General features: G+C 70.0%; 48 protein-coding genes and 1 tRNA gene (2 of these 49 cut by a window edge). 40 read left to right on the top strand and 9 right to left on the bottom strand.

Features of this window, described 5'->3' with window-relative positions; all coding sequences use genetic code 11:
* The 4 genes from IE209_RS05225 to IE209_RS05210 form a co-directional block, all read left to right on the top strand.
* Nucleotides 1–903, top strand: the 3' portion of a protein-coding gene (locus tag IE209_RS05225; RefSeq protein WP_189685882.1) for an efflux RND transporter permease subunit. It extends 2289 nt beyond the left edge of the window; only the last 903 of its 3192 coding nucleotides appear in the window; its start codon lies beyond the left edge, outside the window; it ends in the stop codon at nucleotides 901–903.
* 38 nt (nucleotides 904–941) lie between these two features.
* Nucleotides 942–1328 (top strand): hypothetical protein, encoded by a 387-nt coding sequence (locus tag IE209_RS05220; protein ID WP_189685881.1) that lies wholly within the window; start codon nucleotides 942–944, stop codon nucleotides 1326–1328.
* A 65-nt stretch (nucleotides 1329–1393) separates the two neighbouring features.
* Nucleotides 1394–2605, top strand: a complete 1212-nt coding sequence (gene chrA / locus IE209_RS05215; protein WP_189685880.1) for a chromate efflux transporter — start codon at nucleotides 1394–1396, stop codon at nucleotides 2603–2605.
* A 61-nt stretch (nucleotides 2606–2666) separates the two neighbouring features.
* Nucleotides 2667–2969 (top strand): flagellar basal body rod C-terminal domain-containing protein, encoded by a 303-nt coding sequence (locus IE209_RS05210; RefSeq protein WP_189685879.1) that lies wholly within the window; start codon nucleotides 2667–2669, stop codon nucleotides 2967–2969.
* Nucleotides 2970–3119: 150 nt separating this feature from the next.
* Here IE209_RS05210 and IE209_RS05205 read toward each other — a convergent pair whose 3' ends face one another.
* Nucleotides 3120–4238, bottom strand: coding sequence for a hypothetical protein (locus IE209_RS05205; protein ID WP_189685878.1), 1119 nt, complete (start codon nucleotides 4236–4238; stop codon nucleotides 3120–3122).
* Nucleotides 4239–4241: 3 nt separating this feature from the next.
* Nucleotides 4242–5534: an MFS transporter gene (locus IE209_RS05200; protein WP_189685877.1), complete on the bottom strand. Its 1293-nt coding sequence runs from the start codon at nucleotides 5532–5534 to the stop codon at nucleotides 4242–4244.
* 79 nt (nucleotides 5535–5613) lie between these two features.
* Here IE209_RS05200 and IE209_RS05195 point away from each other — a divergent pair, with 79 nt between their 5' ends.
* On the top strand, nucleotides 5614–6225 hold the full coding sequence (locus tag IE209_RS05195) for a TetR/AcrR family transcriptional regulator (protein ID WP_189685876.1): 612 nt from the start codon (nucleotides 5614–5616) through the stop codon (nucleotides 6223–6225).
* On the opposite strand, the gene IE209_RS05190 is transcribed toward IE209_RS05195, so the two are convergent.
* The 4 genes from IE209_RS05190 to IE209_RS05175 form a co-directional block, all read right to left on the bottom strand.
* Nucleotides 6226–6990, bottom strand: a complete 765-nt coding sequence (locus tag IE209_RS05190; RefSeq protein WP_189685875.1) for an SDR family oxidoreductase — start codon at nucleotides 6988–6990, stop codon at nucleotides 6226–6228.
* An 82-nt stretch (nucleotides 6991–7072) separates the two neighbouring features.
* Entirely contained in the window at nucleotides 7073–7504 is a 432-nt protein-coding gene (locus tag IE209_RS05185; RefSeq protein WP_189685874.1) for an acyl-CoA thioesterase, read from the bottom strand.
* The gene (locus tag IE209_RS05180) at nucleotides 7501–8475 is read right to left on the bottom strand and encodes a Bug family tripartite tricarboxylate transporter substrate binding protein (protein ID WP_189685873.1); all 975 of its coding nucleotides are present in this window, start codon (nucleotides 8473–8475) and stop codon (nucleotides 7501–7503) included. The genes IE209_RS05185 and IE209_RS05180 overlap by 4 nt, the downstream gene beginning before the upstream one ends.
* A gap of 65 nt (nucleotides 8476–8540) precedes the next feature.
* Complete coding sequence (locus IE209_RS05175) at nucleotides 8541–11597, bottom strand: PAS domain-containing hybrid sensor histidine kinase/response regulator (protein WP_189685872.1); 3057 nt, start codon at nucleotides 11595–11597, stop codon at nucleotides 8541–8543.
* 416 nt (nucleotides 11598–12013) lie between these two features.
* On the opposite strand from IE209_RS05175, the gene IE209_RS05170 reads away from it, so the two are divergent.
* From IE209_RS05170 to IE209_RS05140, 7 genes are all read left to right on the top strand, one after another.
* Nucleotides 12014–13360 carry a GH1 family beta-glucosidase gene (locus IE209_RS05170; RefSeq protein ID WP_189685871.1) on the top strand — a complete coding sequence of 449 codons (1347 nt, stop codon included), beginning with the start codon at nucleotides 12014–12016 and terminating at the stop codon, nucleotides 13358–13360.
* A gap of 4 nt (nucleotides 13361–13364) precedes the next feature.
* Nucleotides 13365–14894 (top strand): glucoamylase family protein, encoded by a 1530-nt coding sequence (locus tag IE209_RS05165; RefSeq protein ID WP_189685870.1) that lies wholly within the window; start codon nucleotides 13365–13367, stop codon nucleotides 14892–14894.
* Between the two features lie 139 nt (nucleotides 14895–15033).
* Nucleotides 15034–16260 carry an extracellular solute-binding protein gene (locus IE209_RS05160; RefSeq protein ID WP_229882695.1) on the top strand — a complete coding sequence of 409 codons (1227 nt, stop codon included), beginning with the start codon at nucleotides 15034–15036 and terminating at the stop codon, nucleotides 16258–16260.
* Entirely contained in the window at nucleotides 16257–17132 is an 876-nt protein-coding gene (locus IE209_RS05155; RefSeq protein WP_189685869.1) for a carbohydrate ABC transporter permease, read from the top strand. Before IE209_RS05160 ends, IE209_RS05155 begins: the two co-directional genes overlap by 4 nt.
* Complete coding sequence (locus IE209_RS05150; protein WP_229882694.1) at nucleotides 17129–17956, top strand: carbohydrate ABC transporter permease; 828 nt, start codon at nucleotides 17129–17131, stop codon at nucleotides 17954–17956. The genes IE209_RS05155 and IE209_RS05150 overlap by 4 nt, the downstream gene beginning before the upstream one ends.
* Nucleotides 17956–21123, top strand: coding sequence for a discoidin domain-containing protein (locus tag IE209_RS05145; RefSeq protein WP_189685868.1), 3168 nt, complete (start codon nucleotides 17956–17958; stop codon nucleotides 21121–21123). The genes IE209_RS05150 and IE209_RS05145 overlap by 1 nt, the downstream gene beginning before the upstream one ends.
* Complete coding sequence (locus IE209_RS05140) at nucleotides 21120–24503, top strand: hypothetical protein (RefSeq protein ID WP_189685867.1); 3384 nt, start codon at nucleotides 21120–21122, stop codon at nucleotides 24501–24503. The genes IE209_RS05145 and IE209_RS05140 overlap by 4 nt, the downstream gene beginning before the upstream one ends.
* Here the strand turns inward: IE209_RS05140 and IE209_RS05135 are convergent.
* Complete coding sequence (locus tag IE209_RS05135) at nucleotides 24500–25465, bottom strand: Bug family tripartite tricarboxylate transporter substrate binding protein (RefSeq protein WP_189685866.1); 966 nt, start codon at nucleotides 25463–25465, stop codon at nucleotides 24500–24502. The genes IE209_RS05140 and IE209_RS05135 overlap by 4 nt on opposite strands.
* Nucleotides 25466–25491: 26 nt before the next feature.
* Entirely contained in the window at nucleotides 25492–27084 is a 1593-nt protein-coding gene (gene mdlC / locus IE209_RS05130; protein ID WP_189685865.1) for a benzoylformate decarboxylase, read from the bottom strand.
* A gap of 90 nt (nucleotides 27085–27174) precedes the next feature.
* Here mdlC and IE209_RS05125 point away from each other — a divergent pair, with 90 nt between their 5' ends.
* The 9 genes from IE209_RS05125 (at nucleotide 27175) to dcd (ending at nucleotide 39389) form a co-directional block, all read left to right on the top strand.
* On the top strand, nucleotides 27175–28113 hold the full coding sequence (locus IE209_RS05125) for a LysR substrate-binding domain-containing protein (RefSeq protein ID WP_189685926.1): 939 nt from the start codon (nucleotides 27175–27177) through the stop codon (nucleotides 28111–28113).
* Nucleotides 28114–28276: 163 nt separating this feature from the next.
* Nucleotides 28277–29809: an ABC transporter ATP-binding protein gene (locus IE209_RS05120; RefSeq protein ID WP_189685864.1), complete on the top strand. Its 1533-nt coding sequence runs from the start codon at nucleotides 28277–28279 to the stop codon at nucleotides 29807–29809.
* Nucleotides 29796–30866, top strand: coding sequence for an ABC transporter permease (locus tag IE209_RS05115; RefSeq protein ID WP_189685863.1), 1071 nt, complete (start codon nucleotides 29796–29798; stop codon nucleotides 30864–30866). Before IE209_RS05120 ends, IE209_RS05115 begins: the two co-directional genes overlap by 14 nt.
* A complete protein-coding gene (locus IE209_RS05110) occupies nucleotides 30866–31786 on the top strand; it encodes an ABC transporter permease (RefSeq protein ID WP_189685862.1) in 921 nt (306 codons plus the stop codon). Before IE209_RS05115 ends, IE209_RS05110 begins: the two co-directional genes overlap by 1 nt.
* Before the next feature lie 37 nt (nucleotides 31787–31823).
* Nucleotides 31824–32978: a BMP family ABC transporter substrate-binding protein gene (locus IE209_RS05105; RefSeq protein ID WP_189685861.1), complete on the top strand. Its 1155-nt coding sequence runs from the start codon at nucleotides 31824–31826 to the stop codon at nucleotides 32976–32978.
* Between the two features lie 65 nt (nucleotides 32979–33043).
* Complete coding sequence (locus IE209_RS05100; RefSeq protein ID WP_189685860.1) at nucleotides 33044–34078, top strand: adenosine deaminase; 1035 nt, start codon at nucleotides 33044–33046, stop codon at nucleotides 34076–34078.
* Nucleotides 34079–34085: 7 nt separating this feature from the next.
* The gene (locus IE209_RS05095) at nucleotides 34086–37529 is read left to right on the top strand and encodes a DEAD/DEAH box helicase (protein ID WP_229882693.1); all 3444 of its coding nucleotides are present in this window, start codon (nucleotides 34086–34088) and stop codon (nucleotides 37527–37529) included.
* A 218-nt stretch (nucleotides 37530–37747) separates the two neighbouring features.
* Nucleotides 37748–38764 (top strand): BMP family ABC transporter substrate-binding protein, encoded by a 1017-nt coding sequence (locus IE209_RS05090; RefSeq protein WP_189685924.1) that lies wholly within the window; start codon nucleotides 37748–37750, stop codon nucleotides 38762–38764.
* 58 nt (nucleotides 38765–38822) lie between these two features.
* Nucleotides 38823–39389, top strand: a complete 567-nt coding sequence (dcd, locus tag IE209_RS05085; RefSeq protein ID WP_145545328.1) for a dCTP deaminase — start codon at nucleotides 38823–38825, stop codon at nucleotides 39387–39389.
* A gap of 4 nt (nucleotides 39390–39393) precedes the next feature.
* On the opposite strand, the gene IE209_RS05080 is transcribed toward dcd, so the two are convergent.
* Nucleotides 39394–40608 (bottom strand): adenylate/guanylate cyclase domain-containing protein, encoded by a 1215-nt coding sequence (locus tag IE209_RS05080; RefSeq protein WP_229882692.1) that lies wholly within the window; start codon nucleotides 40606–40608, stop codon nucleotides 39394–39396.
* A gap of 153 nt (nucleotides 40609–40761) precedes the next feature.
* Between IE209_RS05080 and ypfJ the strand changes: the two genes are divergently transcribed.
* The 19 genes from ypfJ to nuoL all read left to right on the top strand — a co-directional run.
* The gene (ypfJ, locus tag IE209_RS05075) at nucleotides 40762–41643 is read left to right on the top strand and encodes a KPN_02809 family neutral zinc metallopeptidase (protein WP_189685859.1); all 882 of its coding nucleotides are present in this window, start codon (nucleotides 40762–40764) and stop codon (nucleotides 41641–41643) included.
* 157 nt (nucleotides 41644–41800) lie between these two features.
* Complete coding sequence (rpsO, locus tag IE209_RS05070; protein ID WP_145545330.1) at nucleotides 41801–42067, top strand: 30S ribosomal protein S15; 267 nt, start codon at nucleotides 41801–41803, stop codon at nucleotides 42065–42067.
* Between the two features lie 194 nt (nucleotides 42068–42261).
* Complete coding sequence (gene pnp, locus IE209_RS05065) at nucleotides 42262–44424, top strand: polyribonucleotide nucleotidyltransferase (protein WP_189685858.1); 2163 nt, start codon at nucleotides 42262–42264, stop codon at nucleotides 44422–44424.
* Between the two features lie 97 nt (nucleotides 44425–44521).
* Entirely contained in the window at nucleotides 44522–45508 is a 987-nt protein-coding gene (locus tag IE209_RS05060; RefSeq protein WP_189685857.1) for an NAD(P)H-quinone oxidoreductase, read from the top strand.
* 5 nt (nucleotides 45509–45513) lie between these two features.
* On the top strand, nucleotides 45514–46269 hold the full coding sequence (tpiA, locus tag IE209_RS05055) for a triose-phosphate isomerase (RefSeq protein WP_189685856.1): 756 nt from the start codon (nucleotides 45514–45516) through the stop codon (nucleotides 46267–46269).
* A 25-nt stretch (nucleotides 46270–46294) separates the two neighbouring features.
* Nucleotides 46295–46675: a preprotein translocase subunit SecG gene (gene secG / locus IE209_RS05050; protein WP_145545334.1), complete on the top strand. Its 381-nt coding sequence runs from the start codon at nucleotides 46295–46297 to the stop codon at nucleotides 46673–46675.
* A 157-nt stretch (nucleotides 46676–46832) separates the two neighbouring features.
* Nucleotides 46833–46917, top strand: a tRNA-Leu gene (locus tag IE209_RS05045).
* Nucleotides 46918–46979: 62 nt separating this feature from the next.
* Nucleotides 46980–47339, top strand: a complete 360-nt coding sequence (locus IE209_RS05040) for an NADH-quinone oxidoreductase subunit A (protein WP_056658254.1) — start codon at nucleotides 46980–46982, stop codon at nucleotides 47337–47339.
* Nucleotides 47340–47366: 27 nt separating this feature from the next.
* The gene (locus IE209_RS05035; protein ID WP_056175322.1) at nucleotides 47367–47849 is read left to right on the top strand and encodes a NuoB/complex I 20 kDa subunit family protein; all 483 of its coding nucleotides are present in this window, start codon (nucleotides 47367–47369) and stop codon (nucleotides 47847–47849) included.
* Nucleotides 47850–47852: 3 nt separating this feature from the next.
* Nucleotides 47853–48461: an NADH-quinone oxidoreductase subunit C gene (locus IE209_RS05030; protein ID WP_189685855.1), complete on the top strand. Its 609-nt coding sequence runs from the start codon at nucleotides 47853–47855 to the stop codon at nucleotides 48459–48461.
* 28 nt (nucleotides 48462–48489) lie between these two features.
* Nucleotides 48490–49743, top strand: a complete 1254-nt coding sequence (locus IE209_RS05025) for an NADH-quinone oxidoreductase subunit D (RefSeq protein ID WP_189685854.1) — start codon at nucleotides 48490–48492, stop codon at nucleotides 49741–49743.
* Nucleotides 49740–50285 carry an NADH-quinone oxidoreductase subunit NuoE family protein gene (locus IE209_RS05020; RefSeq protein ID WP_189685853.1) on the top strand — a complete coding sequence of 182 codons (546 nt, stop codon included), beginning with the start codon at nucleotides 49740–49742 and terminating at the stop codon, nucleotides 50283–50285. The genes IE209_RS05025 and IE209_RS05020 overlap by 4 nt, the downstream gene beginning before the upstream one ends.
* On the top strand, nucleotides 50282–51634 hold the full coding sequence (gene nuoF / locus IE209_RS05015) for an NADH-quinone oxidoreductase subunit NuoF (protein WP_189685852.1): 1353 nt from the start codon (nucleotides 50282–50284) through the stop codon (nucleotides 51632–51634). The genes IE209_RS05020 and nuoF overlap by 4 nt, the downstream gene beginning before the upstream one ends.
* 16 nt (nucleotides 51635–51650) lie before the next feature.
* A complete protein-coding gene (nuoG, locus tag IE209_RS05010) occupies nucleotides 51651–53795 on the top strand; it encodes an NADH-quinone oxidoreductase subunit NuoG (RefSeq protein WP_189685851.1) in 2145 nt (714 codons plus the stop codon).
* The gene (nuoH, locus tag IE209_RS05005) at nucleotides 53792–54868 is read left to right on the top strand and encodes an NADH-quinone oxidoreductase subunit NuoH (RefSeq protein WP_145545341.1); all 1077 of its coding nucleotides are present in this window, start codon (nucleotides 53792–53794) and stop codon (nucleotides 54866–54868) included. The genes nuoG and nuoH overlap by 4 nt, the downstream gene beginning before the upstream one ends.
* Before the next feature lie 14 nt (nucleotides 54869–54882).
* Nucleotides 54883–55395, top strand: a complete 513-nt coding sequence (gene nuoI / locus IE209_RS05000) for an NADH-quinone oxidoreductase subunit NuoI (RefSeq protein WP_056658275.1) — start codon at nucleotides 54883–54885, stop codon at nucleotides 55393–55395.
* 24 nt (nucleotides 55396–55419) lie between these two features.
* A complete protein-coding gene (locus tag IE209_RS04995) occupies nucleotides 55420–56079 on the top strand; it encodes an NADH-quinone oxidoreductase subunit J (protein WP_189685850.1) in 660 nt (219 codons plus the stop codon).
* On the top strand, nucleotides 56076–56384 hold the full coding sequence (nuoK, locus tag IE209_RS04990; protein WP_056175349.1) for an NADH-quinone oxidoreductase subunit NuoK: 309 nt from the start codon (nucleotides 56076–56078) through the stop codon (nucleotides 56382–56384). The genes IE209_RS04995 and nuoK overlap by 4 nt, the downstream gene beginning before the upstream one ends.
* Before the next feature lie 10 nt (nucleotides 56385–56394).
* Nucleotides 56395–57384, top strand: the start of a protein-coding gene (nuoL, locus tag IE209_RS04985) for an NADH-quinone oxidoreductase subunit L (protein ID WP_189685849.1). It continues 1038 nt past the right edge of the window; only the first 990 of its 2028 coding nucleotides appear in the window; the start codon lies at nucleotides 56395–56397; its stop codon lies beyond the right edge, outside the window.

Below are 57384 nucleotides of genomic sequence, written 5' to 3'. Positions count from 1 at the left end.
GCCACGCTGCAAAGCCTGGTCGAGGGCGAGCGCGTGACGCAGATCGTCGAGGGCAACCGGCGCTTCGCGCTGGTGGTGCGGCTGCCCGAGGAGGCGCGCTCGGTGGAGGGCCTGGCGCAGATCCTCGTGGAGACGCCCACGGGCCGTGTGCCGCTGTCCATGCTCGCGCGCATCGAGGACAGCGACGGCCCCAACCAGATCAGCCGCGACGACGGCAAGCGCCGCATCGTGCTCTCGGCCAATGCCCAGGGGCGCCCGCTCTCCGAGGTGGTGGCCGACATCCGCACGGCCGTCGCCGCGCATCCGCTGCCCGAGGGCCTGTTCGTCACGCTGGGCGGGCAGTTCCAGGCGCAGGAGGAGGCCTCGCGCCTGGTGGGCCTGCTCTCCATCGTCTCGCTGGTCGGCATGTTCGTGGTGCTCTACAGCCGCTACCGCAGCACGCGGCTGGCCTTGCTCATCATGGCCAACATCCCGCTCGCGCTGGTCGGCGCGGTGCTGGGGCTGTGGCTGTCGGGCCAGCCGCTGTCGGTGGCGGCGCTGGTGGGCTTCATCACGCTGGCCGGCATCTCGGTGCGCAACGGCATCCTCAAGGTCAGCCACTACATCAACCTGATGCGCTTCGAGGGCGAGGCCTTCGACCACCGCATGGTCCTGCGCGGCTCGGTCGAGCGGTTGAGCCCGGTGCTCATGACGGCGCTGGTCACGGCCTTCGCGCTGGCGCCACTGCTGTTCGAGGCCGAGCGGCCCGGCACCGAGATCCTGCACCCGGTGGCCGTGGTGATCTTCTCCGGCCTGGTCAGCTCCACGCTGCTGGACACCTTCCTGACGCCGGCCATGTTCTGGCTGTTCGGCCGCCAGGACGCCGAGCGGCTCGCGCGCGACGACACGGCCGAGGCCCTGTGATGTTTTTTTCTCCAACCCGTTCGACACGAGGACACACCATGAAGACCCTGACCCTGTTCGCCGCGCTGGCACTGGCCGGCGCAGCCCACGCCCAGCCCGCCCACAGCCATGGCGCAGGCCATGACCACCAGGCGCTGCACGGCGGTGTGGTGGTGGAGGCCAGCGACATGGACTTCGAGCTCGTGGCCAAGCCCGACACGATCGCGCTGTACGTGCGCGACCACGGCAAGGCCGTGGAGCTCCAGGGCGCCACGGGCAAGCTCACGCTGCTGGCCGGCAGCGCGAAGACCGAGGCGCCGCTGCTGCCGGCCGGCGACCGGCTCGAGGCCAAGGGGAGCTTCCCGACGGCGGCCGGCACCAAGGTGGTGGCGACCGTGCAGCTGGCGGGCAGGAAGCCCGCGAACCTGCGCTTCGCGCTGAAGTAGGGCGACACCGGGGTGTCGTGCGGAGCGCATAGCATGCCTTCCTTTTGCCTGCTCCGATTCCGCCGATGCCCGACCCCGCCGTTCGCTCCGACAGCCCCTGGCATGTCTTCCTCGTGTTCCTGCGCCTGGGCCTGACCTCCTTCGGCGGCCCGGTTGCGCACCTGGGCTACTTCCGCACCGAGTTCGTGGAGCGCCGGCGCTGGCTGGACGACCGCGCCTATGCCGACCTCGTGGCGCTGTGCCAGTTCCTGCCGGGGCCGGCCAGCAGCCAGGTCGGCATGGGGCTGGGCCTGGGCCGCGCCGGTGGCTGGGGCATGCTGGCGGCCTGGGCCGGCTTCACGCTGCCCTCGGCGCTGGCGCTGATCGCGCTGGCCGAGCTGGTCGTGCACCAGCCGGCGCTGGCGGCCGCGGGCTGGGTGCACGGCCTCAAGGTGGCGGCCGTGGCCATCGTGGCCCAGGCCGTGTGGGGCATGGCGCGCACGCTGTGCCCGGACCGCCAGCGCGCCGCGCTGGCCATCGTGGCCGCGCTGGTGCTGCTGGCCTGGCCGGCGGCACTGGCCCAGGTGCTCGTGATCGCCGCGGCGGCGCTGGTGGGGCGCTGGCTGCTGCGGCTGCCGGCCGTGGCGGCCGCGCCTGCGCCGCAGCGCTGGCCGCTGTCGCACCGCGCCGGCGTGCTGGCGATGGTGCTGTTCCTGCTGCCGCTGGCCCTGTTGCCGTGGTGGGCAGCGGCGAGCGGCACGCCGACGGCGGCACTGGTCGACGGCGTCTACCGTGCCGGTGCGCTGGTGTTCGGCGGCGGCCATGTGGTGCTGCCGCTGCTGCAGGCCAGCGTGGTGCCCGCGGGCGCGCTCGGCAACGCCGAATTCCTGGCCGGCTACGGCGCCGCGCAGGCCGTGCCGGGCCCGCTGTTCACGTTCGCGGCCTACCTGGGCGCGGCGGCCCACTGGCCCTGGCAGGGCTGGACCGGCGGTCTGCTGTTGCTGCTGGCCATCTTCGCGCCGGCCGCGCTCGTGCTGCTGGCCGCGCTGCCGTTCTGGCAGACGCTGCGCGAGCGGCCCGGCGTGCAGGCGGCGCTGGCCGGTGTCAACGCGGCCGTGGTCGGCGTGCTGCTGGCCGCTCTGTACGACCCGGTCTGGACCAGCGCGGTCCACGGCCGCGGCGACTTCGCGCTGGCCCTGGCGGCGTTCGGGCTGCTCGTGTTCGGGCGCTGCTCGCCCGTCTGGGTCGTTGCGCTGGCGGCGGTGGCGGGGCAGGCGCTGGGCTGGATGGCACGATAACTCGCGAATCATGTCGACTATTCGCTTTATGAACGGGCGAATGAATGGCCCAATCCGGCCCATGGCCCCGATCACCTCCATCGCTTCCAGTGGCATGCAGGCCGCCCGGCAGCGCCTGCAAGCGTCCGCGCACAACGTCGCCAACCTGCAGACCGCCGGTTTCACGCGCCTGGAGGTGGTGCAACAGGCGCGCAGCGAGGCCGGGGGCGTGGACGCCGCGACGCGGCGCGCCGGGGCGGTCGGCGTGTCGCTGGAGTCCGAGGTGGTCGACCAGCTGGCGGCGAAGAACGCCTTCGTGGCCAATGCCACCGTGTTCCGCACCGCTGATCGCATGGCCGGCGCGCTGCTCGACATCCACGCCTGAACGGGCGGGTCTACGCGGCCGCCTGCTGCAGATCCACCTGCAGATTGGCGTGCCCCGGCCCGAAGGGCGAGGCCCCAGGGCGCGACGCTGACCATGGAGGCCGGCTTTCACGGGGCCTCGCGTGGCCGTGAGGGATTCGCCCACAGCTTCTCAGCGCACGCCGGGAAACAGATGCGGCCGTGCCGCGGCCGAAGGCAGCACGCAGGCCACGTCGTGCCGGCACCCCGGCACCACCTGCAGCGGCCTGGGCTGCGGCGGCCGCAGCAGCTGGGCTTCGTAGGCCGCATAGCCTTGCGCGCGCTGCAGACGGTACGCGCCCTGCAGCTGGGCGGCGCAGCCATGGTCCAGCACCTTGTCGGCATTGCCGGGGCCGGGGCCGCTGTCCAGTGCGCCGGCCAGGTAGGCCACCTCGGCCGCGCGGTAGCGTGCGCGGGCCGCCGCCGCGTCGCCCAGCCGCGCCGGCAGGTCGGCCACGCCGTACTTCCAGCGGTCGTAGCGCGGGCAGGCCGACGGGTCGGGCGCCTGCAGCACCAGCGCGCAACGGCCCGGGTAGGCGGCCGCCGGCCCGCAGGCCGAGGGATCGGCGACCGGTTGGCCGCCTTGCTGCGGCTGCGGTCGCACCGGGTCGAAGTAGAGCCAGGTGCCGGGGTCGGCGATCACATGGCGCAGCCGCACGCCGCCTGGCGCTTCGGCTGCGAAGGCCACGTGGTGCTGCAGCAGCTGCGCGCCGGCCGAAAAGCCCGCGAGCGTAATCTGACGCAGGCCGGGCCATTGGTGTGCAAGAGCGGCCACGAGTGCGTCCAGCGCGGAGAAGGAGGTGACGGGTCGCGGTCCGTCGGAGGCCTCGCCCGCCAGCCAGCTGCCGCAGCGCCACAGCGCATCACCGGGCTGGGCCGGCGGCTCGCCCGGGGTGTGGCAGCGCTGCGCCTCGGCGGATGCGACCTGGAACAGCGGCGCCACGACCAGCACGCGGCCCTGCAGACCGGCGGCCTGCACGGCGGCGAGGCCGGCGTTGAAGCTGTGCGCCGCATCGCGCGGGTAGCCGTGCATGACGAGCAGGGCCGTGTCCGGCGCCGTGGCGCCGGGTGGCTGCGAGACGTAGTAGGGCAGCTGCCCGCCATCCTGCGGCAGCGCCAGGCGCAGCAGGCAGCCGGCGGGCTGGGCCTGGCGGTCGCAGGGCACGCCGGGGTCGGTGGCCGGCGTGCGTGGCACGGCCTGCGCGGCCAGCGCCGCGAGCAGGCCTGCCGCGGCCAGCCAGGTGCGCGCCATGGTTCAGGGCCGGCTGGGCGCCAGCGCTGGCGCCACCGTGCGCGCGCGCACCAGCAGCACGGCCGCCGCGGCCACCAGGCAGGCGGCGCCGGCCGTGAACAGGGCCGGCGTGTACGAGGCCAGCACCGAGCGCGACAGCCCCGCGCCGTAGGCCGCCACGGCCGCGCCGAGCTGGTGCGCGGCGAACACCCAGCCGAACACCAGCGCCGCACGTTCCGGGCCGAACTCGGCCGCCGCGAGCTTGACCGTGGGCGGCACGGTGGCGATCCAGTCCAGCCCGTAGAACACGGCGAACAGCGACAGGCCGGCGATCGTGAACTCCGAATACGGCAGCCAGAACAGCGACAGCCCGCGCAGCCCGTAGTACCAGAACAGCAGCTTGCGGCTGTCGTAGCGGTCCGACAGCCAGCCCGACAGCGTGGTGCCGATCAGGTCGAAGATGCCCATCATCGCCAGCACCGAGGCGGCGGGCACAGGACCCAGTCCGTAGTCGCCGCACAGCGAAATGAAGTGCGTCTGCACCAAGCCGTTGGTGCTGAGGCCGCAGATGAAGAAGGTGCCGGCCAGCACCCAGAAGGCCGGCACGCGTGCGGCGCTGGCCAGGGTCCGGAACGGCAGCTTCCAGTCGGCCCGCGGCGCGGCTTGGGCCGGCGCGGCGGCCGGGTCGGCCCCGTAGGCGGCCAGGCCCAGCTGGGCCGGGTTGTCGCGCATGAACAGCAGCACCGCCACGAACACCAGCGCCGCGGCCGCGACCACGGGCAGCAGCGCCCAGCGCCAGCCGTGCTGCTCGATGAGCCAGGCCGCCAGCGGCAGGAACAGCAGCTGGCCCGTGGCGCTGCTGCCGGCCAGGAGGCCCATGACCAGGCCCTTGCGCTGCACGAACCAGCGGTTGGCCACCATGGCGCCCAGCACCATGGCCGTGAGCCCGGTGCCGATGCCCAGCACCAGGCCCCAGAGCACGAAGGCTTCGCCCAGCGTGTGCATGAACAGGCCCAGCACCAGCGTGCTGGCGATCACGGCGGCCGCGAAGGCCACCACGCGCGAGACGCCGTAGCGCAGCAGCACCACGGCCGCGAACGGCCCCAGCAGCCCGTACAGCGCGAAGCGCGTGGCGAAGACGGAGGAGAGCTCGGTCGTGCTCCAGCCGAACTCCCGGGAGAGCGGCTGCATCAGCGCGCCGGGCAGGCCGAGCGCCGCCGAGGTCGTGAGCATGGCGAGGAAGGTGAGGGCCGCAATGGCCCAGGCGTAGTGGATGCCACGGCGCTGCAGCAGCGCGGCGAGACGGTGGGCCAGCATGGTGTGTGTGGGTTTTGGCGGTGGCGAAGGTTTCAATGATAATGACTGCAATCAAAAAATGTCAACGCAGAGGAATGCGATGAAGGTGACCAAGGAACAGGCGCAGCAGAACCGGCTGGCCCTGCTCGAAGCCGCGGGCCAGCTGTTCAAGCAGCATGGCATCGACGGCGTGGGCGTGGCCGACGTGTGCCGCCAGGCCGGGCTCACGCACGGCGCGCTGTACAAGCATTTCACGGACAAGCAGGATCTCGCGGCCCAGGCCTTCGCGCACGCCTTCCAGCAGGGCTATGCGCAGGTCACGCAGAGCACGCGGCCCGGGCTGGCCGGTGCGGCGCCGCAGCGCAGCTTCGCGACCTACCTGGACCGCTACCTGAGCCGCAAGGTGCGCGACGACATGGCCAAGGGCTGCCCCTTGGTCTCCACGGCCTGCGAAACCGCACGCCAGGGCGAGGCCGTGAGCCGCAGCTACGCCGATGCGTTCATGGCGTTGCGCGCAGGCGTCGCGGCGACCCTGCCCGAGGACACCGCGCCCGCAGAGCGCGAGGCGCTGGCCAGCACCGTGGTGGCCGCCCTGGTCGGCGCGATGGCGATCTCGCGCGGCATGGCCAAGGCCGACCGTGCCGAGGCCGACGCCGTGCTGGCGCAGGTGCGCGGTGTACTGGAGAGTTTGGGCGGTCTGGCTGTGCGTTGATCAGATCGTCACGCCGCCATCGATGACGAGGTTTTGCCCCGTCATGAACGCACCCGCCTGAGAAGCCAGGAACACCGCTGCGCCGGCGATCTCGTCGGGCTCGCCGATGCGGCGCAGGGGCGTGGTGGCCGTGCGCCTGGAGAGCAATTCCTCGTCCTCCCACAGCGCCCGCGCGAAGTCGGTCTTGATGAGGCCGGGCGCGATGCAGTTGACGCGCACGTTGTGCGGCCCGAACTCGACGGCGAGGTTGCGCGCGAGCTGCATGTCGGCGGCCTTGGAGATGCAGTAGGCGCCGATGATGGGCGAGCCGCGCAGCCCACCGATCGACGAGACGATGGTGATGCTGCCGCGTCGGCGCTCCAGCATGGCCGGCGCGGCGAAGCCGATCAGCCAGTGGTTGGCGATCACGTTGTTCTCGAGGATCTTGCGGAATTGCGCGTCCTCGATGCCGGCCATGGGCCCGTAGTAAGGGTTGCTGGCTGCGTTGCAGACCAGCGCATCCACCGGGCCGAGCCGGCGCGCCGTCTCCTCCACCAGGTGGCGCAATTCGTCCTTGGAGGAGATGTTGGCCGGGATGGCGATGGCCGCGCCATCGCCGTGGGCGCGGCAGATCGCGGCGGCCACTTCCTCGCAGGCCTCGGCCTTGCGCGAGGAGATGACCACCCGGGCGCCATGTTCGGCCATGCGCTCGGCGATGGCGCGGCCGATGCCGCGCGAGGAGCCCGTGACGATGGCCACCTGGCCAGACAGCGAAAACAGTGACATGCCTTGTCTCCTTGGGTTGGACCGGCGAAGCATGCACCGGCGCGGGCGCGGGGGGTGGAACGCAGGTGACGCTGCGGCGGCTTCAGCTGCACAGGGCGCGCAGATCCTCCGGGATCGGCACGGCCCGGATGCCGGGTGCATGGTCTTCGCGGTGCGCTGCGAAGATGCGCACCTCGTCGCATTCCATGATGAGCGTCTCGCCGCGCGTGACGCGGTGGCGCATCACGAAGCTGCTGCGCCGCCACTCGGCCACCTGCACCGCGATGTCCAACCGGTCGCCATAGCTGGCCGTGGCGACGAAGCGCGCGTGCGTGTCGACGATGGGCGTGCCCAGGATGCCGCGCGCCTTCTCCAGTTCGTGCCAGGGCGGCATGCCGCAGCTGACGAAGAAATGGTGGCCGGCCGCGTCGATCCAGCGAAAGTAGTTCGGAAACCAGACGATGCGCGCCGGATCGCAGTCGCCGAACTCCACGCGCACGCTGTGCACGACGCTGCGCGCTGCGGCAGCGCTCATGGCTGGTAGCCCGACTTCTGCACCACGGGCGCCCATTGCGCGCGGTAGGCCTTGAGCATGGCGGCCGTCTGCGCCTGCGTGGCGACCACGGGCTGCATGCGCGTGTCGGTGAACTTGCGTTGCGTGTCCGGGTCCTGCATGACCTCGTGGATCGCCGCGGCCAGCCGCGCGGCCTTCTCCGGCGGCATGGTGGCGGGTGCGAAGAAGGTGTTCCAGCCCAGCGCGGCGAGGTCCAGCCCGGCCTCCTTGAAGGTCGGCACGTCGGGCGCGAAGGCCGAGCGTTTGGTGCCGGAGACGGCCAGCACGCGCAGCTTGCCCGCCTCGTGCTGCGGCACCAGCACGTCGAAGGTGTCCACGGCCATGGGCAGCTGGCCGCCGATCAGGTCGGTGATGGCCGGGGCCGAGCCCTTGTAGCCGATGACCTCGGTGCGCACCTTGGCCTTGTCGCCCAGCATCAGCGCGAAGAAGTGCGGCAGGCTGCCGGTGGCCGGCACGCCCACGTTGGCCTGGTTGGGGTTGGCCCGCATCCAGGCCAAGAGGTGCGAGAGTTCCTTGACCGGCACGGCGGTGGACACCGCGAGGCCGAACTCGTAGGCGTTGACGTGCGCGACGGGCACGAAGTCGCGCTCGGCGTCGTAGCCGTTGTCCTTGAACACGAGCGGTGCGACCACCATCACAGCGGGGTTGGCCAGCATCAGCAGGTTCTGGTTCGCGGGCGTGGCCTTGGCCTGCTGGGCCGCCAGGCGGCCGCCCGCGCCGGGCTTGTTCTCCACGAGCACGGGCACGCCCAGCTTGCTGGCCAGCTTGTCGCCGACGATGCGGGCCACGCGGTCGGTCGCGCCGCCGGGCGGGTAGCCTACGACGATGCGCAGCGGGCCGCCGTCCAGCGGCTGGGCGAAGGCGGGGGCGGCTGCGCAGGCGGCCAGTGCGAACTGGACCAGCCGGCGGCGGGTGAAAGGCTTGGACGGCATGGAGCTCCTTGGGAATCGGTGAGGCGGCCGGATGTTACGTGGCCGGGCGGGCCGCTCTGCCGTCGCTAGACAGCGATGCCGTGGGTCTGCACCGCGCCGCGCAATTGGTCCAGCGCCACGTCGAACTCGTAGTCCTGCAACGCGCGCGCGACACGGGCTGTCGCGCCTTCGCCCAGCAGTTGGCGCAGGGCCGGGCGGTGGGTGTTGAAGTAGTCGCCGGCGTCGCTGTCGCTGGCCTGCAGCAGCGCGGCGAGTCGGCTGGCGTGCTGCGCGAGTTCGGCCGGCGTGGCGGCGGCGGTCGCGGGCTCTTCGGACGGCGCGGCGGACGGTGCCAAAGCGGCGCGCAGCCCCGTGGTCGCTGCAGCCAGCTGCTGCTCGAAACCGGCCAGCGCCTGGGCATGCGGCGCGCCCTGGCCGATCGCGGCTTCCAGCGCCTGCGCTTGCTGCTGCAGGGGGCCGAAGCCCAGGTTGCCGGCCACGCCGCGCACGGTGTGGGCGATGCGCTCGGCCGCGGCCACGTCCTGCGCGGCCAGCGCGGCCGCGATGCGGGCGCCGGCGTCGGCCTGCCGCTCGTGGAACTGCTGCAGCAGACGCAGGTACAGCGCAGGGTTGCCGCCCACGCGGGACAGGCCGGCCGCGGTGTCCAGCCCCGCCAGCACGGGCAGGGCTGGCGCCGCGGCGGCCGGCGGCGGGGCCACGGGCCGGCGCGGCGCGTCGCCGCGCGGCTGCACCCAGCGCGCCAGCGTCCGCAGCATGGCGGGCGGGTCGATCGGCTTGGTGATGTGGTCCACCATGCCCGCGGCCAGGCAGCGCTCGCGCTCCTCGACCATGGCGTGGGCGGTCATCGCGATGATGGGCAGCTGCGCGAAGCGGGCGTCGCCGCGGATCCGCGCGGTCGCCTGCATGCCGTCCATCACGGGCATCTGCAGGTCCATCAGCACCGCGTCGAAGGCCGCGCCGGTGGCCAGCTGGTCCAGCGCCAGCTGGCCGTTGGCGGCCACCGTCACGGCGGCGCCGGCGCTCTCCAGCAGTTCCACGGCGATCTGCTGGTTGATCTCGTTGTCCTCGGCCAGCAGCAGACGCACGCCGCGCAGCGGCAGGGGCTCCAGCGCCTCGGGCGTCGGCACGGTCGCCGGGCGCGCGCCCTCGGCCACGCCCAGGCGCAGGCTGAACCAGAAGCGGCTTCCGCGCCCGGGCACGGAGTCCACGGCGATGGTGCCGCCCATGGCCTCGACCAGACGCTTGCTGATGGTCAGCCCCAGGCCGGTGCCGCCGTACTTGCGCGTGGTCGAACCGTCCGCCTGCGAGAAGGCCTGGAACAAGCGCGCCGTCTGCGCGGCGTCCATGCCGATGCCGCTATCGCGCACTTCCAGCTGCAGCCGCACGCCGTCGGCCAGGCGCTCGAGCAGCTGCACCTGCACGGCCACATGGCCTTGCTCGGTGAACTTGATCGCGTTGCCGACCAGGTTGGTCACCACCTGGCCCAGCCGCAGCGGGTCCCCGACCAGCGCGGGCGGCACGTCGGGCGCCATGTCGACCGTCAGCGCCAGGCCCTTCTCGCCGGCCTTGCCCTCCAGCAACGTGCGGACGTTGGCCAGCACCTGGGCCAGTTCGAAGGGCACATGCTCGATCTCCAGCTTGCCGGCCTCGATCTTGGAGAAGTCCAGGATGTCGTTGACGATGCCCAGCAGCGCCGTGCCGGCACCGTGCACCTTGGCGATGTAGTCGCGCTGGCGCGGCGTGAGGCCGGTCTTGAGCGCCAGGTGCGACATGCCGATGATGGCGTTCATGGGCGTGCGGATCTCGTGGCTCATGTTGGCCAGGAACATGGACTTGGCCTGCGTGGCCTCGTCGGCCAGCCGCTTGGCCTCGCGCAGCGCTTCGGCGGTCCGGTTCTCCTCGGTCACGTCTTCCATGACCCAGACGCTGCCGTGCGTGGAGTTCGGGTCGATGTAGCGCGCCTGCATGCGGCACCAGAACGGCGTGCCGTCCTTGCGCTGCAGCAGCAGGTCGTGCCGGCTGCTCTGGCCGATGCGTTCGTTGGCGATGCGCCGGCCCTCGGCATAGGCTTCGTCGCTGGCATACCAGATGCGCGTGGGCTTGCCTTCCAGTTCGCCGGGTTCGTAGCCGAAGATTTCCTCGAGCCGCCGGTTGCAGCGCAGGATCACGCCCTCGCGCAGGATGCCGATGCCCACGCTGGCCGCCTCGAAGATCGCCAGCTGCGCCTTGTGCGCCACGCGCAGCGCCTCCTCCGAGCGTTTGCGCTCGGTGATGTCGTCGATCATCCAGATCGTGGCGTACTGGTAGCCCGGGTGGCTGATCGCGCGCGCGCGGGCATAGGCGTCGAAGGTGCTGCCGTCCTGGCGCGCGGCCTTCCACTCGCCGCTGAAGACCTGGCCCGCGGCGAAGGCCTTGCCCACTTCGGCTCCGAAGCGCTTGAGCTCGGCCTCGTCGGGGTACAGGCAAGCGCTGGCGCGGCCGACCAGGCTGTCCGTGTCGGCGAAGCCGAACATCTCGGCGAAGCGCGGGTTGGCGCGCAGCAACTTGCCGTCGCCGGTGTAGACGATGCCCACCTGCAGGTTCTGCAGCAGCAGCTCCTGCTCGGCCGCCAGCGCGCGCAGCCGCTCGGCGGCGGCGTGCTCCTCGGTGTTGTCGCTGATCCAGGTCACGCGCAGCATCTCGCCGGCGATGCGCACGCGGGCCGAATCCACGAGACCCCAGAACTCGCTGCCGTCCTTGCGCCGAAAGCGCGTCTCGCAGTGGCGCAGCGCGCCGTCGCCCTGCATCTGGGCGAACAGCCGGGCGCGCGCGGCCGCACCATCTGCATGCACATCGTCGGCGACCAGCGTGCCGAGTTCGTCACGGGTATAGCCGAACAGCTGCAGCCATTGGCTGTTGGCGTGGCGCACGCGGTCGTTGCGGTCGGTCACGACCAGGCTGGCCTGGCCGGTCTCGGTCAGCGTGCGCATGAAGGCTTCGCTTTCCGACAGGGCCGCGGCGCGCCGCTCGGTGTCGGCCTGCAGCGCGCGCAGGGCCCGCTGCGCCGCGGACTGCCGCCACAGCGCTGCCGCGGCGATGCCGAACAGGACCAGCGCCAGCGTGCCGAGGGCCACTTCGTTCATGTGTCTCCAGCCCGGTCGCGGGCATGCGGCCTGTGGGGCCATTGGACGGTGCGGACTCCGTCGACGGCTTGGCCGGAGCGCTTCAAGCGCGGATTAGCACATGGAATCGAACGAAGTTCGAGCTTTATATGGCATTCCTGCAGTACTAACAAGTTGTAACTTGTCGCCCGTCCCAGGCCGGCCGGAGGCAGTGTTTACGACCATGGCGCAGCGCGGGAGGGCGGCGCACACTCGCGGGCACCGTTTGTCGTTCGACTGCCAACCGTTCAGGCGGAAGGGCTTGTCAGGTCGACGGCCCGACCGCCACCATGGGGCTGCCGGTGCCGGCGGGCCGGGCCCGAAGGCGACGCAAGCGGAAGGTCGGCATGTCCTGGGGCGTGCAGGCTGGATGGGCATCTGTAGAACGGGTGGATGGCATGGCATTCCCAGACGGTTTCCTGTGGGGCGCGGCGACGGCCGCCTACCAGATCGAGGGTTCCCCCCTGGCCGATGGAGCCGGGGCCTCGATCTGGCACCGCTTCTGCCACACGCCGGGCCTCGTGCACGGCGGCGACACGGGCGATGTGGCCTGCGACCACTACCGCCGCTGGCCCGAGGACATCGCGCTGATGCGGCGGCTGGGCTTGCAGAGCTACCGCTTCAGCATCGCCTGGGGCCGCGTGCTGCCGCAGGGCACGGGCACCGCGAACAGCGCCGGCCTGGACTTCTACGAACGCCTGGTCGACCAGTTGCTCGAGGCCGGCATCGCCCCCAACGCCACGCTGTACCACTGGGACCTGCCGGCGGCCCTGGACGACCGCGGCGGCTGGCTCAACCGCGACAGCGCCGACTGGTTCGCCGAATACGCCGATCTGGTGTTCCGGCGCCTGGACGGCCGCGTGAAGATGTGGACCACGCTCAACGAGCCCTGGGTCGTGATGGATGGCGGCTACCTCTCGGGCGCGCTCGCGCCCGGGCACCGCAACCTGTTCGAAGCGCCCATCGTGGCGCACAACCTGCTGCGCGCCCACGGCAAGGCGGTGCAGGCCTACCGGGCCAGCGGCGCGCACCGCATCGGCCTGGTTGTGAACCTGGAACCCAAATACCCGGCCTCCGATGCGCCGCAGGACCGGGTCGCCACGCGCCGCGCCCATGCCTACATGAACCGGCACTTCATGGACCCGGTGTTCCGCGGCCGCTACGACGCGGTGCTGGTCCGCATGTTCGGCGCGGCCTGGCCGGCGTTTCCGGCGTCGGACCTGGACCTCATCCGGACCCCGATCGACTTCCTGGGCATCAACTACTACACGCGCAACGTGGTGCGCGACGATGCGGGCCGCTTTCCGCTGCCGGTGGAGCGGCCCGTGCAGCGCGGCGCCACCTACACGGAGACCGGCTGGGAGGTGTTCCCCCAGGGTCTGCTGGACACGCTGAACTGGGTGCGCACGCGCTACGGCAACCCGCCCGTCTACATCACCGAGAACGGCGCGGCCTTCGACGACCCGCCGGTGGCGCAGGGTGGGGCGGTGCACGACGCGCTGCGCACGGACTACCTGCGCCAGCACCTGCGCGTGCTGCACCGGGCCATCGCCGAGGGCTGCGACCTGCGCGGCTACTACGCCTGGTCGCTGCTGGACAACCTGGAGTGGGCGCACGGCTATTCCAAGCGCTTCGGCCTCGTGCACGTGGACTACCGCAACCAGCGGCGCACGCTCAAGGACAGCGGTGCCTGGTATGCGCGCGTGATCGCCAGCAATGGCCAATGCCTGTTCGACGAGGAGTGATGCCATGACCTTCCGCCTGCACTCCCCCGCCGCGGCCTCGCGGCGCCAGTTCTGCCTGGCCGCACTGGCCGCCGCCGGCGGCCCGGTGCTGGCGCACACGCCCGCCGGTGCCGCCGCGGCAGCGCCGGACTTCGCGTTCGACAGGCTGCAGCGCCAGACCTTCAACTACTTCTGGGAGACGGCCCATCCGGTGACGGGGCTGGTGCCCGACCGCTTTCCCTCGCCCTCGTTCTGCAGCATCGCCGCGGTCGGCTTCGGTCTCACGGCCTACGGCATCGGCGCCGAGCGCGGCTATGTGCGGCGCGCGCAGGCCGCGGCGCGCACGCGCAGGACGCTGCGCTTCCTGCTCAACGCGCCGCAGGGCGAGGCGGAGCGGGGCATGGCCGGCTACCGCGGCTTCTTCTACCGTTTCCTCGACCTGTCCAGCGGGCGGCGCTACGGGCAGATCGAGCTGTCCAGCGTGGACACCGCACTGCTGATGGCCGGCGTGCTGTTCGCAGGCCAGTACTTCGATGGCGACGACCCGGTCGAGCAGGACATCCGTCGCACCAGCGCGGCCCTGTACGAACGGGTGGACTGGAGCTGGATGCAACCGCGCGCGCCGGCCATCGCCCATGGCTGGCTGCCGGATGTGCGCAAGGCGCCCGCGGACCTGCGCGTCTCGGGCCGCGACCACAGCGCCACGGCGCAGGCGCGCCATGCCGGTTTCCTGAGCCTGGACTGGGTCGGCTACAACGAGGCCATGCTGGTCTACATCCTCGCGCTGGGCTCGCCCACCCATCCCGCGCGCGGCGACGCCTACGCGGCCTGGACGCGCGGCTACGCAGACCACTGGGGTGCGGTCGAAGGCCAGACGCACCTGAGCTTCGGCCCGCTGTTCGGCCACCAGTACAGCCAGGTCTGGCTGGATCTGCGCGGCGTCGGCGATGCCTTCATGCGCAGAAAGGGCCTGGACTACTTCGAGAACTCGCGCCGTGCCGCCTATGCGCACCAGGCCTATGCCGAACGCAACCCGCTGGGCTGGAAGGGCTACGGCAGCAGCATGTGGGGCCTGGCCGCCTGCAACGGCCCGGCCGACGTGGTGCGCAGCGTCAAGGGTGCACCGCGGCGCTTTCGCACCTACGCGGCGCGCGGCGTGGGGCTGGACGGCATCGTGGACGACGGCACGATCACGCCCACGGCCGTCGCCGCATCGCTGCCGTTCGCGCCCGAGATCGTGTTGCCGACGCTGGCCAGCATGGTGCGCCAGCACGGCCCGTACATCATGGGCTCGTACGGCTTCTTCGACGCCTTCAACCAGAGCGTGCCGGCCGATGTGACGCTCAGGCACGGCAGCATCAAGCCGGGGTTCGGCTGGGTGGACACCGACTACCTGGGCATCGACCAGGGGCCGATCGTGGCCATGTTCGAGAACCACCGCAGCGGCCTGGTCTGGGAACGCATGCGCAGTCACCCCGCGGTGCGGCTGGGGCTGGAGCGGGCCGGGTTCGAGGGCGGCTGGCTCAGCGAGGGCGACGCGGACGAGGTGTCGTGAGCGCAGCGCCGGGCCGCCCCAAGCAAGCTCGCTCCCGCTTGGCGGGACAGGCCGCAGGCCGAAGGGTGCACCAGTGACCAGCATGCGTCGGCGTGCGCTGTTGCAGGGTGTCGGCGCGTCGATCGCGTTAAGTGGTTGTATGGGCTCCTCCAGCGGGCAGCCCCTGCAGTTCTGGGCCATGGGCCGCGAGGCTGAGGTCGTCAAGGAGCTGCTGCCGGGCTTCGCGCAGCGCCATCCTGGCATCTCTGTGCAGGTCCAGCAGATCCCCTGGTCCTCCGCGCACGAGAAGCTGCTCACGGCCTACGTGGGCAACAGCCTGCCCGACGTGTTCCAGCTCGGCAACACCTGGATCGCGGAGATGGCCCAGCTCGGTGTGCTGGCGCCGGTCCAGGCGCGGGTGGACACGGAGGACTATTTTCCCGGCATCCTGGCCACCAACCGGGCCGCGCGCATCGCCTCGCGTGGGACCACCAGCGCACCGGCCCTGCTGGGGCTGCCCTGGTACGTGGACACGCGCTTGCTGTTCTACCGCCGCGACCTGCTGGCGCAGGCCGGTTTCACGCGGATGGCGCAGGACTGGGGCGACTGGTCGCAACTGCTCGAGGCGCTGAAGGCCAGGCTCGCGGGCCGCGGCCGGCCGGTGTTCCTGGCCGTCAACGAGTTCGAGCCGCTGTTGGCACTGGCGCTGCAACAGGACGAAAGCCTGCTGCGCGCGCAGGACACGCGCGGCAACTTCGCCAACCCCGGCTTCGGCCGTGCGCTGGACTTCTACAGCGCCTTCTTCCGCCGCGGCTGGGCCGACCTGCAGGGCAAGGAGCAGATCGGCAACCTGTGGACCGAATTCGGCCAAGGCCGCTTCGCATGCTTCGTCTCCGGGCCCTGGAGCATGGGCGAGCTCGGGCGCCGGCTGCCGCCGCAGCAGCAGGCCAGCTGGGGCTGTGCACCCCTGCCCGGGCCGCAGGGGCCGGGCGCCTCGATCGCCGGCGGTGCCAGCCTCGTGGTGCACAAGCACAGCCCGCGGCAGGACGCGGCCTGGCGCCTGGTCGAGTACATGGGCGAACCTGCAGTGCAGGCGCGCTTCCATGCGTTGACCGGCAACCTGCCGGCGCGCCGCAGCGCCTGGCCGCTGGCCGGGCTCGACACCGACGCACGCGCCCTGGCGTTCGCCGACCAGCTGCAGCGCGTCAAGCCGGCGCCGGCCGTGCTGGAGTGGGAGCGCATCGCCGTGGCGATGCAGCGCGCGGCCGAGCAGCTGGTGCGCGGCCAGGGCGCGCCGGCGCCGCTGCTGGCTGCGCTCGATGCAGAGGTCGATGGCATCCTGGCCAAGCGCCGCTGGCTGCTGCAAGGCCCCGAGGCGCGTGCATGACGCAGCGATGGGTCGCCTGGGTGTTCGCTGGCCCCGCGCTCGCGCTGATCGCCGTGTTCTTCCTGTTGCCCGTGCTCATGGCTTTCCTGCTCAGCCTCACGGACTTCGATCTCTACGCGCTGGCCGACCCGCGCCAGCTGCGCTTCGTGGGCCTGCAGAACTACCTGGCCCTGCTGCGCTCGGCGGAGTTCTGGAACGCGCTCGCCAACACGCTGTACTTCGTGCTGCTCGGCGTGCCGCTGTCGCTGGGGCTGTCGCTGGCGTGCGCGCTGCTGCTGCACGCGGCCGCGGCGCGCCTGCAGGGCTTCTTCCGCACGGCGGTGTTCGCGCCCGTGGTCGCGACCATGGTGGCCGTGGCCGTGATCTGGCGCTACCTGCTGCACACGCGCTACGGCTGGGTCAACCATCTGCTGGCGCAGGTCGGCATCGCGCCCGTGGACTGGCTCGGCGATCCGCGCTGGTCCATGCCGGCCATCGTGCTGTTCGCGGTCTGGAAGAACTTCGGCTACAACGCCGTGATCCTGCTGGCCGGGCTGCAGGCCATCCCGCGCGAGCTCTACGAGGCGGCGGCGGTGGACGGCGCCGGCGCCTGGCAGCGTTTTCGGCGCGTGACGCTGCCGCTGCTGGCGCCCGCGCTGGGCATGGTGGGCATCCTCACCGTCACAGGCTATTTCCAGCTGTTCGGCGAGCCCTATGTGATGACCCAGGGCGGGCCGGCGCGCAGCACCGTCAGCGTGCTCTACCTGATGTACGAGGAAGGCTTCAAGTGGTGGAACCTAGGCTCGGCCAGCGCCGTGGCCTTCCTGCTGTTCGTGCTCATGATGGCCTGCACGGGCACCCTGCTGGCGCTGCGCCGCTGGAGGCGCTGGTGAACGGTCGGACCACCCTGGGGCAGGGCATCGCCGTCCACGGCCTCTTGCTGCTAATCGCGCTGTTCGCGCTGAGCCCGCTGGTCTGGATGCTCAGCGTCTCGTTCATGGCCCCCGGCGAGGCCAGCACGGTGCCGCCGCCCTTGTTGCCGGCCGAGCCCACGCTGCAGAACTACCGTGCGCTGTTCGCGCTGCAGGGCCTGTGGCGCACCATCGCCAACAGCGTGCTGCTGGCCGGTGCCAGCACGCTGCTCTCGCTGGCCTTCAACAGCGCCGCGGGCTACGCCTTCGCCAAGCTCGCGTTCAAGGGCAAGGAACGCATCTTTCAGCTGCTCGTGAGCGCGCTGGTCATCCCGGGCCAGGTCGCCATGCTGCCGCTGTTCCTGCTGCTCAAGAACATGGGCCTGGTCAACACCTACCTGGGCGTGCTGGTTCCCGGCATGGCCAGCATCTTCGGCATCTTCCTGATCCGCCGCCAGGCCGAGACCATCCCCGACGAGCTGCTGGATGCCGCGCGCGTGGACGGCGCGGGCGAGTTCTACATCTTCCGGCGCATCGTGCTGCCCTTGCTGCGCCCCGCGCTCGCCACGCTGGCCGTGCTGACCTTTCTCGGCAGCTGGAACGACTTCATGTGGCCGCTGATCGTGCTGACCGGCGACCGCCTGCACACGCTGCCGCTGGCGCTGGCCTCGCTCTCGCGCGAGCACGTGCAGGACAGCGAACTCATGATGGCCGGCGCCGTCGTGACCGTTCTGCCCGTGCTGCTGCTGTTCCTGTGCACGCAGCGCTTCTACGTGAGCGGCATCCTGTCGGGCGGGGTCAAGTGATGCGGTGGCTGGCGCTGCTGCTCTGTGCCTGGCTGCTGCCCTGGCCGTCGCAGGCGCGCGTGCTCGCCGATTTCGCGGACCTGCAGGCCTGGCAGCTGGCGGCCACTGACCAGGTGCAGGCCGAACTCCTGCCCGCACCGGACGGCGGCAGCGCGGCCTGCGTGCGCTACGACTTCGGCCGCGTCGCGGGCTATGTGGCCTTGGGTCGCGCACTGCCGATGGCCTTCGACGGCAACTTCGCGCTCACGCTCGCGGTGCGCGGGCAGGGCGCCCTCTCTGCCCTCGAACTCAAACTCGTCGACGCGAGCGGCCTGAACGTCTGGTGGCACCGGCGCACGGACTTCGTGGCACCGGCGCAGTGGACGCCGCTTCCCACTCGGCGCCGGCACATCGCGTTCGCCTGGGGCCCTGCGGCGGACAAGACGCTGCGCCACACCGAGCGCGTCGAGCTGGTGCTGGTGGGCGCGCAGGGTGCGCGCGGTGCGCTGTGCTTCGACGCGCTGGCCATCACCCCGCTGCCGGAGCCGCCCGCACGGTGGCCCGAGCCCGTCTGGCAGACCGGCACCGATGCGCCGCAGGCCTTGCCCTGGCACGCCGGTGCGCCTGCAGCCGGCCGGCCGCTGGTGCTGCAGACCGACTTCGGCCGGCCGCGCGAGTTCAGCGGCCTGGTGCTGCACTGGGCGAGCGGCCAGCACGCCAGCCGCTACCGCGTCGAGGGTTCGCTGGATGGGCGGGACTGGTGGCCGGTGCAGCGGGTGGCGGCCGGCCTGGGCGGCGCCGAGGTGCTCCACACCCCGGAGCAGGAAGCGCGGCAGCTGCGTCTGGTGCTCGAGCAGGGGGCAGGCGAGCGCCTCGCGCTGCAACGCGTCGAGGTGCTGGCGGCCGGCGCCTTGGACTCGCCGAACGCCCTGGTCGACAAGCAGGCCGCGTTCTCTGCACGCGGACAGTTTCCGCGCGGGTTCAGCGGGGAGCAGGCCTACTGGACCGTGCTGGGCGTGCCTGGGGGGGGCCAGCAGGCGCTGATGTCCGAAGACGGCGCCGTGGAACCGATGAAGGCCGGTCCCTCGCTCGAACCTTTCGTCGAGGTCGACGGCCAGCTGCATGGCTGGGCCGATGTGCAGCTGGCGCAGGGCCTCGCGCGCGGCCATCTGCCGATCCCGCAGGTCACGTGGGTGCACCCGCGGTTCGGCCTCCAAACGACAGCCCTCGCCGACGAAGCCGGTGGCCTGCAGACGCAGGTGCGCTACCGGGTGCACAACCCCGCACGGCGGGCGCAGACCATGACGCTGTGGCTCGCGCTGCGCCCGTTCCAGGTCAATCCGCCGACGCAGTTCCTGAACGTGCCGGGCGGTGTCGCGCCGCTGCACCGCCTGGACTGGCACGACGGCGTGCTGGCGCGCGATGGCCAGCCGGTGCTCATGACCACCACCCGGCCCACGCGGCTGCTGTTCGGCCAGGGCGGCGCGGGCGGCCTACGGGCACTGCGCGAGCCGGCCGATGCCGATGGCGCCGTGCATTGGGAGGACCCGCAAGGGTTCGCCGCGGTGGCGCTGCAGTACGCGCTGCAGCTGCCGCCCGGCGCCAGCCGCGACATCGTGGTCGTGCTGCCGCAGGCCGGGCCGGCCCGGTTGCCGCGGGGCGTGGCGCCGGCCGCATGGTTCGAGACGGCGCGCCAGCGCAGCGCCGCCCAATGGACCGCGCGGCTGAACCGCACCGGCCTGCGGATCGAAGGCGACACGCAGGGCCTGGCCGACACGGTGCGTGCGGCCCAGGCCCACATCCTGATCAACCTGCAGGGCGCGGCGATCCGGCCTGGCACGCGCGCGTATGCGCGCTCCTGGATCCGCGACGGCGCGATGACCGGTGCCGCGCTGGCCAGCCTGGGCCATGCCGAGGTGGTGCGGGCCTACGCCGACTGGTTCACGCCGCAGCTCTTCGCCAACGGCAAGGTGCCCTGCTGCATCGATGCGCGCGGCGCCGATCCGGTGCCCGAGAACGACAGCATGGGCGCCTACCTGCACCTGCTGGCCACCACCTGGCGGCACACCGGCGACCTGGACTGGCTGCGCCGGCAGTGGCCGGCCGCCAGCAAGGTGCTCCGCTACATGGACGGCCTGCGGGCCGAGGAGGGCACGCAGAAGAACGGCACGCCCGAGCGCAGCCTCTACCTCGGCCTGCTGCCACCCTCCATCAGCCACGAAGGCTATTCCGACCAGGCCGCCTATGCGTACTGGGACAACTTCTGGGGCCTCTTGGGCTATGCCGATGGCGTGGCCATGGCGCAGGCGCTGGGCGACACGGCGGCCGCGGCGCACTGGCAGGCGCAGCTGGCCGATTTCCAGCGCGACGTGCTGGCGTCCATCGCCCAGGCGCAGCACCGGTACGGCATGGCCGCGATCCCGGGCGCGGCCGACCGCGGCGACTTCGACGCGACCTCCACCACCGTGGCCCTGGCACCGGCCGGCCTGCAGGGTGTGCTGCCGCCGGCTGCGCTGCAGGCCACCTTCGCGCAGTACTGGCGCAACTTCACGGAGCGCCGCGACGGTCCCCCCACCTGGGATGCCTACACCCCGTATGAATGGCGCACCGTCGGCACGTTGCTGCGCCTGGGCGAGCGCGCGCGTGCGCTGGCCGCAGCCGACTACTTCCTGCGCGACCGCCGTCCGCTGGGCTGGCGGCAGTGGGCCGAGGTCGTCGGCCGCGACCCGCGCGCGCCGCGCTTCGTCGGCGACATGCCGCATGGCTGGGTGGCGTCGGACTTCCTGCGCGCCGCGCTGGACCTGTTCGCCTACCAGGCGCCCGAGCGCGCGGCCTGGGTGCTCGGCGCGGGCGTGGCGCCGGCCTGGCTGCAGGGCCAGGGCCTCGCACTGCGCGCGCTGCACACGCCGCTCGGGCCACTGAGCTACCGCGCCCGCCGCGCAGGCGCGACCACCACCGTGGACATCGCAGGCGGCATGCAGCCGCCTGCCGGCGGGCTGGTCATCGCGCTGCCCGACGGCGCGGCACCTGGGCGCGCCAGCATCGACGGCCGGCCGTTGGCCTGCCTGCCGGCCGCCGGCCTCGTGGTGCACCGCTTGCCGGCCCGCGTGCGCTACACGGCCGCTGCCGGCGGGCGCAGCCTGCCGCCCTGCCCATCCCTCCACCGTCTGCCCCTTTCGTCCCCATGAGCGCTTCCTCCGAGCTTGTGCTGAACAGCCCCGGCGGCCTGTCGGCGACCTTCCATGCCAACGGCACGCTGCACCGCCTGGACTTCGGCGACACCACCCTCCAGCTCTTCGCCGGCCATGCGCTCGAAGCGGCAACCACGGCCCTGTGGCTGCGCCGCCGCCAGGACGGCGCGGTGCTGGACAGCCTGAACCTGCTGTCGCCGGACAGCGGTGCGCAGTGGCGCCTGCATGCCGGGGCGTGGCAGGCGCGTGGGAACTGGGGTGCTCTGCGCTACGCGGTGCGGCTCCAACTGCATGCCAGCGCGCCGGTCTGGTCCTGGCAGGTCGACCTGCACAACGCGGGCGACAGTGCGCAGACGGTGGACCTCGTGCTGCTGCAGGACGTCGCGCTGGCGCCCTATGGCGCCGTCCGCATCAACGAGTACTACGTCAGCCAGTACCTGGACCATGTGCCGCTGGACCATCCCTGGCGTGGCACGGTGCTGGCGACACGGCAGAACCTGGCGGGCGCGGGCCAGCGCCATCCCTGGCTGCTGCTGGGTTCGCTGCGGCGTGCGGTCGGCTACGCGACGGACGCCCTGCAGTCCATCGGCCTGGGCTGGCGCAGCGGCGCCTCCCCTGTGGTCGCCACGGCCGATTTGCCCAACCAGCGTCTGCAGCACGAGCACGCCATGCTGGCGCTGCAGGACGCGCCCTGCGTGCTGCCCGCGCAGGCCGGTGCGCGGCTGGGCTTCTTCGCCGGCGTGCAGGCCGACCACCCCCAGGCCACCGGCGCGGCCGACCTGGCCCAGGCCGATGCCTGGGCGGCGCTGGCGGCGGCTGCGCCGGCACCGGCCGAGCCGGGCCCGCCCTGGCGCGCGGCCGCGCCCAGCCTGTTCACGCGGGCCGCCGACCTGGCGACGCACGCGCTGTCCGAGTCGGAGCTGGCCCAGCGGTTTGCACTGCCGTGGCGCCAGGTGGAGCGCGACGCCGAAGGGCGGCTGCTGTCCTTCTTCGCGGCCTTCGGCACCCATGTGGCGCTGCCGCGCAAGGAAAGCCAGACACTGCGCCCGCATGGCCAGATCTTGCGCACGGGCGCGCACCTGGTGCCCGACGAGCGCAGCCTGACCAGCACCTGCTGGATGGGCGGGGTGTTCCATTCCATGGTGACCCAGGGCCATGTGAGCAGCAACCGGCTGCTGTCCACCGTGCGCAGCTACCTGGGTCTGCACCGCGGCAGCGGGCAGCGGGTGCTGGTGGAGATCGGCGGGCAATGGCGGCTGCTGGGGCTGCCCTCGGCCTTCGCCATGTCCGCCGGGCAGTGCGCGTGGATCTATGCCCATGCGCAGGGCGTGCTGACGGTCCGCGCCAGCGCCGCGACCGAGGACCATGCGCTGTCGCTCGCGCTGCAGGTGGACGCCGGGCCCGCGGTGCGCTTCCTCGTCACGCACCACCTGGCGCTGCAGGGCGACGACGGGCTCGCGCCGGGCATGCCCGCGTGGCGGCGCGGCGCGGACGGCGCGGTGACCGTGGCGCCCGCGCCCGGCAGCGCCGCGCAGCGGCAGTACCCGGGCGGCAGCTTCGCATTGCAGCCGGACGCAGGCAGCGCGGCGCTGCTGGAGCATGTGGGTGCGGACGAGCTGCTGTACCTGGACGGGCGATCGCGCGACCAGCCCTTTTTGTGCCTGCGGACGCTGCCGTGCGCCGTCTTCGGCCTGACGCTGCGCTCCGAGCTGCTCGGCCCGCTGGCCGCGCCCGATGCCGCCTTGCCCCGCCTGCCTGCGCTGCGCCTGCCTGAGCTGGAACTGCCGCCGGGCACGGCCCGACCCAGACTGTCGGCGCTGGCCGAGTGGCTGCCCTGGCTGCAGGACAACGCGCTCGTGCACTACCTCGCGCCGCGCGGACTGGAGCAGTACACCGGCGGCGGCTGGGGCACGCGCGACGTGAGCCAGGGCCCGGTGGAACTGCTGCTGGCGCACGGCTGCCTGCCGCCGCTGCGCGACCTCCTGCTGCGCGTGTTCGCCGAGCAGCAGCCCGATGGCGACTGGCCGCAGTGGTTCATGTTCTTCGCGCGCGACCGCCACGTGCGCGCCGGCGACTCGCACGGCGACATCGTGTTCTGGCCGCTCGTGGCGCTGGGGCAGTACCTGCAGGCCGCGGGCGACGGTGGCGTGCTCGACGAGCGGCTGCCGTTCTTCCACCCCGAGGGCCCCGCGCAAGCCGAGCAGGCCACGGTCTGGCAGCACGTGCAGCGTGCGCTGGGCGTCATCGCGCAGCGGCGCATCCCGGCCACCCGGCTGGCCGCCTACGGCCATGGCGACTGGAACGATGCGCTGCAGCCGGCCGACCCGGCGCTGCGCGAGCGGCTGTGCAGTGCCTGGACCGTGACGCTGCACTACCAGATGCTGCGCACGCTGGGGCAGGGGCTGCAGGCCCTGGGCCGCACGGACCAGGCCGATGCGCTGGCCGTACAGGCCCAGGCGGTGCTGCAAGACTTCCAGCAGCAGCTCATGCCCGATGGCGTGCTGGCAGGCTACGCCCTGTTCGAGGCCGCCGGCGCGCCGCGCTACCTGCTGCATCCATGCGACGCGCTGACGGGCGCCCATTACAGCCTGCTGCCCATGGTCCACGCCGTCATCAACGAGATGCTGGACCCGGACCAGGCGGCTCAGCACCTGGCTTTGGTCCGCACGCACCTGCTGGGCCCCGATGGCGCCCGCCTGTTCGACCGCCCGCTGGCCTACCGCGGCGGCCCGCAGACCCTGTTCCAGCGGGCCGAGAGCGCCAGCTTCTTCGGCCGCGAGATCGGCCTCATGTACACCCACGCCCACCTGCGCTACGCCGAGGCGCTCGCGCAGCATGGCGACGCCGAGGCCTTCTTCGAGGCCCTGTGCCAGGCCAACCCGATCGGCATGCAGACTTGGCTGCCGCAGGCGCGGCTGCGCCAGGCCAACTGCTACTACTCGAGTTCCGATGCAGCGTTCAATGACCGCTACGAGGCCGCGGCGCGTTACGACCGATTGCTTGCCGGCGAAGTGGCCGTGCAGGGCGGCTGGCGCGTGTACTCCAGCGGCGCAGGCATCGCGCTGAGCCTGGTCGTGCGCCAGCTGCTGGGCCTGCGCGGCAGCCACGACGCCGTCCACTTCGACCCGGTGATGCCGCGGGGCCTGGACGGCCTGGTCGCCCAGGCTTGCCTGCGCGGCACCGCTGTGCAGGTGCGTTACCGCGTCGGACCACGCGGCTGCGGCGTGCAGCAGCTGGCGTTGAACGGGCGGCCGCTGGCATTCACGCGGCTCGCCAACCGCTACCGCCCGGGCCCGGCCAGTGTGGCGCTGACCGACTGGATGGACGCACTCGCGCAGGCTGGGGGCGGCGCCACGCTGGAGATCGTGCTGGGCTAATCCCCGCGGATGCCGCGCGCCTTGATGATGGCCCCGAAGCGTTTGGAGTCCTCTTCCGCGCGCTGGTGGAACTGCTCGGGCGTCAGCGGCAATGCCTCGCCACCGAGCGCCAGCATGCGTTCGCGCAGCGGCGCCGTCTGCAGGATGCGGTTGATCTCGCGGTTCAGCCGCGCGATCACCTCGGCCGGCGTGCCGGCCGGCGCGTAGAAGCCGAACACCGTGTCTGCGTCGAAGCCCTTGAGCCCGGCCTCGTCCAGCGTGGGCACCTCGGGGAAGGCCGGCGAGCGCTTGGGGCTGCCCACCGCCAGCAGGCGCAGCTTGCCGGCGCGCACCTGGTTCAGGCCGATGCCGGGATCGAAGAAGTAGTCGATCTGGCCGGCCAGCAGGTCCTGCAGTGCGGGCGCGGCGCCCCGGTAGGGCACGTGCACGGAGAACACGTTGGCCTGCGCCTTCATCATCTCGCCGGCCAGGTGCGGCGAGCTGCCGTTGCCGGGCGAGCCGTAGGAGAGCTTGCCTGGGTTGGCCTTCAGGTAGGCGATGAATTCGGCGATGTTCCTGGGCGGCAGGTCGGGCCGCACGAGCAGGTAGACCAGCACGCGCGCGGCCGAGGCCACGGGCACGATGTCGCGCACCGGGTCGAACGGCATGCGGGCATAGATGTGCGGATTCACCGAGACCATGCCGCCCGAGCTCATGAGCAGGGTGTAGCCGTCCGGCGCGGCCTTGGCCACGGCCTCGCCGCCGATGTTGCCGTTGGCGCCGCCGCGGTTCTCCACGACCACGGGCTGGCCCAGGGCTTCGGACAGCGGGGTGCCGACCGCCCGCGCGATCTGGTCGGCCGCACCGCCGGGCGGGAAGTTCACGACCACGCGGATCGGCTTGGCGGGCCAGGCCTGGGCATGGGCGCGAATGACAGAGAACGCGGCCAGGCTGGCCAGGGCGGTTCGGCGGGGAATGGTCATGCTTGTCTCCTTTTTTGTGGTGTGGTTCAGTCCACGTCGATTTCCAGCAGCGTCGGCGTGGTCGCGGCCAGCGCCTGCGGCAGCAGGCGTTCCAGCGCTTGGCCATCGGCCGCGCGCAGCCCCTGGCAGCCATGGCCGTGGGCCAGCGCCACGAAGTCCAGGTCGGGCAGGGCGGTGCCGGGCAGCTCGGCGCCGGCCGCGAAGCCGAAGGCCGGCGCGAACATGTTGAGCGCCGCGTAGCTGCGGTTCTTGAGGATCAGCACCGTGAGCGGCAGCCGCAGCTGGGCCGCGCTCCACAGCGCCTGGATCGCGTACATGGCCGAGCCGTCGCCGACCAGCGCGATCACGCGCTGGCCGGGCCGGCCCAGCGCTACGCCCACGGCGGCCGGCAGGCTGTAGCCCAGGCCGCCGCTGCACATGGTGTAGAAGCTGGCGGCCGCGCGCATGGGCAGCTGCTGCTGCATGGTCGGGCGCGCGCTGGGCGCTTCCTCGACCACCACGGCGTCCGCCGGCCGCAACTGGTCGAGCCGGTGCAGCACCCAGGCGGTGGACGGGCGTTGGCCCGCCGCGGGGGCCGGCGGCACCGGGGCCGGCTGGCGGGCGGGCGGCGGCTCGCGGTGGGCCGTGGCGCTTGCCGGCCGGGCCAGCAGGTCCTCGAGCGCGAGCCGGATGTTGCCGACCACCGCCAGGCCCACGGGTGCCCAGGCCGCGACCTGCGGGTCGTCGACGATCTGCGCCAGGCTGGCGCCCGCCGGCAGGTGCGGGCCGGCCCCCTCCACGTGGTAGGTGAAGGCCGGCGCGCCGAGCGCGAGCACGAAGTCGTGCCCGGCCAGCTTGGCGACGATCTGCTCGCGCATGGCCGGCAGGAAGCCGGCGAACAGCGGGTGGTCTTCCGGAAAGCCGGCGCGGCCCGACATGGGCGCGATCCACACGCGCGCCTGGTGGCGCTCGGCCAGCGCCACGGTGGCGTCCCAGGCGCCGGCGCGGTCGGTGGCGGCCCCGACCACCAGGGCCGGCCGGCGGCTGGCCTCCAGCAACTGGCCGATCCGTTCGAGCAGGGCCGGGTCGGGCCGCGCCACCTGGCTCACCGTGCGCGCCAGCACCGGCTCGGTCGGCCGCGCCCAGTCGTCGGCCGGAATCGACACCAGCACCGGGCCCTTGGGCTCCTGCATGGCGATGTAGTAGGCGCGCGCGATGGCCAGCGGCACGTCCTCGGCCCGGGCGGGCTCCACGCTCCACTTGACATAGGGCTTGGGCAGCTCGGTCGCCTGGGCCGAGAACAGGAAGGGCTCGAACGGCAGGATGGAGCGCGCCTGTTGGCCGGCCGTGATGACCATGGGCGTGCGGTTCTTGTGCGCCGTGAAGATGTTGCCCATGGCGTGGCCGACGCCGGCGGCCGAGTGCAGGTTGACGAAGGCCGCATTGCCCGTGGCCTGGGCGTAGCCGTCGGCCATGCCCACGACCACGGATTCCTGCAGGCCCAGGACGTAGCGGAAGTCGTCCGGGAAGTCGAGGAACAGCGGTAGCTCGGTCGAGCCGGGGTTGCCGAAGATGGTGTCGATGCCGAAGCTGCGCAGCAGCGCGAGCACGGCTTCGCGGACGGTGGGTTGGTCGGACATGGAAGCAGCCGCAAGAGATCGAAGCCTGCGATCTTCGGTCTGCCAGCTCATGCCATCAATAAAATGATTCGGATAAGAACCATGCATCCGATGCATATCAACGCACTTGACCTCAACCTGCTGCGCCTGTTCGACGCGATCGGCCGCACGCGCAACGTGAGCCGCGCGGCCGAGCTGCTGGACATCACCCAGCCCGCGGCGAGCCAGGGTCTGGCGCGGCTGCGCACGCTGCTGCACGACCCGCTGTTCGTGCGCGCGGGCGCCGGCGTGCGGCCCACGCCCAAGGCCGAGGCGCTGGGCAGCGCGGTGCGCGAGGCGCTGGCCATCCTGGAGCAGGCGCTGCACGCGCAGGCCAGCTTCGATCCGGCCAGCGCGCGCCAGGTGTTCCGCCTGCACCTGTCCGACATCGGCGAGGCGCGCTTCCTGCCCGAACTCATGGCCGCGCTGCTGCGCGCCGCGCCGGGCGTGCGCGTGGAGACCATGCCGCTGCCCGCGGCCGAGATCGCGCCCGCGCTGGACGACGGCCGCATCGACCTGGCCTTCGGCTTCCTGCCCCAGGTGCAGGGCACGGAGCAGGTGGCCTTGCTGCGCGACCGCTACGTCGTGCTGCTGCGCGAAGGCCATCCGTCGCTGCGCACGCGCCGCAAGGTTGGCGATGGACTGGCCTGGCTGCGCGGGCTGGAGCTGGTGGCCGTGCGCACGCACTCGGACACCTTGCGCATCCTCGAACTGCTGCAGCTGCAGGACCGGCTGCGCCTGACCACGCACCACTTCCTCGTGCTGCCGGCCATCGTGCGCGCAACCGATCTGGCGGTGGTGATGCCGCGCAACATCGCGCTGGGCTTCGCGGAGCAGGGCGGCTACGCCCTCGTGGAGCCGGCGCTGCCGCTGGCGGAGTTCACGGTGTCGCTGCACTGGAGCCGGCGCCATGCGAACGAACCGGCGCGGGCATGGCTGCGGGAGTTCGTCGTACAGCTCTTCGGCTACGCCCGGGCTGCACCCACCCATCGGGTTTCCCCGGTCCGTTGAGGGGGGCGTCCGCCGGTCCGGGCCATGGCGGGCGCCCTTAACATCGCGCCCACGCTCGGTTTTGGTGCACGACCGGCGGGGAAGGGCCGCTGCAAGGTGGCATCGACCTTGCTGGTGTGACCGAAACACATCCAAGACCCGCCCAGAGGTGCTTCCGCTGCCCATGACCATTCCCCGCTTGGCGCTCGCCAACATCACCAAGGCCTACCCGGCCGTTGTGGCCAACAGCGATGTCTCGCTGACCGTGATGCCCGGCGAGACCCACGCCGTGCTCGGCGAGAACGGCGCCGGCAAGTCCACGCTCATGAAGATCATCTACGGCTCGGTCAAACCCGACCAGGGCACGGTGACCTTCGACGGCCGCGAGGTGCACATCCGCAACCCGCAGGAGGCGCGCGCGCTGGGCATCAGCATGGTGTTCCAGCACTTCAGCCTGTTCGACACGCTGACCGTGGCCGAGAACGTCTGGCTGGGGCTGGACAAGCACCTGAAGCTGGCCGAGGTCACGCAGCGCATCACGGCCAAGGCCGGCGAGTACGGCCTGGACATCGATCCCAGCCGGCCCGTGCACACGCTGTCGGTCGGCGAGATGCAGCGCGTGGAGATCATCCGCGCGCTGCTGACCGACCCCAAGCTCTTGATCCTGGACGAGCCCACCTCGGTGCTGACGCCGCAGGCGGTCGAGAAGCTGTTCGTGGTGCTCAAGAAGCTTGCGGCCGAAGGCTGCAGCATCCTGTACATCAGCCACAAGCTGCACGAGATCCGCGAACTCTGCACGGCCTGCACGGTGTTGCGCGGCGGCAAGGTCACGGGCGTGTGCAACCCGCGCGAGGAGAGCAATGCCTCGCTGAGCCGGCTCATGATCGGCGCGGAGCCGCCGGCGCTGCAGCACCGCGAGAGCCAGGCCGGCGCCACCGTGCTGCAGGTGCAGGGCCTCACGCTCGCGCGCGAAGACCAGTTCGGCGTGGACCTGGAAGGCATCGCCCTGGACGTGCGCGCGGGCGAAGTGGTCGGCATCGCGGGCGTCTCGGGCAACGGGCAAAAGGAACTGCTCTATGCGCTGTCGGGCGAGGACTGCCGCGCCGAGCCGGCCATGGTGCGCATCTTCGGCCAGGACGCGGCCCGCCTGCGCCCGGGCCGCCGGCGCGCACTGGGCCTGCATTTCGTGCCGGAGGAACGCCTGGGCCGCGGCGCGGTGCCCACGCTGAGCCTGGCGCACAACCTGCTGCTCACACGCAACGACGCCGTGGCCAGGAGCGGCTGGATCCGCGTGCGCCGGCTCACCGAACAGGCACGCGAGACGATCGCGCGCTACAAGGTCAAGGCGGGCGGGCCGCAGTCTGCCGCCAAGTCGCTGTCGGGCGGCAATCTGCAGAAGTTCATCGTCGGGCGCGAGATCGACGCCAATCCAAAGCTCCTGATCGTCTCGCAGCCGACCTGGGGCGTGGATGTGGGCGCGGCCGCGCAGATCCGCGGCGCCATCCTCGCGCTGCGCGACGCGGGCTGCGCCGTGCTCGTGGTCAGCGAGGAGCTGGACGAGCTGTTCGAGATCAGCGACCGGCTCTACGTGATCGCCAAGGGCCGTCTCTCCCCGTCCGTGGCGCGCGCGCAGGCGACCGTGCCGCAGATCGGCGAGTGGATGTCCGGCCTGTGGACCGGTTCCGCGGTGGGGGAGGCGCAGCATGCTCAAGCTTGAAGCCCGCCCCGAACCCTCGAAGTTCTGGAGCTTCGGTTCGCCATTGCTGGCGCTCGCGATCACGGTGGGGATCGGCACGCTGCTGTTCATCGCGCTGGGCAAGGACCCGCTGCGCGGCCTCGGCGTGTTCTTCTGGGAGCCGCTGCGCAACGCCTACGCGCTGGGCGAACTCATGGTCAAGGCCACGCCGCTGCTCATCATCGCGCTGGGGCTGGCGGTGTGCTTTCGCTCCAACGTCTGGAACATCGGTGCCGAGGGGCAGTTCGTGATCGGCGCCATCTGTGCAGGTTGTGTCGCCTTGACGGCCGGCAAGGGCAGCTCGGGGTGGATCGTCGTGCCGATTCTCTTGGCCGGCATCCTGGGCGGCATGCTCTGGGCCGGCATCGTGGCGCTGCTGCGCGACCGCTTCAACGCGAGCGAGATCCTCGTGAGCCTGATGCTGGTCTACGTGGCGATCCAGTTCCTGGGCTACCTCGTGCAGGGGCCGCTCAAGGATCCGATGGGCTACAACTTCCCGCAGAGCAAGACCTTCGAGGCCGTCACGCAGATCCCGCGTCTCATGAAGGGCTCGCGCGTGAGCATCGGCCTGGTGATCGCGCTGCTCGGCGCGGGCGCGCTGTGGATCTTCCTGTTCCGCACGCGGGCCGGCTTCGCGCAGCAGGTCGGTGGCCTCGCGCCGGCGGCGGCGCGCTACGCGGGCTTCTCGTCGCGGCGCGCGCTGTGGATCGCGCTCTTGACCTCCGGCGGCGCGGCGGGCCTGGCCGGTGCGCTCGAGGTGGCCGGCCCGATCGGCCAGCTCACGCCCTACGTGCCGGCGGGCTACGGCTTCGCCGCCATCATCGTGGCCTTCGTCGGCCGCCTGCATCCCGTCGGCATGGTGTTCTCGGCCATCCTCATGAGCATGTTCTACATCGGCGGCGAACTCGCGCAATCGCGCCTGGGCCTGCCCAAGTCGCTGACGGGCGTGTTCCAGGGCCTCTTGCTGTTCACGCTGCTGGCCTGCGACACGCTGATCGCCTACCGCGTGCGCATCACGGGTCTGCGGAGGGCCGCGTGATGGACGCGTACGCACTCTTGCTGGCCGCCACGCTCAACGCGGGCACCGTGCTCGCGCTCGCGGCGCTGGGCCTGCTCATCAACGAGAAGGCCGGGATCATCAACCTGGGCGCCGAGGGCATGATGCTCTGCGCCGCCATCGCCGGCTTCGCGGCCGCCGTGCACAGCGGCAGCACCTGGGTGGGCTTTGCGGCCGGCATGGCGGCCGGCGCGGCCATGGCGGCAGCCTTCGGCGTGCTCGTGATCTGGTTCAACACCAACCAGTACGCCACGGGCCTGGCGCTGAGCCTGTTCGGCAGCGGCTTCTCGGCCTTCGTGGGCGTGGGCTACGTGCAGGAGAAGCTGCCGCCCTCGCCGCAGTACGCGATTCCCGTGCTGGCCGACATCCCGTGGTTCGGGCCGGCGCTGTTCCGCCACCATCCCATGGTCTACATCGCCGTGCTGTTCACGTTCGCGCTGATCTGGTTCCTGATGCGCACGCGCGCGGGGCTGGTGCTGCGCTCGGTCGGCGAGTCGCCCGAGTCTTCCCACGCACTGGGCTACCCGGTGCGGCGCATCCGCTTCCTCGCCGTGCTGGCGGGCGGCGCGCTGTGCGGGCTGGCGGGCAGCTATTTGTCGGTGGTCTACACGCCGCTGTGGGTCGAGGGCATGGTGGCCGGCAACGGCTGGATCGCGCTGGCGCTGACGACGTTTGCCACCTGGCGGCCCGCGCGCGTGCTGCTGGGTGCCTACCTGTTCGGCGGCGTGGGCCAGCTGGGCTTCTTCCTGCAGAGCCAGGGCGTGCAGGTGCCCAGCCAGTTCCTGTCGATGCTGCAGTACCTCGCGCCCGTGGTGGTGCTGGCCATCATCTCGCGCAACCCCGCATGGATCCGGGCCAACATGCCCAACTCCATCGGGAAGCCCTTCTACCCCGGCTCATAATCGGGCCGCTTTTTTCGTTGACACCTCCGGAGAATCCATGACCGACCAGAAGAAACGTTCGATGCTGCGCGTGGCCGCGCTGAGCGCGATGGCCGCCGCCGCGCTGGCCGCCTGCGGCAAGAAGGAAGAGCCGGCGCCCGCCCCGGCACCGGCCGCCGCCGCACCGGCGCCCGCGCCCAAGGCCGAGCCGCTCAAGATCGCGTTCGCCTACGTCGGCCCGGTGGGAGACGGCGGCTGGACCTTCGCGCACGACAACGCGCGCAAGGCGCTGGAGAAGGAGTACGGCGACAAGATCGTCACGAGCTTCGTCGAGAAGGTGCCCGAGTCGGCCGACGCCGAGCGCGTGTTCCGCGACCTCGTGGGCCAGGGCAACAAGCTGATCTTCGGCACCACCTTCGGCTACATGGAACCCATGCTCAAGGTCGCGCCCGACGCCACCGACGTGAAGTTCGAGCACGCCACGGGCTACAAGACCGCGCCCAACCTGCGCACCTACGACAGCCGCACCTACGAGGGCGCGTACATGGCCGGCGTGATCGCAGGCGCCATGACCAAGAGCAACACGCTGGGCGTGGTGGCCTCGATCCCGATCCCGGAAGTGGTCCGCAACATCAACAGCTTCACGCTGGGCGCGCAGTCGGTGAACCCCAAGATCACGACCAAGGTGGTCTGGGTCAACGAGTGGTTCAATCCGCCGAAGGAGACCGAGGCCGCCACCGCGCTGATCAACGGCGGCGCCGACGTGCTGATGCAGAACACCGACTCGGCCGCCGTGCTCAAGACCGCGCAGGACAAGGGCAAGCGCGCCTTCGGCTGGGATTCGGACATGACGGCCTACGGCCCGCAGGCCCACCTGGGCTCGGCCATCATCAACTGGGCACCGTACTACATCAAGGCCACCAAGGACGCGCTGGAAGGCACCTGGTCCACGGGTTCCGTGTGGTGGGGCGTGAAGGAAGGCGCGATCGACATGGTCTCCATCGCCGCGGACGTGCCGGCCGAGACCAAGGCCAAGATCGACGAGATCAAGAAGGGCCTGAAGGACGGCACGTTCTCGATCTGGAAGGGCCCGATCGCCGACAACACGGGCAAGGAAGTCGTGGCCGCCGGCGCCGTGGCCGACGACCAATTCCTGTCGGGCATCAAGTTCTACGTCAAGGGCGTGGAAGGCAAGGTGCCGGGCGACAAGTAAGCTTGGCGCCTGTGGTATGAAAAGGGCTGCCGCGCGCAGCCCTTTGTTGTTTTGGAAAGCCTACGATGAACCTCAAACCCATCCCCGCCGACCGCCTGCCCGAACTGCTGCGCGGCATGCCCAAGGCCGAGCTGCACATGCACATCGAAGGCTCGCTGGAGCCCGAGCTGATCTTCGCGCTGGCGCAGCGCAACGGCGTGTCCATTCCCTACGCGAGCGTCGAAGACCTGCGCCGCGCCTACGCCTTCACCAACCTGCAGAGCTTCCTGGACATCTACTACGCGGGGGCCTCGGTGCTGCTGAAAGAGCAGGACTTCTACGACATGGCCTGGGCCTACCTGCAGCGCGCGGCCGCCGAGAACGTGCTCCGTACCGAGATGTTCTTCGATCCGCAGACGCACACGGCGCGTGGCGTGGCCATGGAGACGGTGGTCAACGGCCTGCACCGCGCCTGTGTCGATGCGCAGGCGCAGCTGGGCGTGAGCGCCGCGCTGATCCTGTGCTTCCTGCGCCACCTGAGCGAGGAGGAGGCCTTCGCCACGCTGGAGCAGGCGCTGCCCCACCGCGACAAATTCATCGGGATCGGCCTGGACTCCAGCGAGGTCGGCCACCCGCCCGAGAAGTTCGCGCGCGTGTTCGCGCGCTGCCGCGAGCTGGGCTTCCACCTCGTCGCGCATGCGGGCGAGGAGGGGCCGCCGGCCTATGTCTGGACTGCGCTGGATGTGCTGAAGGTCGAACGCGTCGACCACGGTGTGCAAAGCAGCAAGGACGCGGCGCTGATGCGCCGCCTGGCGGCCGACCGCATCCCGCTGACCGTGTGCCCGCTGTCCAACCTCAAGCTCTGCGTGTTCCCGGACCTTGCGCAGCACAACCTGGGCGCGCTGCTCGATGCCGGCCTGGTCGCCACCGTGAACTCCGACGACCCGGCCTACTTCGGCGGCTACCTGAACGAGAACTTCGTGCAGACCTTCGCAGCCACGGGCCTCACGGCCCAACAGGCCTTCCAGCTGGCGGACAACAGCTTCGTGGCGAGCTTTGCCTCCGCCGCGCAAAAGCAGGCCTGGCGCGAGCGGCTGCAGGCCCATTTCGCCGGGTTCTGAGCGCCCGGTGGACCTGCTGATCGATCCCCAGTCCATCGCCCCGCACCTGCCTGCCGCCACCTATGCCCGTGGCCTGCAGGTCTACCTGAACCAGGGCGTACTTGAACACCAGCTGCGCGCCGAGAGCGCGCAGCACTGGCAGGTGGACGGCACGGTGCGTGGCAGCGAGCGTGAGCCCTACGACACCAGCCTGGTGATGGAGCTGGGCGATGGCGGCCGGGTGGCGCGCTTCGCCGCCAGTTGCTCCTGCCCGGTTGGCCACAACTGCAAGCACGCGGTGGCGCTGGCGCTGAAGGCCGCCTACGCCGCCGGCGCGGTGCGGCGCCCGGCCACGCCCGATGCCCGGCCGGCGGCCACGGCGCCGGCGCCCGTCGCTGCCGCCGCCCGTGCGCAGGCGGACATGCGCGCCTGGCTGGACCTGTTCGACGACGCGCCGGCCGATGCGCAAGCGCGCACGCCGGCCGTCAACGCCGACGTGCCGCTGTACCTGCTGTCGGTCGCGGAGCCGTCCGCGCGCGGCCCGCGCGGGCCGGCGCGGCTGCAACTGGCCTGGCAGGTGTCGCGCGCGCTCAAGCGGGGCGGCTGGTCCAAGCCCAAGGTGCCCGGCTACGACGCCTTGTTGCGCATCCCCGTGCTGGCCACCGCCGAGCCCAACGACGACCGCGAATGCGTGCGGCTGATCCAGTCGCTGGGCACGCAGCGCTACACCTATGGCGTCACGCACACCGGCACCGTCGACGGCACCGTCGGCAGCCTGGCCGTGCAGGCCGCGGCGCGCACCGGCCGGCTGTTTGCGGTGCTGGAGTCGGGCGCCATGGCCGAGACGCCGCTGCGCTGGGGCCCGCCGCGCCGGCTGCTGTGGCAGTGGCACGAGAGCCGGCAGCCGCGCGAGGCTGAGAGCCTGTGGGAGCTGCGCGCCGGCGTGGCGGAGCAGGGGGCCGACCCGGATGCGCCCGGCGCCCGCCCCGCCCCGCGCACCGGCGTGTACGGCGCCCAGGTGCCGCTCTACCTGGACCTGGAGCACCGCTGCTGCGGCCCGGTGGAATGCCCCGGGCTGGACGCGGCCCAGCTGCGCCTGCTGCTGGCCGCACCACCGCTGCCGCAATCGGCCTTCGGCGACGACCAGAGCCGCCTGCTCGAACGCCTGGCCGGCCTGCCGCTGCCGCCCGTGGTCGCGCCGCCCGAACGCTGGCCCCAGGTGCCGCCCGTACCCTGCCTGCGGCTGTCGCGCGTGCCGCCCGCCGAGCGGGCCCAGCGCGGCCTGCTGCGCGCCACGCTGGACTTCGACTACGCCGGCCTGCGCGGCCAGTGGTTCGTGCCGCAGGCCCAGGTGCTGGTGGCGTACGACGGCCGGCGCGTGCTGCTGACCCGCGATGTGGCGGCCGAACGCGCGGCCGAGCTGCGCCTGCGCGCGCTGGGCCTGGTGGGCGACGCCGTGGCGCGCTTTCACCTGCCCGCGGCCAGCATGACCTGGCTGGACTGGGCCATGGACGACTGGGCGCCGCTGCGCGCGGCCGGCTTCGACGTGCAGTCCGACGCCGATCTGGCCGGTTTCGTGCAGCAGGCCGATGCCCTGCTGGTGCAGGTCACGTCGCCGACGGCCGAGCACGACGACGCCGCGTTGGAGGACGCCCTGCGCGCCGGCACCGACGTGGCCTGGTTCGAGCTGTCGCTGGGCATCGCCATCGACGGCGCCCGCCACAACGTGCTGCCCTGGCTGCCGGCCCTGCTGCGGCAGGTGCGCCACACGCCCGAAGGACCGCTGCTGCCGCCATGGCTGTGGCGCGAGCAAGCCGACGGCCGCTGGTTGCGCCTGCCGTCCGAGCCGCTGCAGCCCTGGCTGCAGGCCCTGATCGACCTGGTGGGCGAGCGCCCCGAGCGCGACCTGGAGGCCGAGGCCCTGCGTCTGTCGCGGCTGGAGGCGCTGCGCATGGGCGTGCTGCTGGGCGAAGGCGCGGTCTGGGACGGCGCCGAGGGCTTGCGCCAGCTGCTGCGCGAACTCGTCAGCGGCGCGCCGCCGGCCATTGAGCCGCCAGCGGGCCTGCGCGCGCAGCTGCGGCCCTACCAGCAGCAAGGCCTGAACTGGTTGCAATTCCTGCGCCGCGCCGGCCTGTCCGGCATCCTGGCCGACGACATGGGCCTGGGCAAGACGCTGCAGACCCTGGCCCATCTGCTGCGCGAGCATGAGGACGGCCGGGCGGACCGGCCCAGCCTGGTGCTGGCGCCCGTGAGCGTGCTGGGCAACTGGCGCCGCGAGGCCGAGCGCTTCGCGCCCGCGCTACGCACGCGCGTGTGGCACGGCGCCGACCGCCACAAGGCCGACTTCAGCGGCTGCGACCTCGTGGTGGCGCCGTATTCTCTGCTGCAGCGCGACCGCGAACGCTGGCTGGGCCAGCGCTGGCATCTGGTGGTGCTGGACGAGGCGCAACACATCAAGAACGCCAGCACCCAGGCGGCGCAGGTGGCGGCTTCGCTGCAGGCGCGCCAGCGCCTGTGTCTCTCCGGCACGCCCATGGAGAACCACCTGGGCGAACTCTGGAGCCTGTTCCACTTCCTGATGCCGGGCTTCCTCGGCAGCCAGGCGCGCTTTCGCGAGCTGTTCCGCCAGCCGATCGAGAAGCATGCGGACACGCAGCGGCTGGCCTTGCTGCGCCGGCGCATCACGCCGTTCATGCTGCACCGGACCAAGGCGGCGGTGGCCACCGAACTGCCCGCGCGCGTCGAGAGCATCTCGCCCGTGACGCTGGATGGCGCGCAGGCCGACCTGTACGAGACGATCCGGCTGGCCACGGAAAAATCGGTGCGTGCCGCGCTGGCGGACAAAGGCCTGGCCCGTTCGCAGATCCAGGTGCTGGACGCGCTGCTCAAGCTGCGCCAGGTCTGTTGCGATCCGCGGCTCGTCAAGGCCGCGCCTGGCGTCACCAAAGCGGCGGGCTCGGCCAAGCTCGAGCTGCTCATGGAGATGCTGCCCGAGCTGCTGGAAGAGGGCCGGCGCGTGCTGCTGTTCTCGCAGTTCACGGGCATGCTGGCCTTGATCGAGGCCGCGCTGCGCGAGCGCAAGATCCCGTTCGCCACGCTGACCGGCCAGACCCAGCAGCGCGACGCGGTGATCGAGCGCTTCACCAGCGGCGCCGTGCCGCTGTTCCTGATCAGCCTGAAGGCCGGCGGCACGGGGTTGAACCTGCCCCAGGCCGACACCGTCATCCACTACGACCCCTGGTGGAACCCGGCCGTGGAGGAGCAGGCCACGGCGCGCGCGCACCGCATCGGCCAGCAGCGTCAGGTGATGGTCTACAAGCTCGTGGCCGAGGGCACGATCGAGGAGCGCATCCTGGACCTGCAGGCGCGCAAGGCGGCGCTGGCGCAGGGCCTGCTGCACGGCGCGGCGACGCGCGAGGCGCCGCTGTTCAGCGAGGACGACGTGGCAGAGCTGCTGCGGCCGATCGGTTGACGGCAGCACGCCGGCCGGGCCTTTGGTGGACAATGGCGCCCCCGAGTTCGTCCCCTGGTGGACATCCCATGAAGAGCGTCACTTCTAAAATACGCAGCAGCGGCTTTGGCCGCGCTTTCATTTCTGCCGCCCGCTGCACGGCACAACCCTCTCCCTCCGCGCTGTCGCGCAGGCACCTGCTGGCCACCGTGGCCACTGCATGCCTGCCGGGTCTGGCCATGGCCGGTGATCCGCTCAAGATCGGCTTCGTCTATGTGGCTCCGCTCACCGATGCCGGCTGGGTGCGCCAGCACGAGGAGGGCCGCAAGGCCGTGCAGGCCGCACTCGGCAATCAGGTGCAGACCCGCTACGTGGAGAACGTGGCCGAGGGGCCGGACGCCGAGCGCGTGATCCGCGAACTGGCCCTACAGGGCTGCGGCCTGATCTTCACGCCCAGCTTCGGCTACATGGAGCCCACGCTGCGCGTGGCGCGCGACTTCCCCGAGGTGCGCTTCGAGTCCATCACGGGCCTGAAGACGGCGCCCAACGTGGCCACGGCCAATGCGCGCCACTACGAGGGGCGCTACCTCGCCGGCGTGGCGGCCGGGCGCATGAGCAAGACCGGCACGGCGGGCTATGTAGCCGGCTTTCCGATCCCCGAGGTGCTGCAGGGCATCAATGCCTTCACGCTGGGCATGCGCTCGGTGGCGCCGCAGGCGGCCGTCAAACTGGTCTGGCTGCAGGCCTGGTTCGATCCGCCGCGCGAGCGCGACGCCGCCATGACGCTCATGAACCAGGACGCCGACGTGATGGTCTTTCACACCGGCTCGGCCGCCGTGATGGCCGCCGCGCAGGAGCGCGGCCGGCTGGCCATCGCCTACCACTCCGACATGCGCAAGACCGCACCCGACGCCCAATTGCTGGCCGTGCGCCACGAGTGGGGCGACTACTACACGCAGCGTGCGCGCGCGGTGCTGGACGGCAGCTGGAAGAGCGGCAACGTCTGGGGCGGAGTGCGCGAGGGCATGGTTCGCGTGGGCGACTTCGGCCCGCGCGTGCCCAAGGCCGTGCAGGACGAGGTGCAGGCGCGCCAGCAGGACATCGCGGCCGGGCGGCTGCATCCCTTCCATGCGGGCAAGGCCTTGCGCGACAACACGGGGCGCGTGGTGCTGGAGGCCGGCCGCACGCTGGCCGACCCGCAGATCCTTGCGATGGACTGGTTGGCCGAGGGCGTGGCGGGCGGCCTGCCGCGCTGAACCCGGTGGGGGGGCCGCCCCCTACAATCGCCGCCCGTTTTCGAAAGAGCCTTCACCCATGACGATCAAGAGCGACAAGTGGATCCGCCGCATGGCCGAGCAGCACGGCATGATCGAGCCGTTCGAGCCCGGCCAGATCCGCGAGCGCGAAGGCCACAAGATCATCAGCTACGGCACCAGCAGCTACGGCTACGACATCCGCTGCGCGCCGGAATTCAAGGTCTTCACCAACATCCACAGCACGGTGGTGGACCCCAAGCACTTCGACGAGAAGAGCTTCGTGGACTTCCACGGCGACAGCTGCATCATCCCGCCCAACAGCTTCGCGCTGGCGCGCACGGTGGAGTACTTCCGCATCCCGCGCAACGTGCTGACCATCTGCCTCGGAAAGAGCACCTACGCGCGCTGCGGCATCATCGTCAACGTGACGCCGTTCGAGCCCGAGTGGGAAGGCTATGTGACGCTGGAGTTCTCCAACACCACGCCGCTGCCGGCCAAGATCTACGCGGGCGAGGGCTGCGCCCAGGTGCTGTTCTTCGAGAGCGACGAGGTCTGCGAGACCAGCTACAAGGACCGCGGCGGCAAGTACCAGGGCCAGGTCGGCGTGACCCTGCCCAAGACCTGATCCTTCAGGCAGGCGGCGCTGCGTCGAGCGCGGCCAGCGCCGCTGCCAGGTCCTGGCGCGCACGGGCGCGCGTTTCCTCGGTCAGCCGGCCCGGGTCCAGCGTCAGCTGCAGGCCGGCATAGTTCTGGTGGATGCCGGCGCGCTGCTCGGGCTCGTCGGGATGGATGCCCTGCAGCGCGAAGCAGCGCACGTCGCGCGAGACGCCCTTGGCCGCGAGCGGCTCGCGCTCTTCGGCCTGGAACTCGTCCTTGACCAGTGCATAGGTCTCGTAGGACATGACCACGCCGTCGGGGATGCCGTTCTGCTCCAGCCGCGCGGCGATGTTGACCTCGCTGCCGATCACCGTGTAGTCCATGCGCTGCTCGCTGCCGAAGTTGCCCACGTGGCAGAAACCGGTGTTGATGCCGATGCGCACCTGGAAGGGCTGGCGGTAGCCCTTGTCGCGCCAGACGGCCTGCAGCTCGCGCATGCGGCGCTGCATGGCCACGGCCATGCGTACGCACTGGCGCGCGTCTTCCTCCACGCCGCGCGTTTCCGGGTCGCCGAAGAAGATCACGATGGCGTCGCCGATGAACTTGTCGATGGTCGCGCCATGGTCCAGCGCGATCTTGGACATCTCCGAGAAGTAGTTGTTGAGGAAGTAGGTCAGGTCCTCGGGCTGCATGCGCTCGGCATTGCGCGTGAAGTCCTTGATGTCGGAGAAGAAGATCGTGAGCTTCTTGCGCACGGCCGAAATCGAGACGTCCTTGGCGCCCTCGAAGATCGACTTGTAGATCTGCGGCGACAGGTAGCGCGAGAGCTTTTCCGACAAGGAGCGCAGCATGCGCGTGCGTGTCGACAGCGCGATGTGGTTGTGCACACGGGCCAGCAGGATGGGAGGGCTGAGCGGCTTGGTGATGTAGTCGACCGCCCCGAGCTCGAAGCCCTTTTCCTCCGAGTGCTCGTCCGTCATGGCGGTCAGGAAGATCACCGGGATGTGCGAGAGCGCCGGGTCGGCCTTGAGCCGGCGGCAGACTTCGTAGCCATCGATCTCCGGCATCATGATGTCCAGCAGGATCAGGTCGGGCGGCGCGTTGGCGGCCGTGGCCAGGGCCTTGGCACCGTGGTTCACGACCTTCACGCGGCAGCTGTCGCGCAGCAGCGCTGCCATCAGGGTGAGGTTGTCCGCGGTGTCGTCGACCACGAGGACAGTGGGTTTGTCGGCCGGGGTGAGGTCCATCGGCAGGCTTCCTTCGGTGTGCAGCGGCGCCCCGCGCCGGGCGGAGTCGGGTCCGCGAGCCATCGTACATGCGGAAACATTGGTGTCGGGGCGGGCCGGCCCGGTTGGCGGACGAGCGGTACCATCACGCCACCACAAGGCAGGAGAGACCCCATGCGCTGGGAAGGAAATCGAGAATCCGAGAACGTCGAAGACCGGCGCGGGCAGGGCGGCGGCGGTGGCGGCGGCCCCGTGTTCGGTGGCCGCAGCATCGGCATCGGCACCATCGTGATCGCGCTGGTGGGGGGCTGGGTTCTGGGGGTGAACCCGCTGACGCTGTTGGGCATGCTCAGCGGCGGTGGGCCCGTGGCGATCGAGCAGCCGCAAGGGCCGGCGCAGCGCCCGCCGGCGGACGACCAGATGGCCAAGTTCGTCTCCACCGTGCTGGCCGACACCGAGGACGTCTGGCGCAAGCAGTTCGCCGAGGCCGGCGGCCAGTACCGCGACCCCACGCTGGTGCTGTTCCGTGGCGCCACGCGCACGGCCTGCGGCCAGGGCCAGGCCGCCATGGGACCGTTCTACTGCCCGGCCGACCAGAAGGTCTACATCGACCTGGGCTTCTACGAGACGCTGAAGAACCGCCTCGGCGCGCCTGGCGAGTTCGCCCAGGCCTATGTGATCGCCCACGAGGTCGGCCACCATGTGCAGAACCTGTTGGGCATCACGGCCAAGATGGAGCAGATGCGCCAGCGCATGAGCGAGGTCCAGTACAACGGCATGAGCGTGCGGCTGGAGCTGCAGGCCGACTGCTTCGCCGGCGTGTGGGCGAACAAGGCGCAGGACGCGCGCCAGATCCTGGAGAACGGCGACATCGAGTCGGCCATGAACGCGGCCGCCAAGATCGGCGACGACGCGCTGCAGCGCGGCAGCGGCGGCGCCGTGGTGCCCGAGAGCTTCACGCACGGCAGCAGCGCCCAGCGCCAGCGCTGGTTCGCCACGGGCCTGAAGACCGGCAGCGTGAAAGCCTGCGACACCTTCTCGGCCAGCGCACTCTGAGCGCCGCGCTATAATCGTCGGGCTTTGCCTTGCGGCGAAGCGCACGTTGGCCGTCAGTTCCGTCGGCCAACGCAAGTGAAACCGCCGGAACCTGTCCTTGTGCCGTCCATGGCCCAAGGGATCTCGGGTATCTCATCCGGCACATCCTGGAAATTCCATGATTGCAGCATCCGTCAAGGCCGAGGTCGTCAAGGCCAACGCCCGCGCCGCCAACGACACTGGCAGCCCCGAAGTTCAAGTTGCGCTGCTGACCGCACGCATCAACGAACTGACCCCCCACTTCAAGACCCACGCCAAGGACCACCACGGTCGCCGTGGCCTGCTGCGCATGGTGAGCCGCCGCCGCAAGCTGCTGGACTACCTGAACGCCAAGGACCACGACCGCTACGCGGCCCTGATCGCCAAGCTGGGTCTGCGCAAGTAATCCGCCGAGCCTCCTCGGTTCGAAAAGGCGCCTGAGTTGGTTCGCTGGCTCAGGCGCTTTGCACTTCAAAACCCGACAGATGCCGCGCGCAAGGTACGCGCTGTGTCATTCCACAAGCGGCCCGTGCCGCGGGGTTCTTGTGGAATGGCATCGTTCCTTCGCTGGCCCTGTCTCCACCATTTCCGGAGAACCACATGACGATGTTCAATAAAGTCACCAAGACCTTCCAGTGGGGCCAGCACCAGGTCCGCATGGAAACCGGCGAAGTCGCGCGCCAGTCCACCGGCGCCGTGCTGCTGGACATGGACGGCACCGTGGTGCTGGCCACGGTGGTCGGCAAGACCACCGGCAAGCCCGGCCAGGACTTCTTCCCGCTGACCGTCGACTACCTCGAGAAGGGCTATGCCGCCGGCAAGATCCCGGGCAGCTTCTTCAAGCGCGAAGGCCGCCCGAGCGAATACGAAACGCTGACCAGCCGCCTGATCGACCGCCCGATCCGCCCGCTGTTCCCCGAAGGCTTCTTCAACGAAGTGCACGTGGTCATCCACACGCTGTCGCTGAACCCCGAGGTCGATGCCGACATCGCCGCCATGATCGCCGTCAGCGCCGCGCTGTCGGTCAGCGGCATCCCGTTCGCCGGCCCGATCGGCGCGGCCCGCGTGGGCTACGTCAACGGCCAGTACGTGCTGAACCCGGGCCAGACCGCCCGCAAGGATTCCAGCCTGGACCTCGTCGTGGCCGGCACCGAAGCCGCCGTGCTGATGGTCGAGTCCGAGGCGCTGCAACTGTCCGAAGAGGTCATGCTGGGCGCCGTGGTGTTCGGCCACGAGCAGGGCAAGATCGCCATCGAAGCCATCCATGAGCTGGTGCGCGACGCCGGCAAGCCGGTGTGGAACTGGCAGGCGCCCGCCCGCGACGAGGACCTGATCGCCAAGGTCACGGCCGCCGCCGAAGACAAGCTGCGCGCCGCCTACCAGCTGCGCAACAAGCAGGCCCGCACCGAAGCCACGCGCGCCGCCTACGCCGACGTGCTGGCCGCGCTGAAGGCCGACGGCGTCGAGTTCGACAGCGTCAAGGTCGAAGGCCTGCTGTTCGACATCGAAGCGCGCATCGTGCGCGGCCAGATCCTGGCCGGCGAGCCGCGCATCGACGGCCGCGACACGCGCACCGTGCGCCCCATCGAGATCCGCAACAGCGTGCTGCCGCGCACCCACGGATCGGCGCTGTTCACGCGCGGCGAGACCCAGGCCCTGGTGGTGACCACGCTGGGCACCGAGCGCGACGCGCAGCGCATCGATGCACTGTCGGGTGACTACGAAGACCGCTTCATGCTGCACTACAACATGCCTCCGTTCGCCACCGGCGAAACCGGTCGCGTGGGCAGCCCCAAGCGCCGCGAGATCGGCCACGGCCGCCTGGCCAAGCGCGCCCTCGTGGCCGTGCTGCCGAGCAAGGAAGACTTCCCCTACACCGTGCGCGTGGTCAGCGAGATCACGGAATCCAACGGCTCCTCCTCCATGGCGTCGGTCTGCGGCGGCTGCCTGTCCATGATGGACGCCGGCGTGCCGCTGAAGGCGCACGTGGCCGGCATCGCCATGGGCCTAATCAAGGACGGCAACCGCTTCGCGGTGCTGACCGACATCCTGGGCGACGAGGACCACCTGGGCGACATGGACTTCAAGGTGGCCGGCACGACCAACGGTGTGACGGCGCTGCAGATGGACATCAAGATCCAGGGCATCACCAAGGAAATCATGCAGGTCGCTCTGGCGCAGGCCAAGGAAGCCCGCATGCACATCCTGGCCAAGATGCAGGAAGCCATGGGCGCTGCCAAGACCGAGGTGTCCAGCTTCGCGCCGCGCTTGTTCACGATGAAGATCAACCCCGAGAAGATCCGCGACGTGATCGGCAAGGGCGGCTCCGTCATCCGGGCGCTGACCGAAGAGACCGGCACGCAGATCGACATCGGCGAAGACGGCACCATCACCATCGCTTCCGCCGACCCGGCCAAGGCCGAGGAAGCCAAGCGCCGCATCGAGCAGATCACCGCGGAAGTGGAGATCGGCAAGGTCTACGAAGGCCCGGTCACCAAGATCCTGGACTTCGGCGCGCTGATCAACCTGCTGCCCGGCAAGGACGGCCTGCTGCACATCAGCCAGATCGCGCACGAGCGCGTCGAGAAGGTCACGGACTACCTGAGCGAAGGCCAGGTCGTGAAGGTCAAGGTGCTCGAGACCGACGAGAAGGGCCGCATCAAGCTGTCCATGAAGGCGCTGCTGGACCGTTCCGCACCGCCGGCCCCGGCCCCGGCGCCGGCTGCCGCGCCGGTCGAGGCGGCTCCCGGCCTGCCCGAGTAATTCTGCGTTGCGACGGGCCGCATCCCCCGCGGGATGCGGCGCACCGCACCGGCTGGAGCGACGCCTGGCCGGTGCCTTGTACTTTCGAGGACCCGCAATGAAAGCCATCGAGATCACGAGCTATGGCGCCCCCGAGGTGCTGCAGAGTGCCGAGCGCCCGGACCCGGTGCCCGGCGCCGGGGAGGTGCTGCTGCGCGTGCGCGCGAGCGGCGTGAACCGGCCCGACGTGCTGCAGCGCACCGGCAACTACCCGGTGCCGCCGGGTGCGTCCGACATCCCCGGCCTGGAAGTGGCGGGCGTCATCGAGTCCGGCGATGCCGAGGCGCTGCGTGCCGCAGGGCTCAACATCGGCGACCGCGTCTGCGCGCTGGTGGCCGGTGGCGGCTACGCCGAGCTGTGCGTGGCGCCGATCGCGCAATGCCTGCCCGTGCCGAACGGCCTCACGGACGAGGAGGGCGCCAGCCTGCCCGAGACCTTCTTCACGGTCTGGAGCAATGTGTTCGACCGCGGCCGGCTGCAGCCGGGCGAGACCCTGCTCGTGCAGGGCGGCACCAGCGGCATCGGCGTGACGGCGATCCAGCTGGGCAAGGCGCTGGGCGCGCGCGTGATCGCCACGGCCGGCAGCGACGAGAAGTGCGCGGCCTGCCTGGCACTCGGCGCGGACCATGCGATCAACTACAAGACCGCCGACTTCGCCGAGGAAGCCCGCAAGCTGACCGATGGCAAGGGCGTGGACGTGATCCTGGACATGGTCGCCGGCGCCTACGTGGCCCGCGAGATCAACTGCCTGGCCGAGGACGGCCGGCTGGTCATCATCGCGGTGCAGGGCGGCACCAAGGCCGAAGTCAACGCCGGGCTCGTGCTGCGCCGCCGCCTGACGGTGACGGGCTCCACGCTGCGGCCGCGGCCGGTGGCGTTCAAGGGGGCCATCGCGCAGTCGCTGCGCCGCCACGTGTGGCCGCTGATCGAGGCCGGCCAGGTCAAGCCCGTGATCCACAGCCGCTTTGCGGCGGCGGACGCCGCCAAGGCCCATGCGCTGATGGAGTCCAACCAGCACATCGGCAAGATCGTCCTGACCTGGTGAGTGAAATGAGCAAGAAGAAACTGATTGCAGGCAACTGGAAGATGAACGCCAGCCTGGCGGGCAGCGAGGCGCTGGTGCGCGGTGTGCTCGAAGGCCTGGCCGCGGCGCCCGCCGCGTGCGACGTGGCCGTGTGCGTGCCCGCGCCCTACCTCGCGGCCGTGCAGGGCTGGCTGGCGGGCCAAAGCGCCGTGCAGGCCGGCGCGCAGGACGTGTCGCAGCACGCCAGCGGCGCCTACACGGGCGAGGTCAGCGCCGACATGCTGCGCGAGTTCGGCGTGCGCTATGCCATCGTCGGCCACTCCGAACGCCGCCAGTACCACGGCGAGTCCGACGAGGTCGTCGCGGCCAAGACGCAGCGCGCGCTGGCCGCGGGCATCACGCCCATCGTCTGCGTGGGCGAGACGCTCGCCGAGCGCGAGGCCGGCCACACCGAAGAGGTGGTGCGCCGCCAGCTGGCTGCCGTCGTGCATGTCAACGGCCATTGCATCACCGAGATCGTCGTGGCGTACGAGCCCGTCTGGGCCATCGGCACCGGCAAGACCGCCACGCCCGAGCAGGCCCAGCAGGTGCATGCCGTGCTGCGCGCGCAACTGGCCGCGGCCAGCAGCCACGCCGACCGTATCCCGCTGCTGTACGGCGGCAGCATGAATGCGTCGAACGCGGCCAGCCTGCTGGCCCAACCCGACATCGACGGCGGCCTGATCGGCGGCGCGTCGCTCAAGGTCCCGGATTTCCTGGCCATCGTGGCCGCTGCCCGCTAAAGGGCCCACAAGAGGTGTTGCAGAGATGAATGTGTTGTTGAACCTGGTCCTGGCCGTGCAGATCCTGTCTGCGCTCGGAATGATCGGGCTGATCCTGATCCAGCATGGCAAAGGGGCGGACATGGGCGCCGCCTTCGGCAGCGGCAGTGCCGGCAGCCTGTTCGGCGCGAGCGGCAGTGCCAACTTCCTGTCGCGCACCACGGCGGTGCTGGCCGTGGTGTTCTTCGTGGCGACGCTGGCGCTGGCCTACTTCGGCAACCGCCAGCCCACCAGCTCGGGCAGCGTTCTCGAACGCGCGGTGCAAGAGGCGCCGACGCCGGCATCGCAGATTCCGGGTTCGGGTGTTTCGGCGCCCGCAGCGCCTGCCGTTCCGGCCTCGGGCGCGGGCCAGATCCCGACGCAATGAACCCACGCTGGTGCGTCGTCCGGCGCACCAGCGAAATTTCCCTGGCGCCGGCCCGGGAACCCCCCAGTTTCAGGGTAAACTCGAATGCTGTCTGGAAAGCCAAACAACTAGCTCGACAAGAGCCAAGTTCCTCATGCCATCCAGGCACGACAAAACCGCCGTCGTGGTGAAATTGGTAGACACGCTATCTTGAGGGGGTAGTGGCGAAAGCTGTGCGAGTTCGAGTCTCGCCGACGGCACCAACAAAGTCGGCATGCAACCCAGCAGGGCTTGCATGCCGACGCAGCGGTGAAGAAGTCCCCAGATGAACCTCGGCCAATACCTCCCAGTCCTTTTGTTCATCCTGGTGGGTATAGCGGTCGGCATCGCACCGCAGTTGCTGGGCTACCTGCTCGGCCCCAACCGGCCCGACGCGGCCAAGAATTCCCCTTACGAGTGCGGCTTCGAAGCGTTCGAGAACGCGCGCATGAAGTTCGATGTGCGCTACTACCTCGTCGCCATCCTGTTCATCCTCTTCGACCTGGAAATCGCGTTCCTGTTCCCCTGGGCCGTGGCGCTGAAGGACGTTGGCGTGGTGGGCTTCTGGGCCGTCGTCATGTTCCTGGCCATCCTGGTCGTCGGGTTCGTCTACGAATGGAAGAAGGGTGCCCTGGACTGGGAATGATCCCGCCCGGCCCACTGGAGATTTGCTATGGCCATTGAAGGCGTTTTCAAGGAAGGCTTCGTCACGACCTCGTACGACGCGGTGGTGAACTGGGCCAAGACCGGCTCGCTGTGGCCCATGACCTTCGGTCTGGCCTGCTGCGCGGTCGAGATGATGCATGCGGCCGCTGCGCGCTACGACATCGGCCGCTTCGGCGCCGAGGTGTTCCGCGCCAGCCCGCGCCAGTCCGACCTCATGATCGTGGCCGGCACGCTGTGCAACAAGATGGCGCCGGCGCTGCGCAAGGTCTACGACCAGATGGCCGAGCCGCGCTGGGTGCTGTCCATGGGCTCGTGCGCCAACGGCGGCGGCTACTACCACTACAGCTATTCCGTGGTGCGCGGCTGCGACCGCATCGTGCCGGTCGACGTCTACGTGCCGGGCTGCCCGCCCACGGCCGAAGCGCTGATCTACGGGATCATCCAGCTGCAGCAGAAGATCCGCCGCACCCAAACCATTGCCCGCGTCTGATCCATGACCGTCTTTGCTGTTGATCCCCAAGTCCTGAAGGACACGGTCGCCACGACGCTGGGCGACAAGGCGCAAAGCCTCAAGCTCGAGCGCGGCGAGGTCACCGTGACCGTCAAGGTGGCCGACTACCTCGAGGCCATGCAGACCCTGCGCGACGCGCCCGGCTGCAAGTTCGAGCAGCTCGTCGACCTGTGCGGCGTCGATTACTCGGCGTACCGTGACAGCGTCTGGGAAGGCCCGCGCTTCTGCGTGGTCTCGCACCTGCTGTCCGTGAACCTGAACCAGCGCCTGCGCGTGAAGGTCTTCTGCGCAGATGACGACCTGCCCATGCTGCCGTCCCTCATGCACGTCTGGGCCTCGGCCAACTGGTTCGAGCGCGAGGCCTTCGACCTGTACGGCATCCTGTTCGAAGGCCACATCGACCTGCGCCGCATCCTGACCGACTACGGTTTCATCGGCCATCCGTTCCGCAAGGACTTCCCGTTGTCGGGCCATGTGGAAATGCGCTATGACGAAGAGCTGCGCCGCGTGGTCTACCAACCGGTGACCATCGAGCCGCGCGAGATCACGCCCCGCGTGATCCGCGAAGACAACTACGGCGGCCTGCACTGAAGTCGCGAGGCCGACCCGCGGACACCCCATGGCAGAAATCAAGAACTACACCCTGAACTTCGGCCCGCAGCACCCGGCCGCGCACGGCGTGCTGCGGCTGGTGATGGAGCTCGACGGCGAGGTCGTGCAGCGCTGCGACCCGCACATCGGGCTGCTGCACCGTGCCACCGAAAAGCTGGCCGAACACAAGACCTTCATCCAGTCGCTGCCCTACATGGACCGGCTGGACTACGTCTCGATGATGTGCAACGAGCACGCCTACTGCCTGGCCATCGAGAAGCTGCTGGGCATCGCCGTGCCGATCCGTGCGCAGTACATCCGCGTGATGTTCTCCGAGATCACGCGCATGCTGAACCACCTCATGTGGCTCGGCTCGCACGGCAACGACTGCGGCAGCTCCACCATCCTGATCTACGCATTCCGCGAGCGCGAAGACCTGTTCGACATGTACGAGGCCGTCTCCGGCGCGCGCATGCACGCGGCCTACTTCCGTCCGGGCGGCGTCTACCGCGATCTGCCGGACACCATGCCGCAGTACACGGTCAGCAAGATCAAGAACGCCAAGGCGCTGGCGCGCATGAACGAGAACCGTCAGGGGTCCTTGCTGGACTTCATCGACGACTTCACCAAGCGCTTCACGACCTACCTGGGCGAGTACCACACGCTGTTGACCGACAACCGCATCTGGAAGCAGCGCACCGTGGGCATCGGCGTCATGGATGCCGACCGCGCGCTGAACCTGGGCCTCACGGGCCCGATGCTGCGCGGTTCCGGCATCGCCTGGGACCTGCGCAAGAAGCAGCCCTACGACGTCTACGACCGTGTCGACTTCGACATCCCGGTCGGCAAGACCGGCGACAGCTACGACCGCTACCTCGTTCGCATGGAAGAGCTGGCCCAGTCCAACCGCATCATCAAGCAGTGCGTGGACTGGCTGCGCGCCAACCCCGGCCCCGTGATCACCGACAACCACAAGGTGGCCGCGCCCTCGCGCGAGGGCATGAAGGCCAACATGGAAGAGCTGATCCACCACTTCAAGCTCTTCACCGAAGGTTTCCACGTGCCCGAAGGCGAGGCCTACGCCGCCGTCGAGCATCCCAAGGGCGAATTCGGCATCTACCTCGTCAGCGACGGTGCCAACAAGCCCTACCGCCTGAAGATCCGTCCGCCCGGCTTCGTGCACCTGGCTGCGCTCGACGAGATGTCGCGCGGCCACATGCTGGCCGATGCCGTCGCGATCATCGGCACCTTGGACATCGTGTTCGGAGAGATCGACCGATGAGCGCAGCAGCTCCCCATTCCGCATCCGCCACGCCAGCGCCTGCCTTGTCGCAGGAGACGCTGGACCGCTTCGCGCGCGAGATCGCGAAGTACCCCTACGAAGGCCGCGCTTCGGCCGTGATGGCCTGCCTGTCGATCGCACAGCAGCAGCACGGCCACGTCTACCCCGAGCACGAGAAGATCATCGGCGAGCTGCTGGGCATGCCGACCATCGCCGTGCACGAGGTCACGACCTTCTACAACATGTACAACCAGCAGCCGGTCGGCAAGTTCAAGCTGAACGTCTGCACCAACCTGCCGTGCCAGCTGCGCGACGGCTACAAGGCGCTGCACCACCTGGAGCAAAAGCTCGGCATCGCGATGGGCGAGACCACGGCCGATGGCCTGTTCACGCTGCAGCAGAGCGAATGTCTGGGCGCCTGCGCCGACTCCCCGGTGATGCTGGTCAACGACCGCACCATGTGCAGCTTCATGAGCACGGATAAGCTCGACCAGCTCGTCGACGGGTTGCGTGCGGCCGCGGCACAGGAGGGCAAGGCATGAACGCGGATCAAGTTCTGGCGCAGTTCGCCGCCACCGGCGTGCAGACCTGCTTCCATGGACGCCACATCAACCCGCAGATCTATGCCGATCTGAACGGCAGCAATTGGCGCCTGAAGGACTACGAGTCGCGCGGCGGCTACCAGGCCTTGAAGAAGATCCTGGCCGCGGACGGCGGCGAGGGCCTCACGCAGGACCAGGTCATCGCGACCGTCAAGGAATCGGCCCTGCGCGGCCGCGGCGGCGCGGGTTTCCCGAGCGGCCTGAAGTGGAGCTTCATGCCGCGCCAGTTCCCGGGCCAGAAGTACCTGGTCTGCAACTCGGACGAGGGCGAGCCCGGTACCTGCAAGGACCGCGACATCATGATGTACAACCCGCACATCGTGATCGAGGGCATGATCATCGCGGCCTACGCGATGGGCATCACGGTCGGCTACAACTACATCCACGGCGAGATCTTCCAGGTCTACGAGCGCTTCGAAGAGGCGCTGGAAGAAGCGCGCGCGGCCGGCTACCTGGGCGACAACATCCTGGGCAGCAAGCACAGCTTCCAGCTGCACGCCTCGCACGGCTTCGGCGCCTACATCTGCGGCGAAGAAACTGCGCTGCTGGAATCGCTGGAAGGCAAGAAGGGCCAGCCGCGCTTCAAGCCGCCGTTCCCGGCCAGCTTCGGCCTGTACGGCAAGCCGACCACGATCAACAACACCGAGACCTTCGCGGCCGTGCCCTGGATCATCCGCAACGGCGGCCAGGCCTACCTCGAGTGCGGCAAGCCGAACAACGGTGGCACCAAGATCTTCTCGGTTTCGGGCGACGTGGAACTGCCCGGCAACTACGAGATCCCGCTCGGCACGCCGTTCACCAAGCTGCTCGAGCTGGCCGGCGGCGTGCGCGGCGCGGACAAGGGCCGCACTCTCAAGGCCGTGATCCCGGGCGGCTCGTCCTCGCCGGTGCTGCCGGCCGCGATCATGAACGAGTGCACGATGGACTACGACTCCATCGCCAAGGCCGGCTCCATGCTGGGCTCGGGCGCACTGATCGTGATGGACGACACGCGCTGCATGGTGGAGTCGCTCAAGCGCCTGTCGTACTTCTACATGCACGAGTCCTGCGGCCAGTGCACGCCCTGCCGCGAAGGCACGGGCTGGCTCTGGCGCCTGGTGGACAAGGTGCACCGTGGGGCAGGGCAGTCCAGCGACATGGATCTGCTGAACTCCATCGCCGACAACATCCAGGGCCGCACCATCTGTGCATTGGGCGATGCCGCCGCGATGCCTGTGCGCGCCATGATCAAGCACTTCCGCCACGAGTTCGAGGCCATGTGCAAGAAACCCGCGACGGCGCAGGCCTGAACGAGAAGCACCCGATATGGTTGAAATCCAAGTCGACGGCAAGAAGGTCGAGATCGCCGAAGGCAGCATGGTCATGCATGCGGCCGACAAGGCCGGGACCTACATCCCGCATTTCTGCTACCACAAGAAGCTGTCCATCGCGGCCAACTGCCGCATGTGCCTGGTGGACGTGGAGAAGGCGCCCAAGCCCATGCCGGCCTGCGCCACCCCGGTCACGCAGGGCATGGTCGTCCACACCAAGAGCGACAAGGCGCTGAAGGCGCAGAAGTCGGTCATGGAGTTCCTGCTCATCAACCACCCGCTGGATTGCCCGATCTGCGACCAGGGCGGCGAATGCCAGCTGCAGGACCTGGCCGTGGGCTACGGCGGTTCGTCCTCGCGCTACGCCGAGGAAAAGCGCGTGGTGTTCCACAAGGACGTGGGCCCGCTGATCTCCATGGAGGAGATGAGCCGCTGCATCCACTGCACGCGCTGTGTGCGCTTCGGCCAGGAAGTGGCCGGCATCATGGAACTGGGCATGATCCACCGGGGCGAGCACTCCGAGATCACGACCATCACGGGCGAGACCGTGGACTCCGAGCTGTCGGGCAACATGATCGACATCTGCCCGGTCGGTGCGCTCACGAGCAAGCCCTTCCGCTACAGCGCCCGCACCTGGGAACTGTCGCGCCGCAAGAGCGTGAGCCCGCACGATTCCACGGGTGCGAACCTGATCGTGCAGGTCAAGAACCACAAGGTCATGCGCGTGGTGCCGCTCGAGAACGAGGCCGTCAACGAGTGCTGGATCGCCGACCGCGACCGCTTCTCCTATGAAGCCCTGAACAGCGACGAGCGCCTGACGCAGCCCATGCTCAAGCAGGGCGGGCAATGGCAGACCGTGGACTGGCAGACCGCGCTGGAATACGTGGCCAATGGCCTCAAGCAGATCAAGGCCGACCACGGCGCGCCCAGTATCGGCCTGCTGGCCAGCCCGCACAGCACGCTCGAGGAGCTGAGCCTGGCCGGCGCCCTGGTGCGCGGCCTGGGCAGCGACAACATCGACCACCGCCTGCGCCATGCCGAATTCGCCCCGAGCGAAGGCGTGCGTTGGCTGGGCATGCCGATCACAGCGCTGTCCACGCTGCAGCGCGTGCTGGTCGTGGGTTCCAACCTGCGCAAGGACCATCCGCTGTTCGCACAGCGCATCCGCCAGGCCGCCCGCAAGGGCGCCAAGGTCCATGCCATCGCTTCGTGCAGCCAACTGCCCGATGCGGACGCCTGGGCCATGACGCTCTCCGCCACGCTCAAGGCCGAAGCCGGTGACTGGCTGCAGGCCCTGGCCGATGTGGCCACCGCCATCGGCGCCGAGAAGGGCGTTGCCGCGCCGGCCGCAGGCCAGGCGCACGACGCCGCCAAGGCCGTCGCGCAGTCGCTGCTCTCCGGTGAGCGCAAGGCCGTGCTGCTGGGCAATGCCGCCGCACACCACGGCCAGGCCGCGAGCCTGCTGGCGCTGGCGCAGTGGATCGCCGAGCAGACCGGCGCGAGCTTCGGTTACCTGACCGAGGCCGCCAACACCGTGGGCGCGCAGTTCGTCGGCGCCCAGCCCAAGGCCGACGGCCGCAACGCCGGCCAGATGCTGGCTGGCGGTCTCAAGGCCGTGCTGCTGCTCAACAACGAGCCCGAGTTCGACTCCGCTGCCGGCGCCGGTGCCGCTGCGGCACTCGACGCGGCCGAGATGGTCGTCACGTTGAGCCCGTTCAAGGCCAACATGGCGTTCTCCGACGTGCTGCTGCCGATCGCTCCGTTCACCGAAACCTCGGGCAGCTTCGCCAACGCCGAAGGCCGCGTGCAGAGCTTCCACGCCGTGGTGCGCCCGCTCGGCGAGACGCGCCCGGCCTGGAAGGTGATCCGTGTGCTGGGCAACATGCTGGGCCTGCCGGGCTTCGCCCAGGAGTCCTCGCAGGACGTGCTGGCCGCGCTGGGCCTGGCCCAGGTCGACGGTGTCGCGCGCATCCCGGCCGAGCGCCTGTCGAACGCAACGCGTGCCAGCGTTGCCGCCGCCAAGGCGGTGGCGGCGCCGGCCGTCGCCAGCATTTACCAGTTGGACAGCCTGGTGCGCCGGGCCACGTCCTTGCAGTTGACCGCGGATGCGCGGCAAGCCCAGGGAGCGAGCGCAGCATGATCGACAGCATCTACGGTTTCGGCCAAGGCCTGGTCGCAGCCAGCTGGTGGACCGGCGGCATCTGGCCCGTGGTCTGGGGCATGATCAAGATCCTCTGCGTGCTGCTGCCCCTGCTGGGCGCGGTGGCCTACGCGACGTTGTGGGAGCGCAAGTTCCTGGGCTGGATCCAGGTCCGCCACGGTCCCAACCGCGTCGGCCCGCTCGGCCTCTTGCAGCCCATCGCCGACGCGCTCAAGCTCTTGACCAAAGAGCTGATCAACCCGTCCGCTGCCAGCAGCGGCCTCTTCCGCCTGGGCCCCATCATGGCCATCATGCCGGCGCTGGCCGCCTGGGTGGCCGTGCCCTTCGGCCCCGAGGCCGTGATCGCCAACGTGAACGCCGGTCTGCTGCTGATCATGGCCATCACCTCGATCGAGGTCTATGGCGTGATCATCGCGGGCTGGGCCTCGAACTCGAAGTACGCCTTCCTGGGCGCGCTGCGTGCCTCGGCTCAGATGGTGAGCTACGAGATCGCGATGGGCTTTTGCCTCGTGATCGTGATCATGGTGTCGGGCAGCCTGCACCTGGGCGAGATCGTCGCTGCGCAGGCCAAGGGCATGGGCGCCAACATGGGCCTGGACTTCCTGTCCTGGAACTGGCTGCCGCTGCTGCCGGTGTTCGTGGTCTACCTGATCTCGGGCGTGGCCGAAACCAACCGACACCCCTTCGACGTGGTCGAAGGCGAGGCCGAGATCGTGGCCGGCCACATGGTCGAGTACTCGGGCATGGGCTTTGCCATCTTCTTCCTGGCCGAGTACGCCAGCATGTGGCTGGTGTCCATCCTCGCGGTGCTGATGTTCCTGGGCGGCTGGCTCTCGCCCATCGGCTTCCTGGACTTCATTCCGGGCTGGATCTGGCTGGGCCTGAAGACCTTCTTCGTGCTCTCGCTGTTCATCTGGATCCGCGGCACCTTCCCACGCTTCCGTTACGACCAGATCATGCGTCTGGGTTGGAAGATCTTCATTCCGGTCACGCTGGTGTGGCTGCTGCTGGTCGGCGGCTGGATGCAGACGTCCTGGAACATCTGGAAATGAGCGGAGAACCCACGATGACCACCGCGACCGCTTCCTCTGGCTTCTCCGTCAAGGACTTCCTCAAGAGCTTCATGCTCGCCGAGCTCTTCAAGGGCATGGTGCTGACCGGCCGCTACGCCTTCAAGCGCAAGGTGACCGTGCAGTTCCCGGAAGAGAAGACCCCGCTGTCGCCGCGCTTCCGAGGTCTGCACGCGCTGCGCCGCTATGAGAACGGCGAAGAGCGCTGCATCGCCTGCAAGCTGTGCGAGGCCGTGTGCCCCGCCATGGCGATCACGATCGAGTCCGACGTGCGCGACGACGGTTCGCGCCGCACCACGCGCTACGACATCGACCTGACCAAGTGCATCTTCTGCGGCTTCTGCGAAGAGAGCTGCCCGGTCGATTCCATCGTCGAGACCCACATCCTCGAATACCACGGCGAAAAGCGCGGCGACCTGTACTTCACCAAGGACATGCTGCTGGCCGTGGGCGACCGCTACGAAAAAGAAATCTCGGCCGCCAAGGCTGCCGACGCCCCGTACCGTTAACGGCCAGGCGCCCCGAAGAAAAAAATGGACGTCAAGACAGGCTTCTTCTATCTGTTTTCGCTCGTGCTGCTGTTCGCGGCATTCCGGGTGATCACAGCGCGCAATCCGGTACATGCCGTGCTGTACCTGATCCTCGCGTTCTCGCAGGCTTCTGCGATCTGGCTGCTGCTGCAGGCCGAGTTCCTGGCCATCGTGCTGGTGCTGGTCTACCTGGGGGCGGTGCTCGTGCTGTTCCTGTTCGTCGTGATGATGCTGGACGTGGATGTCGAGGGCTTGCGCCAGGGCTTCTGGGAGCACTTCCCGCTGGCCGGTGCGATCGGCGTGCTGATCGCGCTGGAAATGGCGGCTGTGCTGATGGGCGGCTTCCGCGCCACCGATGAGTCGCGCAACCTAGCCGGCGCCGCCGCCCAGGCGGCCACGCAGGTCTCCAACACCAAGGCGCTGGGCATCCTGCTCTACACCGAGTACCTGTTCCCGGTGCAGGTGGCGGCCTGCATCCTGCTCGTGGCCATGATCGCCGCGATCGCGCTGACGCTGCGTGGCCGCAAGGACTCGCGCAACGTGCGTCCCGAAGACCAGATCCGTGTGCGGTCGGCCGACCGCGTCGCGCTGGTCAAGGTCGATCCCGTGCGCCCCGCACCCCCACCGCCCGCACCGGCAGCCGCCGAGGAGAAGAAGGCATGACGCTCAGTCTGGGTCATTTCCTGTCGCTGGGCGCGATGCTGTTCGCGCTGTCGGTGATCGGCATCTTCCTGAACCGCAAGAACCTGATCGTGCTGCTGATGGCCATCGAGCTGATGCTGCTGGCGGTCAACATGAACTTCGTGGCGTTCTCGTACTACCTGAACGACATGCACGGTCAGATCTTCGTGTTCTTCATCCTGACCGTGGCCGCGGCGGAATCCGCCATCGGCCTCGCGATCCTGGTGCTGTTGTTCCGCAACCGCTCCAGCATCAACGTGGACGAACTCAACACGCTCAAGGGCTGAGAACAACAACATGAGCCAAACACTCTCGGCCTCCACGCTGCTGGCCGTCCCGCTCGCACCGCTGGTCGGTTCCGCGCTGGCCGGCATCTTCGGCACCGCCTTCGGCGGCAACAAGATCGGCCGCCGCCTGTCGCACTCGCTGACCATCCTCGGCGTGCTCGTCGCCTTCGTCATCTCGGCCATGACGCTCAAGAGCGTGGCGCTGGACGGCGCGCGCTTCAACGAGACGCTGTACACCTGGATGGTGGTCGGCAACCTCAAGATGGAGGTCGGTTTCCTCGTCGACGGCCTCACGGCCATGATGATGGTCGTCGTGACCTTCGTGTCGCTGATGGTGCACATCTACACCATCGGCTACATGGAAGAGGACGCCGGCTACAACCGCTTTTTCGCCTACATCTCGCTGTTCACCTTCTCCATGCTGATGCTCGTCATGAGCAACAACATGCTGCAGCTGTTCTTCGGCTGGGAAGCCGTGGGCCTGGTGTCCTACCTGCTGATCGGCTTCTGGTTCAACCGTCCGACGGCCATCTTCGCCAACATGAAGGCCTTCCTGGTCAACCGTGTGGGCGACTTCGGCTTCATCCTGGGCATCGGCCTGATCGCCGCCTACGCCGGCACGCTGAACTACACCGAAGCCTTCGCCAAGGCCGACGAGCTGTCCAAGCTGGCCTTCCCGGGCACGGAATGGATGCTGATCACCGTGATCTGCATCTGCCTGTTCATCGGTGCCATGGGCAAGAGCGCACAGTTCCCGCTGCACGTCTGGCTGCCCGATTCCATGGAAGGCCCCACGCCGATCTCCGCGCTGATCCACGCCGCCACCATGGTGACGGCCGGCATCTTCATGGTGGCGCGCATGTCGCCGCTGTACGAGCTGTCCGAGACCGCGCTGAACTTCATCCTCGTGATCGGCTCCATCACGGCGCTGTTCATGGGCTTTCTGGGCATCATCCAGAACGACATCAAGCGCGTGGTGGCCTACTCCACGCTGTCGCAG

This window comes from Pseudorhodoferax aquiterrae, from assembly GCF_014652235.1.
In the GTDB taxonomy this organism is placed as follows: Bacteria; Pseudomonadota; Gammaproteobacteria; order Burkholderiales; family Burkholderiaceae_C; genus Pseudorhodoferax; species Pseudorhodoferax aquiterrae.
The sequence above is the reverse complement of the archived record's forward strand: the minus strand, read 5'-3'. Positions and strand labels throughout refer to the sequence as shown.

Coding starts and splice junctions, on each gene's coding strand:
- IE209_RS05220 (WP_189685881.1), top strand. CDS start 942: ATGAAGACCCTGACCCTGTTCGCCGCGCTGGCACTGGCCGGCGCAGCC.
- chrA (WP_189685880.1), top strand. CDS start 1,394: ATGCCCGACCCCGCCGTTCGCTCCGACAGCCCCTGGCATGTCTTCCTC.
- IE209_RS05210 (WP_189685879.1), top strand. CDS start 2,667: ATGGCCCCGATCACCTCCATCGCTTCCAGTGGCATGCAGGCCGCCCGG.
- IE209_RS05205 (WP_189685878.1), bottom strand. CDS start 4,238: ATGGCGCGCACCTGGCTGGCCGCGGCAGGCCTGCTCGCGGCGCTGGCC.
- IE209_RS05200 (WP_189685877.1), bottom strand. CDS start 5,534: ATGCTGGCCCACCGTCTCGCCGCGCTGCTGCAGCGCCGTGGCATCCAC.
- IE209_RS05195 (WP_189685876.1), top strand. CDS start 5,614: ATGAAGGTGACCAAGGAACAGGCGCAGCAGAACCGGCTGGCCCTGCTC.
- IE209_RS05190 (WP_189685875.1), bottom strand. CDS start 6,990: ATGTCACTGTTTTCGCTGTCTGGCCAGGTGGCCATCGTCACGGGCTCC.
- IE209_RS05185 (WP_189685874.1), bottom strand. CDS start 7,504: ATGAGCGCTGCCGCAGCGCGCAGCGTCGTGCACAGCGTGCGCGTGGAG.
- IE209_RS05180 (WP_189685873.1), bottom strand. CDS start 8,475: ATGCCGTCCAAGCCTTTCACCCGCCGCCGGCTGGTCCAGTTCGCACTG.
- IE209_RS05175 (WP_189685872.1), bottom strand. CDS start 11,597: ATGAACGAAGTGGCCCTCGGCACGCTGGCGCTGGTCCTGTTCGGCATC.
- IE209_RS05170 (WP_189685871.1), top strand. CDS start 12,014: ATGGCATTCCCAGACGGTTTCCTGTGGGGCGCGGCGACGGCCGCCTAC.
- IE209_RS05165 (WP_189685870.1), top strand. CDS start 13,365: ATGACCTTCCGCCTGCACTCCCCCGCCGCGGCCTCGCGGCGCCAGTTC.
- IE209_RS05160 (WP_229882695.1), top strand. CDS start 15,034: ATGGGCTCCTCCAGCGGGCAGCCCCTGCAGTTCTGGGCCATGGGCCGC.
- IE209_RS05155 (WP_189685869.1), top strand. CDS start 16,257: ATGACGCAGCGATGGGTCGCCTGGGTGTTCGCTGGCCCCGCGCTCGCG.
- IE209_RS05145 (WP_189685868.1), top strand. CDS start 17,956: ATGCGGTGGCTGGCGCTGCTGCTCTGTGCCTGGCTGCTGCCCTGGCCG.
- IE209_RS05140 (WP_189685867.1), top strand. CDS start 21,120: ATGAGCGCTTCCTCCGAGCTTGTGCTGAACAGCCCCGGCGGCCTGTCG.
- IE209_RS05135 (WP_189685866.1), bottom strand. CDS start 25,465: ATGACCATTCCCCGCCGAACCGCCCTGGCCAGCCTGGCCGCGTTCTCT.
- mdlC (WP_189685865.1), bottom strand. CDS start 27,084: ATGTCCGACCAACCCACCGTCCGCGAAGCCGTGCTCGCGCTGCTGCGC.
- IE209_RS05125 (WP_189685926.1), top strand. CDS start 27,175: ATGCATATCAACGCACTTGACCTCAACCTGCTGCGCCTGTTCGACGCG.
- IE209_RS05120 (WP_189685864.1), top strand. CDS start 28,277: ATGACCATTCCCCGCTTGGCGCTCGCCAACATCACCAAGGCCTACCCG.
- IE209_RS05115 (WP_189685863.1), top strand. CDS start 29,796: ATGCTCAAGCTTGAAGCCCGCCCCGAACCCTCGAAGTTCTGGAGCTTC.
- IE209_RS05110 (WP_189685862.1), top strand. CDS start 30,866: ATGGACGCGTACGCACTCTTGCTGGCCGCCACGCTCAACGCGGGCACC.
- IE209_RS05105 (WP_189685861.1), top strand. CDS start 31,824: ATGACCGACCAGAAGAAACGTTCGATGCTGCGCGTGGCCGCGCTGAGC.
- IE209_RS05100 (WP_189685860.1), top strand. CDS start 33,044: ATGAACCTCAAACCCATCCCCGCCGACCGCCTGCCCGAACTGCTGCGC.
- IE209_RS05090 (WP_189685924.1), top strand. CDS start 37,748: ATGGCCGGTGATCCGCTCAAGATCGGCTTCGTCTATGTGGCTCCGCTC.
- dcd (WP_145545328.1), top strand. CDS start 38,823: ATGACGATCAAGAGCGACAAGTGGATCCGCCGCATGGCCGAGCAGCAC.
- IE209_RS05080 (WP_229882692.1), bottom strand. CDS start 40,608: ATGGACCTCACCCCGGCCGACAAACCCACTGTCCTCGTGGTCGACGAC.
- ypfJ (WP_189685859.1), top strand. CDS start 40,762: ATGCGCTGGGAAGGAAATCGAGAATCCGAGAACGTCGAAGACCGGCGC.
- rpsO (WP_145545330.1), top strand. CDS start 41,801: ATGATTGCAGCATCCGTCAAGGCCGAGGTCGTCAAGGCCAACGCCCGC.
- pnp (WP_189685858.1), top strand. CDS start 42,262: ATGACGATGTTCAATAAAGTCACCAAGACCTTCCAGTGGGGCCAGCAC.
- IE209_RS05060 (WP_189685857.1), top strand. CDS start 44,522: ATGAAAGCCATCGAGATCACGAGCTATGGCGCCCCCGAGGTGCTGCAG.
- tpiA (WP_189685856.1), top strand. CDS start 45,514: ATGAGCAAGAAGAAACTGATTGCAGGCAACTGGAAGATGAACGCCAGC.
- secG (WP_145545334.1), top strand. CDS start 46,295: ATGAATGTGTTGTTGAACCTGGTCCTGGCCGTGCAGATCCTGTCTGCG.
- IE209_RS05040 (WP_056658254.1), top strand. CDS start 46,980: ATGAACCTCGGCCAATACCTCCCAGTCCTTTTGTTCATCCTGGTGGGT.
- IE209_RS05035 (WP_056175322.1), top strand. CDS start 47,367: ATGGCCATTGAAGGCGTTTTCAAGGAAGGCTTCGTCACGACCTCGTAC.
- IE209_RS05030 (WP_189685855.1), top strand. CDS start 47,853: ATGACCGTCTTTGCTGTTGATCCCCAAGTCCTGAAGGACACGGTCGCC.
- IE209_RS05025 (WP_189685854.1), top strand. CDS start 48,490: ATGGCAGAAATCAAGAACTACACCCTGAACTTCGGCCCGCAGCACCCG.
- IE209_RS05020 (WP_189685853.1), top strand. CDS start 49,740: ATGAGCGCAGCAGCTCCCCATTCCGCATCCGCCACGCCAGCGCCTGCC.
- nuoF (WP_189685852.1), top strand. CDS start 50,282: ATGAACGCGGATCAAGTTCTGGCGCAGTTCGCCGCCACCGGCGTGCAG.
- nuoG (WP_189685851.1), top strand. CDS start 51,651: ATGGTTGAAATCCAAGTCGACGGCAAGAAGGTCGAGATCGCCGAAGGC.
- nuoH (WP_145545341.1), top strand. CDS start 53,792: ATGATCGACAGCATCTACGGTTTCGGCCAAGGCCTGGTCGCAGCCAGC.
- nuoI (WP_056658275.1), top strand. CDS start 54,883: ATGACCACCGCGACCGCTTCCTCTGGCTTCTCCGTCAAGGACTTCCTC.
- IE209_RS04995 (WP_189685850.1), top strand. CDS start 55,420: ATGGACGTCAAGACAGGCTTCTTCTATCTGTTTTCGCTCGTGCTGCTG.
- nuoK (WP_056175349.1), top strand. CDS start 56,076: ATGACGCTCAGTCTGGGTCATTTCCTGTCGCTGGGCGCGATGCTGTTC.